Source organism: Streptomyces sp. NBC_01116, from assembly GCF_041435495.1.
Taxonomy (GTDB): Bacteria; Actinomycetota; Actinomycetes; order Streptomycetales; family Streptomycetaceae; genus Streptomyces.
In genome coordinates this window covers 288,358-343,703 of the sequence record NZ_CP108644.1, presented here as the reverse complement: position 1 = coordinate 343,703, position 55,346 = coordinate 288,358, and the positions used below count along the sequence as shown (strand labels likewise).

General features: G+C 72.7%; 55 protein-coding genes and 1 pseudogene (2 of these 56 only partly in view). 21 read left to right on the top strand and 35 right to left on the bottom strand.

Translation table 11 applies throughout. The features are described 5' to 3' along the window. Positions 1-43, top strand: the 3' portion of a protein-coding gene (locus OG245_RS01385) for a lysophospholipid acyltransferase family protein (protein ID WP_371621693.1). Its footprint begins 623 nt before the window's first position; 43 of the gene's 666 nt are visible here — the last part of the coding sequence; its start codon lies beyond the left edge, outside the window; its stop codon occupies positions 41-43. Positions 44-70: 27 nt separating this feature from the next. On the opposite strand, the gene OG245_RS01380 is transcribed toward OG245_RS01385, so the two are convergent. Beyond that, positions 71-655, bottom strand: a complete 585-nt coding sequence (locus tag OG245_RS01380; RefSeq protein WP_371621692.1) for a DinB family protein — start codon at positions 653-655, stop codon at positions 71-73. A gap of 258 nt (positions 656-913) precedes the next feature. Between OG245_RS01380 and OG245_RS01375 the strand changes: the two genes are divergently transcribed. Further along, positions 914-1,711 (top strand): VOC family protein, encoded by a 798-nt coding sequence (locus OG245_RS01375; protein WP_371621691.1) that lies wholly within the window; start codon positions 914-916, stop codon positions 1,709-1,711. Between the two features lie 24 nt (positions 1,712-1,735). On the opposite strand, the gene OG245_RS01370 is transcribed toward OG245_RS01375, so the two are convergent. The 4 genes from OG245_RS01370 to OG245_RS01355 form a co-directional block, all read right to left on the bottom strand. Next, positions 1,736-2,596, bottom strand: coding sequence for an endo alpha-1,4 polygalactosaminidase (locus tag OG245_RS01370; protein WP_371621690.1), 861 nt, complete (start codon positions 2,594-2,596; stop codon positions 1,736-1,738). 54 nt (positions 2,597-2,650) lie between these two features. After that, a complete protein-coding gene (locus tag OG245_RS01365; protein WP_371621689.1) occupies positions 2,651-3,988 on the bottom strand; it encodes a sensor histidine kinase in 1,338 nt (445 codons plus the stop codon). Then, positions 3,988-4,662, bottom strand: a complete 675-nt coding sequence (locus tag OG245_RS01360; RefSeq protein ID WP_371621688.1) for a response regulator transcription factor — start codon at positions 4,660-4,662, stop codon at positions 3,988-3,990. The genes OG245_RS01365 and OG245_RS01360 overlap by 1 nt, the downstream gene beginning before the upstream one ends. Before the next feature lie 100 nt (positions 4,663-4,762). Further along, positions 4,763-5,686 carry a LysR family transcriptional regulator ArgP gene (locus OG245_RS01355; RefSeq protein ID WP_371621687.1) on the bottom strand — a complete coding sequence of 308 codons (924 nt, stop codon included), beginning with the start codon at positions 5,684-5,686 and terminating at the stop codon, positions 4,763-4,765. 67 nt (positions 5,687-5,753) lie between these two features. Here OG245_RS01355 and OG245_RS01350 point away from each other — a divergent pair, with 67 nt between their 5' ends. The 4 genes from OG245_RS01350 to OG245_RS01335 all read left to right on the top strand — a co-directional run bounded on the left by OG245_RS01350 (position 5,754) and on the right by OG245_RS01335 (position 9,646). Further along, the gene (locus tag OG245_RS01350) at positions 5,754-6,365 is read left to right on the top strand and encodes a LysE/ArgO family amino acid transporter (RefSeq protein WP_371621686.1); all 612 of its coding nucleotides are present in this window, start codon (positions 5,754-5,756) and stop codon (positions 6,363-6,365) included. Between the two features lie 486 nt (positions 6,366-6,851). Then, positions 6,852-7,796, top strand: coding sequence for a ScbA/BarX family gamma-butyrolactone biosynthesis protein (locus OG245_RS01345; protein ID WP_371621685.1), 945 nt, complete (start codon positions 6,852-6,854; stop codon positions 7,794-7,796). Between the two features lie 12 nt (positions 7,797-7,808). Continuing rightward, positions 7,809-8,657 carry an NAD(P)H-binding protein gene (locus OG245_RS01340; protein ID WP_371621684.1) on the top strand — a complete coding sequence of 283 codons (849 nt, stop codon included), beginning with the start codon at positions 7,809-7,811 and terminating at the stop codon, positions 8,655-8,657. A 245-nt stretch (positions 8,658-8,902) separates the two neighbouring features. Further along, positions 8,903-9,646 (top strand): class I SAM-dependent methyltransferase, encoded by a 744-nt coding sequence (locus tag OG245_RS01335; protein ID WP_371621683.1) that lies wholly within the window; start codon positions 8,903-8,905, stop codon positions 9,644-9,646. On the opposite strand, the gene OG245_RS01330 is transcribed toward OG245_RS01335, so the two are convergent. Beyond that, the gene (locus OG245_RS01330; RefSeq protein ID WP_371621682.1) at positions 9,609-10,538 is read right to left on the bottom strand and encodes a helix-turn-helix domain-containing protein; all 930 of its coding nucleotides are present in this window, start codon (positions 10,536-10,538) and stop codon (positions 9,609-9,611) included. The genes OG245_RS01335 and OG245_RS01330 overlap by 38 nt on opposite strands. 162 nt (positions 10,539-10,700) lie before the next feature. Here OG245_RS01330 and OG245_RS01325 point away from each other — a divergent pair, with 162 nt between their 5' ends. The 3 genes and pseudogenes from OG245_RS01325 to OG245_RS01315 all read left to right on the top strand — a co-directional run bounded on the left by OG245_RS01325 (position 10,701) and on the right by OG245_RS01315 (position 13,636). Then, positions 10,701-11,741, top strand: a complete 1,041-nt coding sequence (locus tag OG245_RS01325) for an NAD(P)-dependent alcohol dehydrogenase (RefSeq protein WP_371621681.1) — start codon at positions 10,701-10,703, stop codon at positions 11,739-11,741. A 167-nt stretch (positions 11,742-11,908) separates the two neighbouring features. Beyond that, a pseudogene (locus OG245_RS01320) lies at positions 11,909-12,457 on the top strand (NADH:flavin oxidoreductase/NADH oxidase); the annotation flags it as partial. Positions 12,458-12,619: 162 nt separating this feature from the next. Next, the gene (locus tag OG245_RS01315) at positions 12,620-13,636 is read left to right on the top strand and encodes an alpha/beta hydrolase (RefSeq protein WP_371621680.1); all 1,017 of its coding nucleotides are present in this window, start codon (positions 12,620-12,622) and stop codon (positions 13,634-13,636) included. 12 nt (positions 13,637-13,648) lie between these two features. Here OG245_RS01315 and OG245_RS01310 read toward each other — a convergent pair whose 3' ends face one another. From OG245_RS01310 to OG245_RS01255, 12 genes are all read right to left on the bottom strand, one after another. Then, positions 13,649-14,767 carry an AI-2E family transporter gene (locus tag OG245_RS01310; RefSeq protein WP_371621679.1) on the bottom strand — a complete coding sequence of 373 codons (1,119 nt, stop codon included), beginning with the start codon at positions 14,765-14,767 and terminating at the stop codon, positions 13,649-13,651. Between the two features lie 89 nt (positions 14,768-14,856). Beyond that, entirely contained in the window at positions 14,857-17,070 is a 2,214-nt protein-coding gene (locus OG245_RS01305; RefSeq protein WP_371627773.1) for an AAA family ATPase, read from the bottom strand. A 180-nt stretch (positions 17,071-17,250) separates the two neighbouring features. Then, the gene (locus tag OG245_RS01300; RefSeq protein WP_371621678.1) at positions 17,251-18,510 is read right to left on the bottom strand and encodes a phosphopentomutase; all 1,260 of its coding nucleotides are present in this window, start codon (positions 18,508-18,510) and stop codon (positions 17,251-17,253) included. A gap of 11 nt (positions 18,511-18,521) precedes the next feature. Next, positions 18,522-19,685, bottom strand: a complete 1,164-nt coding sequence (locus OG245_RS01295) for a YhfX family PLP-dependent enzyme (protein WP_371621677.1) — start codon at positions 19,683-19,685, stop codon at positions 18,522-18,524. Between the two features lie 2 nt (positions 19,686-19,687). Further along, positions 19,688-20,815: an aminotransferase class V-fold PLP-dependent enzyme gene (locus OG245_RS01290; RefSeq protein ID WP_371621676.1), complete on the bottom strand. Its 1,128-nt coding sequence runs from the start codon at positions 20,813-20,815 to the stop codon at positions 19,688-19,690. 1 nt (position 20,816) lies between these two features. Continuing rightward, on the bottom strand, positions 20,817-21,773 hold the full coding sequence (locus OG245_RS01285) for a phosphotriesterase (RefSeq protein WP_371621675.1): 957 nt from the start codon (positions 21,771-21,773) through the stop codon (positions 20,817-20,819). A 71-nt stretch (positions 21,774-21,844) separates the two neighbouring features. Next, positions 21,845-23,179: a YhfT family protein gene (locus OG245_RS01280; protein WP_371621674.1), complete on the bottom strand. Its 1,335-nt coding sequence runs from the start codon at positions 23,177-23,179 to the stop codon at positions 21,845-21,847. A gap of 43 nt (positions 23,180-23,222) precedes the next feature. Then, entirely contained in the window at positions 23,223-23,579 is a 357-nt protein-coding gene (locus tag OG245_RS01275) for a DUF2620 domain-containing protein (protein ID WP_371621673.1), read from the bottom strand. 94 nt (positions 23,580-23,673) lie between these two features. Next, complete coding sequence (locus OG245_RS01270; RefSeq protein ID WP_371621672.1) at positions 23,674-24,060, bottom strand: PRD domain-containing protein; 387 nt, start codon at positions 24,058-24,060, stop codon at positions 23,674-23,676. A gap of 92 nt (positions 24,061-24,152) precedes the next feature. Next, entirely contained in the window at positions 24,153-25,091 is a 939-nt protein-coding gene (gene yhfZ / locus OG245_RS01265; RefSeq protein WP_361332533.1) for a GntR family transcriptional regulator YhfZ, read from the bottom strand. A 79-nt stretch (positions 25,092-25,170) separates the two neighbouring features. Continuing rightward, positions 25,171-25,368: a hypothetical protein gene (locus OG245_RS01260; RefSeq protein WP_371627772.1), complete on the bottom strand. Its 198-nt coding sequence runs from the start codon at positions 25,366-25,368 to the stop codon at positions 25,171-25,173. Between the two features lie 233 nt (positions 25,369-25,601). Next, positions 25,602-27,497 (bottom strand): RICIN domain-containing protein, encoded by a 1,896-nt coding sequence (locus OG245_RS01255; RefSeq protein WP_371621671.1) that lies wholly within the window; start codon positions 27,495-27,497, stop codon positions 25,602-25,604. A gap of 218 nt (positions 27,498-27,715) precedes the next feature. Between OG245_RS01255 and OG245_RS01250 the strand changes: the two genes are divergently transcribed. Beyond that, complete coding sequence (locus OG245_RS01250; RefSeq protein ID WP_371621670.1) at positions 27,716-28,378, top strand: TetR/AcrR family transcriptional regulator; 663 nt, start codon at positions 27,716-27,718, stop codon at positions 28,376-28,378. A gap of 22 nt (positions 28,379-28,400) precedes the next feature. Here OG245_RS01250 and OG245_RS01245 read toward each other — a convergent pair whose 3' ends face one another. Beyond that, entirely contained in the window at positions 28,401-28,895 is a 495-nt protein-coding gene (locus tag OG245_RS01245) for a hypothetical protein (protein WP_371621669.1), read from the bottom strand. Positions 28,896-29,126: 231 nt separating this feature from the next. Between OG245_RS01245 and OG245_RS01240 the strand changes: the two genes are divergently transcribed. After that, positions 29,127-30,038, top strand: a complete 912-nt coding sequence (locus OG245_RS01240; protein WP_371621668.1) for a LysR family transcriptional regulator — start codon at positions 29,127-29,129, stop codon at positions 30,036-30,038. Here OG245_RS01240 and OG245_RS01235 read toward each other — a convergent pair. Next, entirely contained in the window at positions 30,027-31,079 is a 1,053-nt protein-coding gene (locus OG245_RS01235; RefSeq protein ID WP_371627771.1) for a MerR family transcriptional regulator, read from the bottom strand. The two genes, OG245_RS01240 and OG245_RS01235, sit on opposite strands and share 12 nt — an antisense overlap. Before the next feature lie 94 nt (positions 31,080-31,173). On the opposite strand from OG245_RS01235, the gene OG245_RS01230 reads away from it, so the two are divergent. Continuing rightward, a complete protein-coding gene (locus OG245_RS01230; RefSeq protein ID WP_371621667.1) occupies positions 31,174-32,703 on the top strand; it encodes an alpha/beta fold hydrolase in 1,530 nt (509 codons plus the stop codon). Positions 32,704-32,743: 40 nt separating this feature from the next. Here OG245_RS01230 and OG245_RS01225 read toward each other — a convergent pair whose 3' ends face one another. Continuing rightward, complete coding sequence (locus OG245_RS01225) at positions 32,744-33,154, bottom strand: Ohr family peroxiredoxin (RefSeq protein WP_371621666.1); 411 nt, start codon at positions 33,152-33,154, stop codon at positions 32,744-32,746. Between the two features lie 113 nt (positions 33,155-33,267). On the opposite strand from OG245_RS01225, the gene OG245_RS01220 reads away from it, so the two are divergent. Beyond that, positions 33,268-33,756 carry a MarR family winged helix-turn-helix transcriptional regulator gene (locus OG245_RS01220; RefSeq protein WP_371621665.1) on the top strand — a complete coding sequence of 163 codons (489 nt, stop codon included), beginning with the start codon at positions 33,268-33,270 and terminating at the stop codon, positions 33,754-33,756. 28 nt (positions 33,757-33,784) lie between these two features. Here OG245_RS01220 and OG245_RS01215 read toward each other — a convergent pair whose 3' ends face one another. Both OG245_RS01215 and OG245_RS01210 read right to left on the bottom strand, forming a co-directional pair. Further along, complete coding sequence (locus tag OG245_RS01215; protein WP_371621664.1) at positions 33,785-34,330, bottom strand: TetR/AcrR family transcriptional regulator; 546 nt, start codon at positions 34,328-34,330, stop codon at positions 33,785-33,787. Positions 34,331-34,472: 142 nt separating this feature from the next. Further along, entirely contained in the window at positions 34,473-35,981 is a 1,509-nt protein-coding gene (locus tag OG245_RS01210; RefSeq protein ID WP_371621663.1) for an MFS transporter, read from the bottom strand. Positions 35,982-36,132: 151 nt separating this feature from the next. On the opposite strand from OG245_RS01210, the gene OG245_RS01205 reads away from it, so the two are divergent. Both OG245_RS01205 and OG245_RS01200 read left to right on the top strand, forming a co-directional pair. Continuing rightward, positions 36,133-36,804, top strand: coding sequence for a hypothetical protein (locus OG245_RS01205; RefSeq protein ID WP_371621662.1), 672 nt, complete (start codon positions 36,133-36,135; stop codon positions 36,802-36,804). 59 nt (positions 36,805-36,863) lie between these two features. Next, positions 36,864-37,520: a maleylpyruvate isomerase N-terminal domain-containing protein gene (locus tag OG245_RS01200; protein ID WP_371621661.1), complete on the top strand. Its 657-nt coding sequence runs from the start codon at positions 36,864-36,866 to the stop codon at positions 37,518-37,520. A gap of 48 nt (positions 37,521-37,568) precedes the next feature. Here OG245_RS01200 and thpR read toward each other — a convergent pair whose 3' ends face one another. Then, entirely contained in the window at positions 37,569-38,198 is a 630-nt protein-coding gene (gene thpR, locus OG245_RS01195; RefSeq protein WP_371621660.1) for an RNA 2',3'-cyclic phosphodiesterase, read from the bottom strand. Positions 38,199-38,381: 183 nt separating this feature from the next. On the opposite strand from thpR, the gene OG245_RS01190 reads away from it, so the two are divergent. Further along, positions 38,382-39,410 (top strand): aminoglycoside phosphotransferase family protein, encoded by a 1,029-nt coding sequence (locus tag OG245_RS01190; protein WP_371621659.1) that lies wholly within the window; start codon positions 38,382-38,384, stop codon positions 39,408-39,410. A gap of 77 nt (positions 39,411-39,487) precedes the next feature. Here OG245_RS01190 and OG245_RS01185 read toward each other — a convergent pair whose 3' ends face one another. Then, positions 39,488-40,414, bottom strand: a complete 927-nt coding sequence (locus OG245_RS01185; protein ID WP_371621658.1) for a LysR family transcriptional regulator — start codon at positions 40,412-40,414, stop codon at positions 39,488-39,490. Positions 40,415-40,592: 178 nt separating this feature from the next. Here OG245_RS01185 and OG245_RS01180 point away from each other — a divergent pair, with 178 nt between their 5' ends. Then, positions 40,593-41,204, top strand: coding sequence for a helix-turn-helix domain-containing protein (locus tag OG245_RS01180; protein WP_371621657.1), 612 nt, complete (start codon positions 40,593-40,595; stop codon positions 41,202-41,204). A gap of 162 nt (positions 41,205-41,366) precedes the next feature. Here OG245_RS01180 and OG245_RS01175 read toward each other — a convergent pair whose 3' ends face one another. Further along, the gene (locus OG245_RS01175) at positions 41,367-42,503 is read right to left on the bottom strand and encodes a sorbosone dehydrogenase family protein (RefSeq protein WP_371621656.1); all 1,137 of its coding nucleotides are present in this window, start codon (positions 42,501-42,503) and stop codon (positions 41,367-41,369) included. Positions 42,504-42,982: 479 nt separating this feature from the next. Between OG245_RS01175 and OG245_RS01170 the strand changes: the two genes are divergently transcribed. Beyond that, the gene (locus OG245_RS01170; protein ID WP_371621655.1) at positions 42,983-45,103 is read left to right on the top strand and encodes a glycoside hydrolase family 6 protein; all 2,121 of its coding nucleotides are present in this window, start codon (positions 42,983-42,985) and stop codon (positions 45,101-45,103) included. Positions 45,104-45,221: 118 nt separating this feature from the next. On the opposite strand, the gene OG245_RS01165 is transcribed toward OG245_RS01170, so the two are convergent. The 6 genes from OG245_RS01165 to OG245_RS01140 form a co-directional block, all read right to left on the bottom strand. Further along, complete coding sequence (locus OG245_RS01165; RefSeq protein ID WP_371621654.1) at positions 45,222-47,153, bottom strand: HtaA domain-containing protein; 1,932 nt, start codon at positions 47,151-47,153, stop codon at positions 45,222-45,224. A gap of 147 nt (positions 47,154-47,300) precedes the next feature. Further along, positions 47,301-48,479, bottom strand: a complete 1,179-nt coding sequence (locus tag OG245_RS01160) for an oxygenase MpaB family protein (RefSeq protein WP_371621653.1) — start codon at positions 48,477-48,479, stop codon at positions 47,301-47,303. Between the two features lie 101 nt (positions 48,480-48,580). Beyond that, on the bottom strand, positions 48,581-49,636 hold the full coding sequence (locus OG245_RS01155; RefSeq protein WP_371621652.1) for a polyprenyl synthetase family protein: 1,056 nt from the start codon (positions 49,634-49,636) through the stop codon (positions 48,581-48,583). After that, entirely contained in the window at positions 49,626-49,904 is a 279-nt protein-coding gene (locus OG245_RS01150) for a polyprenyl synthetase (RefSeq protein WP_371621651.1), read from the bottom strand. The genes OG245_RS01155 and OG245_RS01150 overlap by 11 nt, the downstream gene beginning before the upstream one ends. 365 nt (positions 49,905-50,269) lie before the next feature. Next, positions 50,270-51,409 carry an RNA polymerase sigma factor gene (locus OG245_RS01145; protein ID WP_371621650.1) on the bottom strand — a complete coding sequence of 380 codons (1,140 nt, stop codon included), beginning with the start codon at positions 51,407-51,409 and terminating at the stop codon, positions 50,270-50,272. 7 nt (positions 51,410-51,416) lie between these two features. After that, positions 51,417-51,824 carry a YciI family protein gene (locus OG245_RS01140; RefSeq protein ID WP_361332484.1) on the bottom strand — a complete coding sequence of 136 codons (408 nt, stop codon included), beginning with the start codon at positions 51,822-51,824 and terminating at the stop codon, positions 51,417-51,419. Positions 51,825-52,081: 257 nt separating this feature from the next. Between OG245_RS01140 and OG245_RS01135 the strand changes: the two genes are divergently transcribed. Beyond that, complete coding sequence (locus OG245_RS01135) at positions 52,082-52,891, top strand: alpha/beta fold hydrolase (RefSeq protein ID WP_371621649.1); 810 nt, start codon at positions 52,082-52,084, stop codon at positions 52,889-52,891. Between the two features lie 26 nt (positions 52,892-52,917). On the opposite strand, the gene OG245_RS01130 is transcribed toward OG245_RS01135, so the two are convergent. Next, positions 52,918-53,409: a MarR family winged helix-turn-helix transcriptional regulator gene (locus OG245_RS01130; protein ID WP_371621648.1), complete on the bottom strand. Its 492-nt coding sequence runs from the start codon at positions 53,407-53,409 to the stop codon at positions 52,918-52,920. A gap of 26 nt (positions 53,410-53,435) precedes the next feature. Between OG245_RS01130 and OG245_RS01125 the strand changes: the two genes are divergently transcribed. Next, positions 53,436-53,855 carry a DoxX family protein gene (locus tag OG245_RS01125; protein ID WP_371621647.1) on the top strand — a complete coding sequence of 140 codons (420 nt, stop codon included), beginning with the start codon at positions 53,436-53,438 and terminating at the stop codon, positions 53,853-53,855. A 64-nt stretch (positions 53,856-53,919) separates the two neighbouring features. Next, positions 53,920-54,504, top strand: coding sequence for a DUF998 domain-containing protein (locus OG245_RS01120; protein ID WP_371621646.1), 585 nt, complete (start codon positions 53,920-53,922; stop codon positions 54,502-54,504). Between the two features lie 31 nt (positions 54,505-54,535). Here OG245_RS01120 and OG245_RS01115 read toward each other — a convergent pair whose 3' ends face one another. Together OG245_RS01115 and OG245_RS01110 are read right to left on the bottom strand one after the other, a co-directional pair. Further along, on the bottom strand, positions 54,536-55,078 hold the full coding sequence (locus OG245_RS01115; RefSeq protein WP_371621645.1) for an HAD domain-containing protein: 543 nt from the start codon (positions 55,076-55,078) through the stop codon (positions 54,536-54,538). A gap of 159 nt (positions 55,079-55,237) precedes the next feature. Further along, positions 55,238-55,346, bottom strand: partial view of a family 16 glycoside hydrolase gene (locus tag OG245_RS01110; protein ID WP_371621644.1) — the final stretch only. The gene runs 2,888 nt beyond the window's last position; 109 of the gene's 2,997 nt are visible here — the last part of the coding sequence; its start codon lies beyond the right edge, outside the window; its stop codon occupies positions 55,238-55,240.

The window sequence follows — 55,346 nt, the reverse complement described above, 5'->3', positions numbered from 1 at the left end:
CGCGCACCACCTCGGCGAACCGGCGGCACCGGCGCGGCGCTGAACGGCCCGGCGTGATCAGGGGGAGCGGCTACCCGGCCTCCCGCGCCACCCGCTCCAGGCGCTGCCGGTACTCCTCCCACCAGGCGCGGTCGCCCGGCGGCATGTTGTCGGTGCCGGACCGCAGCCCCACCGTCCCGTCGACGAGCTCCCGGACGATGTCGGCGTGGCCGGCATGCCGCTGGAGGTCGGCGATCACATGAACGAGGATCTGGTGCAGCGTCACCCGGTTGCGCCCGTCGGGCCACCACCGGACGTGCCCGACCGCGTCGAGCGGCAGCTCGGCGATCGTGGCGTCCGCGTGCTCCGCGACCCGGCGGTAGAGGGCGAGGACGTCCTCGCGCGACTCGTCGGCGGTCGCCCACATGTCCTGGTTCGCCTCGGCGTCGTCCGCGTAGGCGGGAGGCGCCTCGCCGAACGGCCGCCGGAACGTCTCGCCGAAGTAGCCCAGCTCCACCCCCGCGGCGTGCTTGACGAGCCCGAGGAGATTGGTTCCGGTCGGCGTCAGAGGGCGGCGGACGTCGTACTCGGAGAGCCCTTCGAGCTTCCACAGCAGGGCGTCACGAGCGGACTGCAGATAGCGCTGGAGGTCAGCCTTCGGCTGCGAGGCGGTCATGCGGGCAGTCTGCCACCGGGCACTGACACGGCGGCCCCGTCCGGGGGCGGCCGGGGCGTGCCCTCCGCTCCGTTGCGGGACGCGGCCCGGGTGGCGCGCGCGACCCCGGCGGCGTAGGTATGGAGGCGTGCAGCTCCGGAGGACGTCGGACGCCACGGAGCGCACCGGCCTGCGACGGCCGGTGACCGGCCAGGCCCACCCGCCGGACCGGCGTCCGCGTCCGGCAGCTCACCACCGGGGACGAGGAGACGGATCCCGATGACCGCGGCAGAGCAGAGCACCCCGGTGCACGGCGTTCCGTGCTGGGTCAGTCTCATGACCCGGGACCTGCGGGCGACCCAGGACTTCTACGGGACCGTCCTCGGGTGGACCTTCCGCTCCGGCACCCTGGGCGAGGGTTTCACCGTCGCCCACGTCGACGCCCTGCCCGTCGCCGGGATCGGGCAGATCGCCCCCGGTCTGCCCACGGTCGTCTCCTGGACCCCGTACTTCGCCGTGGACGACGTCGACGCCACGGCGGCCCGGGTCCGCGAACGGGGCGGCACCATCGCCGTCGGCCCGATCCGGCTGGGCCCCGGGCGGGGAGCCGTGGCAGCCGACCGCGAAGGAGCCGCCTTCGGCTTCTGGGAAGGCCGGACCCCTCCCTGGTCGTTCGGCCGCGACAACCCGCCCGCCTCCCTCGAACTGCGGACGGGCCACGCCTTCGACTGCGCGATCTTCTACGCCGAGGTGTTCGGCTGGGCCTCGCAGGAACCCGGCGGCTGCGAGGTCGGCTACGCGTACCAGCAGGACGCGGTCGTCGTACGGCAGGGCGGCCGCACCGTCGCCACCCTTCGCGGGGGCGGCGACGCGTCGTCCCCCGATCCCCTGCTGCGCCCGTGCTGGCACGTCCGTTTCCCGGTCGCGGACCTGGAAGCGGCCACCGGGGCGGCCCGCGCGGCGGGTGGCACGGCCGACCCGCCGGTGGACTCATCGGCCGACGGAACCGAAGCGGTGATCAGGGACCCCGACGGCGGCATCTTCACCGTCTGCGCCCACCCACCGGACACCGCCTGAGCCCCGGCTGCCCCGGGCGGTCCGTCAGCAGGCGCGGAACACGTGCCCCGGCCGTCCGGCCGGCCGGACGTCGAGGTCCCGGCGCACCATCGAGACCTTCGCCCCCATGGACGAACACGCCTTCGCGAAGTCGTCGTCGGTGTACTCGACGACGAACACCCTGTCGCCGTACGCGGAGGCGTAGTCGGCGCACTCGTCGTACCGGCCGCACTCCTCGGCGACGGCGAAGTCGAACCCGATCGCTTCCCGCCGCTCCAGCAGATCGGTGGTGTTCTTCTGGCCGATCGCCAGCCCCGCGGCATGCGCCCGGTCGGCCATGAGCTTCGCGAACGCCGCGTTGTGCGCCCGGGTCAGCAGGCCCTCGGAACGCTCGTAGGAGTCGAGGTTGTCCGGCTCCACCGCCTGGAAACCCGACTCCGCACAGCCGTCGACCCAGGCCCCGACGATGTCCGCCAGCCGGGTGCGCTTGTCCGCCGTCGAGGTGTCGAGCAGCGCCTCGTCCCACTCCTCGTCCTTGACCGGGCCGCCGTCACCGTCGCGGAGCAACAGGTCGGGGTTGTTCTTCTCCCACCAGCCCAGCGCGTCGGGCTGGGCCTGGAAGGCGTTGACGTAACAGACGTTGTACAGGCCCTCGGCCGGCTCGTCGCCACGGTCGCGGGAGACCGCGCCGACCCCGGCGGGCGGGGTGTACGCGCCGCCGATCTGGTAGTCGAAGACCACATCGGCCCTGGGCGGCACGACCTCGGGCGCGGCCTCGTCCGCGGACCCCGAGCCGAAGGCGTGGGACAGGAGCAGTCCCGCTCCCGTCGCGACCGCGACGCCGCCGGCCAGAGCGGCGAGCGTGCTTCGGCGGCGGAGGAACGGACGGACGGCGTGCTGGGACATACGTGACTCCCGTGCGTGGACTTCGGAACCTGCCCCGCCATCATGGACGGCCGATCATGAGCGAATCGTGAGCGTCCGCGCGGTGCCGCGCCCCCGGCCCCGCCGCGACCGGTCGGGCGCGAGCCGCAGGACGAATTCCGCGCCGCCGCCGGGCCGGGCCCGGACGGTGAGCGACCCCCGGTGGGCCTGCGCGATCCGCCGTACCAGCGAGAGGCCGATCCCCGTCCCCCCGCCCGGCGAGCTGAACCGCTCCGTCAGCTCCGGCAGCCGGGCCGGATCCACTCCCGGGCCACGGTCGGCGACCCACACCTCCGGACCGCGTACGGTCACCAGCAGCCCGGCCCGCTCCGGCGCGCCGGGATCCCGACCGTGCCGCACCGCGTTGTCCAGCAGATTGCGCACCGCGACCCGCACCAGCGCGGCGTCCGCGTCGACCACCGACTCCTCCAGCCGCCACTCCACGCCGTTCCCGCCCTCCGCCACCTCCGCGCACACCTCCTCGACCAGCTGGTCCAGACGCAGCGGCTCCGCCCGTACGACGTCCACGGCGGCCTCCAACCGCCCCCGGGCCAGCAGGTTCTCCACGACGTCGGCCATCCGGTCCGCCGCCCTCCGGATCCGGGGCAGATGCGCCTCCAGCCCGCCCGGAGCGGCGGCGGCCACCTCCACCGATCCGCGCATCACCGCGACCGGGGTCCGCAACTCGTGCGCCGCGTCGGCCAGCAGCCGCTCCTGCTGCTCCAGAGCCTCCCAGGCCGGCCGCATGCTCCGCCCGGAGAGCACATGCCCGGTCAGCGCGGCCAGCGCCGTCAGCGCACCGGCCCCGACGACGAGGGAGAGGACCAGGCTGCGGTGCTCGGCCGCCCCGCGCGCGGGGTCGCCGATGGCGACGGCCGCGCCCGCCACCTCGTCGGTGGCGTCGTCGTAGAAGGGCACGGCCAGCAGACGCACGGGCTCTCCCGTGCGGTCGCGCGCCCCGGCCCGCACCGGCCCCTCCTCGTCCATCGCCGTACGGGTCACCGCTCGGATCGCCGTGTCCCGCACGGCGAACTGCGCGGTGCGGCCCCGGAACACGGTGGCCGGATCACCGCCGGGCCGCCCCTCCAGCACCAGGACCTGCGGAGTTCCCGAGGTCGCCTCGTCGTCGTCGAGCCCGTCCAGACGGATCCGGCCGTCCTCGTAGTAGACGAGCGAGGCCGCGACGGACGCCCGGCGGCGCATCTCGTCGTACTCGGCGTCCAGGCGCGCCCGGTCGTCGGTACGGATCACCAGCCAGGACAGGCAGGCCAGCCCGGCGACGGTGATGAGGGTGTACGCGGCGGTCAGCCGCAGCCGCAGCCGGTGCAGCCGTCTCCGGGCCGGGGAGCGACGGGGCCGTACCGGCTCAGCCATCAGGACGGCCCCGGCTCAGCCGACAGCAGGAACCCCTGACCGCGCACGGTGTGCACCAGGCCGGGGGAGCCGAGCTTGCGCCGAAGTCCCGCGACGACGGCGTCCACCACATTGGAGACCGGGTCGGCCATCTCGTCCCAGCAGTGCTCCAGCAGCCCGGTGCGGCTGACGACGGCGTCCCGGTGGACGAGGAGCTGCTGGAGCACGGCGTACTCCTTCGGGCTCAGCGACAGCAGCACACCACCGCGCCGCACCTCGTGCCGCGCCACGTCCATGACCACGTCCGCACAGCCCAGGAACGAGGGGAGCCGGACCGGCGCCCGTCGGCTCAGGCCCCGCACGCGCAGGACGAGCTCGCGCATCGAGAACGGCTTGGCCAGGTAGTCGTCCGCCCCGCTCTCCAGTCCCCGCAGCCGTTCGTGCAGGGAGTCCAGGGCGGTGAGGCACAGCACGGGCACCGACCAGCCGGCCCGGCGCAGGCCCTCCAACGGCGCGAGGGTGTCGCCGGAGGGCACCATCCGGTCCAGCACCACACAGTCGTACGCGGTCACGTGCAGCAGCACGTCCGCCTCCGGCCAGTCCGACGCGCTGTCGACGGCGAAACCGCCGTCCCGCAGCCCGGACGTGATCACGTCCCGCAGGTCGTCGTCGTCCTCCACCAGCAGCACACGCACGGGGAGGATGCCTCCGATCTCATTTCCGGGGGGAGAGACCCGCCATCCTAAGGCGTAGCGCGCGCCCGTACCGAGGCGGCCCGTCGGGCCGACGAGGCGGTCAGTCCGGCCGGTCGCCGTTGTCGAGAGCTTCGGCGGCCTCCGCCGCCACCGCCTCGGCGACGGCCGCCAGGGCGGGCGATTCCAGCTTCCACTGCTGCCAGTACAGCGGGACGTCCACGGTGTGGTCCGGGGTGAGCCGCACCAGCCGGCCGCTGCTCAGCAACGGCTCCGCCTGGACCTCGGGCACCATGCCCCAGCCCATGCCCGACGCCACGGCGTTCGCGAACCCCTCCGACGTGGGCACCAGGTGGCGCCGGTCGCTCGCCCGGGGGGCCCGGCCGAGCCGGCGCACGAAGGCGTCCTGGAGGTCGTCGCGCCGGTCGAAGCCGATCACCGGGGCGTCGCCGATCACCTCACGCAAGGCTGTGCCTTCCCGCCGCCCCAGCCACCGGTCGGCGAAACCGGGGCTGGCCACCGGGAGATACCGCATCCGGCCCAGCCGTCGCACCGAGCAGCCCGTCACCGCCTCCGGCGACGAGGTCACCGCGGCCATCGCCAGCCCCTCCCGCAGCAGGGCGGCCGTATGGTCCTGGTCCTCCCGGCGCAGCTCGTAACAGAGCCCCGACTCCTCCGGCACGCGCCGCAGGGCGGGCAGGAACCAGGTCGCCAGGGAATCGGAGTTCACCGCGATCGGCAGCAGCGTCGGCTCGCCCGGCCCGGACATCCCGAGCGCCGCCTGCGCGTCGTGCTCCAGCCTGGCCAGCTGGCGGGCGAAGCGCACCACCACCTCACCGGACTCGGTGGGCCGCACCGGCTTCGTGCGCATCAGCAGCACGCGGCCCGTGCGCTGCTCCAGCGCCTTCACCCGCTGACTGACGGCCGACGGGGTCAGCCGCAGGACGTGCGCCGCCGAGTCGAAGGTGCCTTCGTCGACCACGGCCAGCAGGGTGCGCACCTGGTCGAGAGGTAGCTCGGACATCATGACTGTTAATGATACGTAAGAATCTTTAGCTGGACACCGGCTTTCCTCGCTCCGTAGCGTCGGCCGCATGACGAACGCCCTGACCACCGCGGCCGCCGGCTTCGGCACCGGCCTCTCGCTCATCGTCGCCATCGGAGCCCAGAACGCCCTGGTGCTGCGCCAGGGCGTCCGCCGCGACGGCGTGCTCGCCGTGGTCGGGATCTGCGCCCTGTCCGACGCGGTGCTCATCGCGCTGGGGGTCGCCGGGGTCGGCGCTCTCGTCGTGGCCTGGCCGTCGGCGCTGACAGTGGTGGGGCTGCTCGGCGGCCTGTTCCTGATCGGCTACGGCCTGCTCGCCGCGCGCCGGGTCCTGCGTCCGTCGGCCCTGCACGCGGGGGACGCCCCGGCCGCCTCGCGCCGGGGCGTGGTGCTGACCTGCCTGGCGATGACCTGGCTCAACCCGCATGTCTACCTCGACACCGTGTTCCTGCTCGGGTCCGTCGCCGCCGACCGGGGGCCGTCGCGCTGGATCTTCGGCCTCGGCGCGATCCTCGCCAGCGTGTGCTGGTTCGCCGCGCTCGGGTACGGCGCCCGGCTGCTGAGCGGGGTGCTCGCGCGGCCCTCCGCGTGGCGGGTGCTGGACGGGCTGGTCGCCGTGATGATGATCGGCCTCGGCACGAAGCTGGCGCTGAACGTCTGAGCGCCTGAACGTCTGAACCTCTGACCGTCTCCAGGGCCCTGGGCCCAGGGCCTCTGGCCTCCCTGGACCCTCCACGCGTCCAGGGGCGAGGGCGCACGCCCGGCGTACGATGCCGTGATCGCCGTCTTTCGACAGGATCGGTGCCATGGGAAGCGCGCAACGGGCCGCCCCTCTCGCCCTGGACGAGGTGTGCCCGATCGCGCTCGGCATCTTGAGCCGGGTTGATAGGCGCGCGGGAAAAGAGAGCGGATACCGCCTTTCGCGCAGTCGGCCCTTTCGGGAATTCCGGCACTCGTCTCGCCCCGCAGATGCATTTCCCGGACACCTCCGCCGCCGCCTCGCGGATTCCCGCGCAGGTCCGGGAAACGGCCGGGTGGGTGTGGGGCCCCGCCCAGGCGTGGAGAAAAAGTGATTATTCTGTATCTTGTCCTACCAGTACGCGCATCGCAGGAACGGCTCGCCACTACATGACCCCTGGGGGGAGTTATGCCCGAAGCAGCAGTCTTGATCGATCCGGTGCCGACTATGGACGCGGAGGCCGAGGTGGTGCATGCCGTGGGTATCGACATGGTGCACCGGACCAGGCCGGAGGACGCCTTTCCGCGGAACTGGGTACGCCTGGGGCACGACCGGTTCTCGGTGGGGGCGGTTCTCCCGCACGACCATCCGTTCTTCGCTCCGGTGGGTGAGGACCGGCACGATCCGCTGCTCGTCGCGGAGGCGATGCGGCAGGCGGCCATGCTCGCCTTCCACGCCGGGTACGGGATCCCGCTCGGCTACCAGTTCCTGATGACGGGACTGGACTACGTCTGCCATCAGGAGCACCTGGCGGTCGGGGGCGTCCCCACCGAGATCGACGTGGAGGTGTACTGCTCCGACCTGAGGTGGCGGGGCGGACTCCCGGCGCAGGGACGTGTCGGCTGGGCGGTGCACCGGGACGGCCGGCTCGCCGCGACGGGGATGGGGATGACCCGGTTCAGCACTCCCAAGGCGTACAGGCGGATACGCGGCGAGGTGCCCGCCGAGGGGATATCCCTACCGGAGACCGTGCCGGTCCCGGCCGCGCGGGCGGGCCGTGCCCGCGTCGAGGACGTGGTGCTCTCGGAGTCCGGGCAGGACGGAGTCTGGGAACTGCGCGTGGACACCCGGCACCCCACCCTGTTCCAGCGGCCCAACGACCATGTCCCGGGCATGCTGCTGCTGGAAGCGGCCCGCCAGGCGGCGTACCTCGCGGCGGGACCCGCCGGAATCGTTCCCGCGGAGGCGCGCACCCGGTTCCACCGGTACGCCGAGTTCGGCAGCCCGTGCTGGATCGGGGCGGTGGTCCTCCCGGAAACGGACGAGGATACGGTGACGGTCCAGGTGACAGGCCATCAGGACGGCGAACCGGTGTTCTCCACGGTTCTGTCCGGTCCCCGGGCCGACGGCTGAGAGGTGTCCCGCATGATTCTCGTGACCGGTGCGACCGGAGTGGTGGGCCGTGAGGTGGCCGGACAACTGGCGGCGGCCGGCCCCGTGCGGATTCTCGCCCGCCGTCCCGAGCGGCTCACGGTACGGGGAGAAGGGGTCGAGGTCGTCGAGGGGGAGTACGCGGACCGCGCCGCTCTCGACCGGGCCCTGCGAGGTGTCTCCTCGGTGTTCCTGGTGACCAACAGCCCCACGGAGCCCGACGACGAGCGGGTCGCCGCGGCGGCGGCCGCGGCGGACGTACGCCACCTGGTCAAGCTGTCCATGATGGCGGTGGAGGAGCCGGGCGCCGACGATTTCATCACCCGGCTCCAGCGCGGGAACGAACAGGCGATCAGGGACTCGGGGGTCCCGTGGACGTTCGTGCGCCCCAGGACGTTCATGTCCAACACGCTGTCCTGGGCCCGCGGCATCAGGTCGGCGGGCGTGGTGCGCGCCCTGTACGGCGACGCTCCGGTCGCGTGCGTCGACCCGCGCGACGTCGCCTCGGTGGCCGTCGCCGTGCTCACCGGTACGGGGCACGAGGGCAAGGCGTACGCGGTGTCGGGCCCGGAAGCGATCACCGCGCGCGAGCAGACGGCTCAGCTCTCCCGGGTGCTGGGGCGGCCGTTGCGCTTCGAGGAACTGGATGTGGCCGCCGCGCGCACGGCCCTGCTGGCGAAGTATCCGCCCCCCGTCGCGGAGGCCTTCCTGGAGAGCGCGGAGCGGCAGCGGGCGGGAGCCAAGGCGGCCGTGCTGCCCACGATCCAGGAACTGACGGGCCGTCCGGCGCGGCCGTACCGCGTCTGGTCGGCCGAGCACGCGGCGGCGTTCGCGCCCGAATAGGGCCGCTGTGCGGGTCAAGGAAACGCCAAGGCGCCTTGCGGGCCGCGGATAAGCGCGACGATGCACATATTTCCTTTTCCGGTCACCCTTTTCGCACGCGAGTGAGCCGTGGTCGGAAAAGGATACGGCGGGCATCTGTCGCATTCTTCCGTTTCTCGATAACGAATACCGGCGGGTAGGTCCGATGCTTACCGATCTCCGCGTACGCGTTTCCGGCTTCCGCCGCATCCCCTACCCTCCGGCGCATGACTGACGAGATTTTCGTGCATCCCCGGCTGGCCGCTCTCTACGACCCGCTCGATCCCGACCGTGGCGACCTGGAACCGTACGTCCGCCTCGCCGAGGAGTTCGGTGCGCGGCGCGTGCTGGACATCGGCTGCGGTACGGGCGTGTTCGTCCTGCTGCTGGCGGGCCGTGGCATCGAGGTCGTCGGGGTCGACCCCGCCCGGGCCTCGCTCGACGTGGCTCGGGCCAAGCCGGGCGGCGACCGGGTCCGCTGGATCCGCGGTGACGCCGCGGCCCTGCCGCCGCTGCGGGTCGACCTGGTCACCATGACGGCCAACGTCGCGCAGGAGATCGTCGACCCGGCCGACTGGGAGGCGACCCTGCGCGGCGCCCACGAGGCGCTGCGGCCCGGCGGGCATCTGGTCTTCGAGACCCGGGATCCGGCCCGGCGCGCCTGGGAGGCGTGGAACCGGGAGAGTTCCCACCGGGTCACCGAGATCCCCGGCGTCGGCCCCGTCGAGAGCTGGGTCGAGGTGACCGAGGTCGTCGGACCGCTCGTGTCGTTCCGCTGGACCTATGTGTTCCGGGGCGACGGGCAGGTCCTCACCTCCGACTCCACCCTGCGCTTCCGAGAACGTCAGGAGGCCGAGGCGGACCTGACGGCGCGGGGGTTCGTCGTACGTGACGTGCGCGGCGCACCCGACCGCCCCGGCCGGGAGTTCGTCCTCATCGCTCGCCGGCCGGACCCCGGCCCGCCTCACTGATCACATCGGCCCGGCCCGCGTCCGCGCCCCAGCTCGCCAGCAGACGCAGGGCCTGGGCCGACTCCGAGCCCGGCTCCGCGTGGTAGGTCACCAGGTGCTGCTCCTCGTCGTCCGGGAGGTTCAGCGTCTCGTACGACAGGGTCAGCTCCCCGACGAGCGGATGCCGCAGCAGCTTGACGCCGTGCCCCTTCTCCTTGACGTTGTGCGTGGCCCACAGTCGCCGGAACTCGTCGCTCTTGACCGAGAGTTCGCCCACCAGCGCCGACAGCTCCGGATCGTCGGGATGGCAGCCCGCGTACAGCCGCAGATAGCTGACCATGTCCGAGGCCTTGGAGTCCCAGTTCACGAACAGGTCCCGGTAGGCGGGGGAGAGGAACACCAGCCGCGCCCAGTTGCGCTCACCCGGCGGCAGCGTGCCCCAGTCGCCGAACACCGCCGCCGCCATCGGATTCCAGGCCAGCACGTCGGAGCGCGCCCCGGTCACGTACGCGGGGATACCGTCCATGCTGTCGAGCAGGTACAGCACGCCCTTCCGCACGCGCTGCACCCGGGCCGGGCGGCGCTTCCGCTTGTGCCGGGCGGGCTTGGCCAGATGGGTCAGATGCGCGCTCTCGGCGTCCGTGAGCCGCAGCGCACGCGCGATCGCGTCGAGCACCTCGGCCGACACGTTGCGCCCGTTGCCCTGCTCCAGACGCGTGTAGTACGCCACGGACACCCCGGCCAGCTGCGCCAGCTCCTCCCGGCGCAGACCGGGCACCCGGCGGTGCCGGCCGAACTCCGGAAGTCCCACGTCACCCGGCTGGAGCTTGGCCCTCCGGGTGCGCAGGAACTCGCTGAGCTCGGCGCGCCCGTCCAGCGGCTCGGGGGCGGCGGCCTCTGGTCGATCGTCCATGGTCTCCATTATTCCTGTGATTCCAGCTCGCAGGGGCCGGAGCCTGTCCCCGTCAGTAGTAGGAACACTGGACGTAGGCAAAGCGGTGACCTGGGTAAACATCCGTCGCGGCGTGATGCTGGGAGACGTTCCTACCGCATCACCCAGAGGAGAACCTCCGGCATGACCACCGTTGCCGCCTACGCCGCTCCCCGTGCCAAGGCCCCGCTGGAGCGCACCACGATCGAACGCCGCCCGGTGGGCGAGTTCGACATCCTCATCGACATCAAGTTCGCCGGGATCTGCCACTCCGACATCCACCAGGCCCGCGACGGCTGGGGCGAGGGCATCTTCCCGATGGTGCCCGGCCACGAGATCGCCGGGATCGTCGCCGAGACCGGCTCCGGGGTCACCCGGTTCAAGGTCGGCGACCGCGTCGGCGTCGGCTGCATGGTCGACTCCTGCGGAAAGTGCGACGCGTGCCTGATGGGCCGCGAACAGCACTGTGCCGAGGGGAACACCCAGACGTACAACGCCCTCGACCGCGGTGGCGAGCCCACCTACGGCGGTTACTCGACGCACATCGTCGTGGCCGAGACGTTCGCGCTCTCCATCCCCGAGGGCATCGCCCTGGACGAGGCCGCGCCGCTCCTGTGCGCCGGCATCACCACCTACTCCCCGCTCAAGCGCTGGGGCGCTGGCCCCGGCAGGAAGGTCGCCGTCGTCGGGCTCGGCGGCCTCGGTCATATGGCCGTCAAGATCGCGCACGCGCTCGGCGCCGAGGTCACCGTCCTCTCCCAGTCGCTGAGGAAGAAGGACGACGGGCTCAAGCTGGGCGCCGACCACTACTACGCGACCAGCGATCCGCGGACCTTCGAGGAGCTGGCCGGCGCCTTCGACGTCATCCTCTCCACGGTCTCCGCCCCGCTGGACTTCGGCGCCTACCTCGGTCTGCTGCGGACCGACGGCACCCTGGTCAACGTGGGCGCCCCCGAAGAGCCGATCTCACTGAACCTCTTCTCCCTGATCCTGGGCAACAAGTCGATCGCGGGTTCGGCGATCGGCGGGATCGCGGAGACCCAGGAGATGCTGGACTTCTGTGCCGTGCACGGGCTCGGCGCCGAGATCGAGGTGATCGGCGCGGACCGGATCAACGAGGCGTACGAGAGGGTGCTCGCCAGCGACGTCCGCTACCGCTTCGTGATCGACACGGCGACGATCTGAGGGTCGGCCGCCAGGCCGCACCTCCACGCGAACGTCCGCCCCGAGCGCCCCAGGTGCTCGGGGCGGACGCGTCCTCATGCCCTGTCCGCCCGGTCCGGTGCGCCCGCCGGCCGGCGCGCCCCTTCCAGGACGGCCGGGAGCAGCCCCGGGAAGATCGCGTCCAGATCGTCTCCCCGGTCGCCAACCACCGCACCGACGCCTACGGCGGCAGCTGGGAGAACCGGCTGCGCTTCCCCCTCCAGGTGGTCGACGCCGTCCGCGCGGTATGGCCGGACGACCTGCCGGTCCTCTTCCGCACCTCGGCCACCGACTGGCCGACCGAGAACCCCGAGGACCCGCGCGAGGGCTGGACCGGCGACGACACCGCCCGCCTCGCCCGGGAACTGGCCGCACACGGCGTCGATCTGCTCGACGTCTCCACCGGCGGCCTCGTCCGCGACGCCGCGATCTCCGCCCACCCCGGCTTCCAGGTCCCCTTCGCCGAACGCGTCCGGCGGACGGCCGGCATCCGCACCTCCGCCGTGGGCCTGATCCGCGACGCGGGCCAGGCCGAGGAGATCGTCGCGGCGGGACGGGCGGACGCGGTCATGATCGGCCGCGAGATGCTGCGCGATCCGCACTGGGCCCACCACGCCGCCGACGCCCTCGCGGCCGCACCCCGCTGGCCCGACCAGTACGGCTACGCCCTGGCGCACCGCGCCACCGCCAAGGCCTGAGCACCCGCCCGAGCGCCGATCCGGTCCGTCCTGAACCACCCGTCGGCCTGCTCCCGTCGGCGTAGGGGCCGACTCTCCGTGGAGGATGCCGGGCGTCCGCCCGCTCCGTACCGTCCGAAGAGTCGGGCGAAGTCCGGCCGACGGTGTCGGAAGGTTGCGGTGATGAGAGTTCGGCGAAAGGCGATCGTCCGGTTCGCGGTCCTGCTGTCGCTCCTCCTCGGTGCTACGGCGCAAGCGGCCCCGCCCGATGGCGACAGCACGGGCATCCGTGTCACGGGGGAACGGTGGATCGGCCACCGACTGCTCGAACTGACCGTGCGGTCAACGGCGTTGGGCGGACCCGCCACGGTCCGGCTGCTCACGCCGGACGGCTGGGAGAAGCGCGGGAGCGGCGAGCGGTGGCCGGTGCTGTACCTGCTGGCGGGCGGCCACGGCGACCCCGAGGCCTGGACCGAGGACTACGCCGTGGAGCGGCTCCCGCACCTGCGCGACGTGCTCGTGGTCATGCCGTCGATGCCGGTCTTCGGGTTCTACAGCGATTGGTGGAACCACGGCGACGGCGGCGCGCCGCGCGTGGAGACCTTCCACCTCGACGAGGTGCGCCCGCTCCTGGAGCGTTCCTACGGCGCGGGGGAGCGGCGGGTCGCGGCGGGGGAGTCGCAGGGCGGCTTCGGCGCACTGGCCTACGCGGCACGCCACCCCGGCCTGTTCCGCGCGGTGGCGGGCTTCAGCGGCTACGTCCATCCGCTCCAGCACCCCCGGGCGGTCCGGGCCGGGCTCGACTACCTGGGGCTGGACCGGTCGGCGCTGTGGGGCGACCCGGTGGCCCAGCGGCGGATCTGGCAGAACCACGACCCGTACTACCGGCCGGAGCGACTGCGCGGCGTCGAGGTCCACCTCTCCAGCGGCGACGGCCGGGCGGGCGCGCTCGACCCGCCCGGCACGGAGCCGGACCCGCACGTCCCCGGCCTGGAGGACCCCGAGCACCCCTTCCCCGAGGACGTCCTGTCCCCGACCGAGGCCATCATGGGGGCGGAGAACCGGGCGATGGCCTCCCGGCTGAGGGCCCACGGGGTGGCGGTCACCACGCACTTCTACCGGGGCACCCACTCCCCGCCCTACTGGGAGCGCGAGTTGCGCGGCGCGCTGCCGGCGCTGCTGCGCACCCTCGGGCGGTGAGGCGGCCGGGCCCTAGGCCGACGGGACCGGTGCGCCGGCTTCGTCGGCCGGGGCCCCTGCCTCCGGGGGCTCCTCCACGAGCTGCTCGCGGAGGTAGTTCCAGACCACCCCGAGCACCGCAGCCACCGGTACGGCGAGGAGGCTCCCCACCACACCGGCCAGGCTGCCGCCCAGCGTGACGGCGAGCAGGACCGTGGCCGCGTGCAGACCCAGCCCACGGCTCTGGATCATGGGCTGGAACACATTGCCCTCCAACTGCTGCACCACGACGATGATCGCCAGCACGAGCAGGGCGTCCATCGGTCCGTTCGAGACCAACGCGATGACCACCGCCACGAATCCGGCGAACAGCGCCCCCACGATCGGCACGAACGCGCAGACGAAGGTCAGCACCGCCAGCGGCAGGACCAGCGGTACCCCCAGGATCCACAGGCCGAGTCCGATGAAGACCGCGTCCAGCAGACCCACGAACGCCTGGGACCGCACGAACGCGCCCAGGGTGTCCCAGCAGCGGGAGGCCACCTCGGGGACGTCGGTGGCGAGCCGGCCGGGAAGCTGACGGGTGAGCCACGGCAGGAAGCGCGGGCCGTCCTTGAGGAAGAAGAACATCAGGAAGATCGCCAGCACCGCGGTGACCAGCCCGTTGACGACGGTGCTCACCCCGGTGACGGCGGTGGTGACCACGCTGCCGACACTGTCCTGGAGCTGAGCGGTCGCCGTGTCCAGGGCACCGGTGATCTGGTCGTCGCCGATGTTCAGGGGCGGACCCGCCGCCCACTCGCGGAGCTTGTCGATCCCCTGGATCACCCCGTCGGCCAGCTCCCCGGACTCACCCGCCACCGGCACCGCGATCAGAGCCACGATGCCCGCCCCCACGAGCAGGGAGAACACCGTCACCACCGACGCGGCGAGCGAGGGCCACCAGCCGAGCCGGCGCAGGAAACGGGCGAGCGGCCAGGTCAGCGTGGTGAGGAACAGACCGACTATCAGCGGCCATACGACCGACCACATCCGGCCCAGCACCCACAGCGCGACCGCCGCCGCCACGAGGACCAGCAGCACCTCTGCGGAGACCCGTGCCGACGTGCGGAGAGCGGCCGCGGTCTTTGTCGAACTCAATGGCGAAGACATGGCGTCACCCTATGGCTTCGCCAACCGTGTTCCGGCCACGCCCGCGGCCCGCCGGCGCCGAGCACCACGGGGGCGGGCCGCCCGGCCCGTCAGCGCAACGCCGGAGGCAGCCCCTCCCGGTGGACGATGCCCAGACGCTGGGTGGCCCGGGTGAGCGCCACGTACAGATCGCTCGTGCCGAACCGGGCGGGCTCCACGACCAGCACATGGTCGAACTCCAGCCCCTTGGCCTGGCGCGGGTCCAGCAGCACCACCGGGTGCGTGAGGTCGGGGGCCTCGCCCGCCGTGACGCCGTCCAGCGGGGCCGCGATCTCCTCGTGCAGCGCACGCGGAGCGATCAACGCGAGGCGCCCCTCCCGGGGCGTCAACTCCACGACCGCCCGGGCCACCTCGCCCGCCAGATCCTCCCCGGCATCCCGTGTCCACGGCTTCTCGCCGGTCGACCGCACCGAGACGGGGGCGGTGAACGCGGGGTCCTTCTCCCGCAGGACCTCGGCCGCCAGCTCCATGATCTCGGCGGGCGTACGGTAGTTGACCTTCAGGCCGACGTGCTCGAAGCGGTCGCCGACGTACGGCCGAAGGATCTTCTCCCACGACCCGACGCCGGCCTCCTCCGAGGTCTGGGCCGGGTCGCCGACCAGCGTCAGCGAGCGGCTCGGCGCCCGGCGCATCAGCAGCCGCCACGCCATCGGCGACAGCTCCTGCGCCTCGTCGACGATGATGTGCCCGAACGCCCAGGTGCGGTCGGCGGCGGCCCGCTCGGCGGCGGTGCGGTGGTCGGCCTCCTCGTGCCGCTCCGCCATCCGCTCGGCGTCGATGATGTCGTGGGCGGCCAGGACCTCGGACTCCTCGTCCTCGAACTCGTAGCTCTCCGAGCCGCGCGACAGCTCCAGCACACCCTGCGCGTAGCCGACCCGCTCCTGACGGGCGGCCTCGGCAGCCGCCCTCTGCGCGCTGTCGTCGACGCCGAGCAGCTCGGCGGCCTCGTCGAGCAGCGGTACGTCGGCGGGCGTCCACGCCCCGGCGGCGGCCGGGCGGCGGATCGCGTCGGCGTCCTCGTCCGGTACGTACACCGGGTCGGCCAGATAGTCGGCGAGGAAGCCCTCGGGGGTGAGCGGCGGCCACAGCTCGTCCACGGCCGCGTGCACCTCCTTGCTCAGCGCCACGCCCCGGCCGAGCTGGGCCACGTCGTCGGGGCCGAGGAAGTTGGGCCCGCCGTAGGGGTCGGCGCCGATGCGTTCGACGAGCTGCGCGGTGAGCGCGTCGATGACGCGGAAGACGAAGTGGGGGCGGGCGAGGTTGTGCGGGAGACGGGTGTCCCTGGCCGCCTGCCGGGCCTCGTACGCGATCTCCCAGTCCAGGACCAGGTCCCCGCCGTCCTCGTGCGGGATGACCACCGCCGCCCCGGGCTCGGGCAGCCGCTGCCGGTCGCGTACGGCCAGGGCGAGCGCTTCGGCCATCGGCTCGCCGCCCTTGACGGTCGCGGCGCGCGCGGAGTCCGTACCGGTGGCGTGCACTCCGGGGAACAGCTCGGCCTGCGTCGCCAGCAGCACACCGGTCTCGCCGAGCGCGGGCAGCACCTCCGCGATGTAGCGCAGGAACGCCGGGTTGGGCCCCACGATGAGCACGGCCCGCTTGGCCAGCAGCTCGCGGTGCTCGTACAGCAGGAAGGCGGCCCGGTGCAGCGCGACGGCCGTCTTGCCGGTGCCGGGCCCGCCCTCGACGACGAGGACGCCCCGGTGCGGGGCCCGGATGATGGCGTCCTGCTCGGCCTGGATGGTCCGCACGATGTCGCCCATGCGTCCCGTCCGCGCGGAGTCGAGCGCCGCGAGCAGCACGGCGTCGCCGTTCGGATCCTCGAAGCCGGTGCGGTCGCGGTCCCCGAGATCGAGGATCTCGTCATGGAGCTCGGTGACGGTGCGGCCCTCGGTCGTGATGTGCCGGCGCCGGCGAAGACCCATCGGCGTGTGCCCCGTGGCGAGATAGAAAGGACGCGCCACCGGCGCACGCCAGTCGATCAGAACAGGGGTGTGCTCGGCGTCGTCCTCACGGATTCCGATACGGCCGATATGGTGCGCGAGCCCGTCGGAGCGGTCGATGCGCCCGAAACACAGCGAACCGTCCACCGCGTTGAGCGCGGCGAGCAGACCCGAGCGCTCCGCGACGAGGATGTCGCGCTCCAGCCGTGCCTGCTGGCCCGTTCCGACCGGCGTCAGCGCGTGTTCGACGCCATCGGCGGCCACCCCGCGCAGGGCGTCGACCCGGGCATGGAGCCGGTCGATGAATTCCTGCTCTTCCCGCAATTCGTCGCTTTCCCGGTTTGACAAAACGGCTCCCCGCCAGATATATTCGTACTCATAAGGCCCCCGAGCGGGGCCTTTCTGCATGAGCACAGAAGAATCCAATATACCCGCGATAATCCCCGGACCGCAATTACGCCCCGGGGATTCTTCGTCCCCGGGGCGACTACGTCCGCGGGGCGACTACGTCCGCGGGGCGGCGGCCCGCGCCTCCCCGTCCGTGCCGATCGGCGATCCCGCCGCCAGGTCCCGCGGGGACAGCGCCAGCGACCGGGCGGCCGTCGCGCCCACGTCGGCGAGGCTCCGCGCGTCCGGCAGCAGCTCCACCCCGGCCCCCTCGGGGCGGTGGATCAGTACCGGCACGTACTCCCGGGTGTGGTGCGCGTGCCCGATCGAGGGGTCGTTGCCGTGGTCGCCGGTGACGATCAGCCGGTCCCCGGTGTCCGTGAGCAGCGCCAGAAGCCCGGCGAGCCCCGAGTCCACCTGCTCCAGCACCTGCCCGTAGCGCCCCGTGTCCTGCTGGTGCCCCGCCAGATCCGTCTCCTGGACGTTCGCGACCACCAGGGCGTCGCCCCCGGCGCGTACCGCTTCCAGGGTGTGCGCCAGGACGTCGGCTGTGGCCACGGCCGGCCGGCGGTCCGCCTGTTCGCACACCAGGATGTCGGCGGCCTTCCCCACCAGGGTGACCGGGATGCCGGCCCGCGCCGCGAGAGAGGGGAGCTGACGGGTGTGGTCGAGCGGGGCGCCGAGGTGCTGGACCTCCAGGCCGCCGTTGCGGTAGAAGCCGGTGGCCGGGGTGTCGAGACCGACGGTGCCCCCGTCCCCGCCCCGTACGTAGGAGCCGAGCGGACCGTCCGCGTGCCCGCCCACCGCGATGACCCGGGCGACCGGGGCGACGGCCCGCACCGTACGGGCGACGGCGAGAATCCCGCCCGGACCGTCGAACGGCAGATCCTCCAGGCGCCCCGACGCGTTCCAGTTGATCCCGGGGTCGGCCTCCAGGTTGTCGTGGACCAGCACCGCCCCGTCGACCAGCAGCAGCGGCTTCCCGTCGAGCCGCTCCGCCCGGTGACCGGCCGCCGTGAGCGCCTCGGTCACCTCGTCGAGGTGGTCGGCGAGCCGGGCCACGGTCACCCGGCTGAAGTCCGCGCCCATCATGGTCTGGTGGCCCGCGAAGGTGTCCGCACCCGGATAGCCCAGGGCGGCCCGGCCCGCCGCGACGGGCAGCCGGGTGCTCCGCGCCAGGTCCCGGTGGGGGTGGACCAGACCGAGGCCCAGCGCCCCGAGCACCGGGAGCCGCAGCGGCCGCCCGAACGCGGCGCGGGTGTGGTCGAGGACGTGCCCGCAGGTGTCGGCGGCGCGGTCGCCGGGGCGCAGGGCGCCCGCGTCGGGCATGGCGCCGACGCCGAATCCGTCGATGACGACGATCACGGTCCTGGCCATGGGATCGCTCCTTACAGGGCTCGGCCGTGGGCGTCGTAGAGCCCGTTCAGCCGGGGCTTTCCGGAGGCGAGTCCGGAGACGACGGCGACGGTCGAGCGGGTGACGAAGATCTGGGTACGGAAGGCGAGCAGCGCGGTGTCGCCCAGCCGGACGTCCGAGCCGGCCGGGGGCGCGTCGAGCAGCCGGTAGTAGTCGATGTTCTCGGCGGGGGCGTCCCGCACGCCCAGCCGCGTGCCGGTGCGTGGCAGGAGGGCGCCGCGGATGTGGGAGCGCGCGTAGAACCCGCCGCCGAACAGGGCCGGGCGGCCGTCGGCGAGGGTGTGCGCGACCTCGCTGACGTACACGTACGCCGGCTTCTCGGGCTGGGCCGGGTCCAGGGCGTGCAGCGGAGTCGTGCCGGTGAGGGCGTGGCCCGGCTCCCCGTGCGTGGCCCCGCGCTCGGCGAGCAGCGGGAGGGACGCCATCGAGGTGGCGCTGGGCGCGCTCAGCCTCAGATCGAGGTGGCCGCGCGCGGCGAGGAGGTCGCGGGCCTTGAGCGCCAGGTCGAAGGTGGCCGTGGCGGCGGGCTGCCCCGACTCCGGGTCGCAGAGCACGCACGGGAAGGCGGTGACGCCCGCGATCCGGATGCCCCCGAGGGCCTCGGCGGCCTCGGCGAAGGCGTCCAGCCGCTCCAGCGGAACACCACCCTCCTGACCGGGGTAGACGGTGCCTTCGGCCCCTTCGAGCCGGATCAGGACGTCCTGGACGAAGCCCAGCTCCCGGGCCGCGTCCGAGACGGCACGGGCGTTGGCCAGGTCGAAGACCGTGACGTTCTCCGGCCGCCACGCCAGCACGCCGGGCAGGGCCCGCCGGGGGATCTGCACGAGGTGGCCGACGTTGCCCGGCCCGGCCCCGGCCGCGTGCAGGGCCCGGGCCTCGGCCGGGTCGATGGCGGCGGAGCGGGGGATGTGCCGGGCGACGGCCCGGATCAGTTCGGGGTTGCGGCCGATCTGCTTGACGACGAACCACAGGCCGATACCGAGGCGTTCGGCCTCGGCCGCCAGCAGGGCCGCGTTGGCCTCGACGGCGTCGAGGTCCATCACATAGGTGTCGGGCGGGATCTCACCCCGCCGGTGCAGAGCGGCCGCGGCGTCGACGAGCTCCGGGTTGCGGGTGAGCACGGTGTCGAGAAACACGGTCAGTGGCCCTTCGGGTCGGCCATCGCGGCGAGCGAGCGGCGCAGGATGTCGATGACGAGGTCCGCACCGGCCCGCATCGGGTTGACGCGCACGGTCCAGTCGGCCAGCTCCGGGGCGTCGTCCAGGGCCGAACTGGACATCCGGTAGAAGAGCGGCGCGATCTCGTAGCGCGAGTTGGAGCCGACGGGGTACGGCGCGGCGCCGAACCGCGCGGCGACGGAAGGCAGTTCGGCGGCGATGGGCCGGTCGAGGCGGATCAGCAGGCAGCGGTCCTGGGCATTGGCGACGCGGACCTCCGCGACCCCGGCCACCTCGCCGGCCGCGAGCCGTTCGGCGACCTCGGTCCCCACCCGTGACTGCACGGCCCACAGGAGGGGTACGTGGGTGAGGGCGCGCAGCGCGTCCAGCGCCTGGTGGCCCTGGACCTGCCCGCCGCCGGAGTAGTTGTCGCGGCGGACGCCCTCGACCAGGTCCCGGGCGCCCACGACCAGGCCCACGCCCTCGGGCCCGTGGAGTTTGAAGAGCGAGAAGCAGGAGGCGTCGGCGCCCAGTTCGACCCCGGCGGCCGGGGTGCGCATGACGGCGTAGTTGTCGTCCACGATCGTGCGGACCCCGGCCGCCCGGCAGGCGGCGATGACCTCGGCCGGATCGTAGGAGTCGGCCAGCCGCTGCCGGGTGTGCTGGACGTACGCCCACCGGAACCGCCCGGACGCCAGGGCGGCGTCGAGCGCCGCCCGGTCGTTGAAGTCCGCCTCCGTGGTGCGTACGCCGATGCCCCGGAAGGTGACCTCGGTCGTGCGGTAGACCGGGGCCCGGTGGATCAGCAGATCGTCGCCCGCCCGGACGACGGCGTTGAGCGCGACCCGGATCGCCCCGGTGCCCGCGCCCTGTACGAGGGCGGCCTCCTCGGCGCCGAAGAAGTCGGCGAGGACCGCCTCGACGCGGGCGGTGGTGCGGGGCCGCCCGAGGCCGGGGACGACGCCCGCGTCGGCGGAGAACAGCTGATCGCCCTCGAAGTGCGCGGCAGTGGCCTCCAGCAGCCGGAACTGCCGGGCCGCGGCGTCCTCCAGGGCCACCGTGGGCAGCGGAGAGGTCGCGGGGAGCGTGGGCGGGGGTGCGGGGCTCATGTCAGTTCTCCTCCACGGTCGCGCCGGTCAGGAAGCGCACCGGATTGCGGCGGGTCAGCAGGTCGATCAGGTCGTCGTCGGCCCCGGCCGCCCGCAGCCGGGGCAGGAAGCTCGCGAAGAGGTGCCCGTACCCCTGGCCGCCCTCGTCGCGCAGATAGCCGTGGCGGGAGATGTCGCAGCTGAGCAGGGCCCGGTCGGCGTGGCCCGCCTCCAGCAGCGCGAGCAGCAGCCGCAGCCGGGCCCCGTCGCTCCGGTACGCGGTCTTGCCCACGGTGTCGAAGGCGACGTACGCCCCGCTCGCCGCCAGCTCCCGGTGGACGCCGGGGTCGTCCAGGAGGTCCTGGTGCCCGATGCTCACGCGGTGGGCGGGCAGGCCCTCACCGGTGAGCAGCTCCAGCTGGGCGAGGCCGCCCCGGCCGAGCTGGGCGTGGGTGGCGACGGAGAGGCCGGTGGCGAGCGCCGCGCGTGCGGCGGCCCGCAGCACCTTGCCCTCGGCGGCGGTGGGTACGTCGCCGTGGCTGCCGATCTCACCGAGGACGCCGGGCCGGACGCCGCTCCCGTCCACGCCGTCCTCGATCTCCCGGACGAGGACGCCGGTGAGCGCCGCCACGTCCAGGGCGTCGATCTCCGGCGTGTGGAACGGCTCGTAGTACCAGCCGGTCGCGGCGACGACGGCGACACCGGTCTCCCGGGCGATGCGGGACAGCGCGCGGATGTCACGTCCCATGCCCCGGCAGGTCAGCTCGACGACCAGGGCGAGGCCGTACTCGGCGCGCAGTGCGGCGAGTTCGGCGGCCACGGCCGCCGCGTGGCGCTCCGGTCCGAGGACGGCCGCGCCGTCGCCCACCCGGTCCAGATCGAGGACGAGGTGCTCGTGGGCGAGGGCGGGGCCGCGTACCGAAGCGGCCCGGAGCTCTCCGGTGACGGTGCGCAGGGTGTGCGGTGCGGGGTGGTTCATCGTGGGGCCTCCTGCTCCATGTACGGCACGGCCTTCTCCGCGTACGGCACGGCCGGATCCGGGGTCGGACCTCAGCCCTTGACCGGGGTGAACAGGTCGAGCCAGTAGAGGACGTTGAGGAGGACACCGCCGACGATCACGGCCGCCGGGGCCGCGGCCATCCTCACGACGGGCCGGCCCATCGACTCGTTCAGCAGGTAGAGCCCGCCGACGACGAGGATGCCGAGCCCGCCGCCCATGGCGTTGGCGGCCATCAGCGAGCCGAACAGGATCGCGAGCTGGAGGGTGTCCCCGATGGCGCTGCGCAGGTGCTCCGAGGAGTCCCGGACGCTCGGCAGCTTGCCGAGCACCTTGCCGATCCAGGAGAGGGCCAGCACCTCGACGGCGAACACGAGCGCACCGACGACGGCGGCCAGGAAGGGGTTCGGCATGAGGTACCCGATGGGGTACACCAGGGTGAAGCCCGCGATGCCGTACGCGCCGGAGGCCAGCGCGGTCGTGGCGATCAGCGGGATGAAGCCGAAGACCCGGTAGAAGTCGACCTGCGCCGCCTCGGCGTACTGCCCCTTCGCGATCAGGAAGCTGGTCGCCTCGCCGCCGCCGAACACGTGCATCTGGGCGAGGACGCACACGCCCGCGCCCAGCAGCATGAACAGCGGCAGGTACTTCCGCAGCCGGGTCGCGCTGGCGCTGAAGAGGGACGCCATCGGGTCGTCCCCGGTCACCTCCTCCACGACGCCCGCCGCCCGGTCGGCCCGGCGCTGCCGCAGGTCCTTGGAGACGGCGAGGCCGATGAGCATCAGCACGCCCACCGCCATGGCCAGCGCCCCGGCGAACATGTCGGGCCACAGCTTCGTCGTCAGGACGACCAGGGCCAGTTCGAGGACGCCCGCGACGCCGCCCCACCTGCGGCCGAACTGCTTGGTGATGGCGAGCACGGGGAAGAGCGTGAACAGGAACAGGATCGGCGTCGACATCTGCTGCATCGCGGTCAGGAAGTCGACCGGCAGGTCATGGGCGACGTTGTTGGCGCCGTTCAGTCCGAAGACGACCACCGCGCCCCACGCGCCGCCGAGGATCGGGGCGAGCCACTTCTTCGGTGACAGCATCCCGAGGATGTCCGTGGGCAGGAAGAGCAGCCACGGGTTCAGCACACCGGTGGACAGGGCCATCGGCGCGCCGAGCCCGAAGATGAACCCGGCGGAGAGCCCGAAGGAGACGGCCGTCGTCGCGCTGCGGGTGGTGCGCCCCTGGATGAAGTCCAGCAGGAAGGGGCGCACGCCGTCGTTGAAGACGGCCAGCGCCATGTGCGCGATGAACGCCGTGAGCGCGCAGAGGGCTATCACGGTCAGTTGCTGGGCCAGCGAGAAGTCGAGTTCCGCGCCGGCGGCGAGAGTGGTGCTCACGAGTCACTCCTTGGTGCCCGGGACGATGAGGAGGAGGCTGCGATCAGCCGCGGGCCGCGATGGCGCGGGCCATCAGCGGGGCGATGACGTCGATCTGGTCCATCGAGAAGCCGAAGGCCTTCTTGCCGTCGGCGAGCAGGGCGGTGATCGTCTCCTCGGTGGGGACGCTCCGGCCGAAGGTGTGGCAGGAGGCGCTGCCCAGGAGCCCCACGAGCACGCCCAGCGACGCGCCGGCGCCGGTGTGGCAGGTGCCCAGGTAGTAGTCGGCCTGGCCGGCCCGCAGCTTCATCGCGGCGTCCATGTCGCTGGAGGGGACGACGTCGAGGGAGTCGATGCCGAGGCTGCCGATGGCCTGGGTGACCTCGACCTTGCCGACTCCACCGGTGAGGATCTTCGTCATGGCTGTTCTGCTTTCTGCGTGTTCCTGCGGGGCGTACGGGGAGATGGGGCGTACGGAGAGAGCGCGTACGAGGAGACGGGGGCGCGGGGAGGGGTCAGGGCGTGGAGGCGGGCGGCGACTGCCGCGCCAGTACGGCCAGGTGCATGCCGAGGAAGTTGATCTCGGATCGCGGGAGAGCGGCCCCCAGCTCCCGCTCGGCCCGTGCGGCGACCTCGCGGGCGCGGGCGACCGCTTCCGGATGGTCCGCCAGTTCGGCGGCGACCTGGTCGTCGGTGAGGAACTGCTCGATCGGCTCACCGTTCAGCAGACGGCCGATGGCCATCATCAGATGGCTGGTCAGCATGCCCGCCGTCGCCTCGGTGACGAGATGCCCCTCGGCTTCCAGGGCGGCGAGTTCCGCGGCGACGAAGTCGGCCACCCCGGGTTTGACCTGACCGCCTTCGCGGAACAGCTGGATCCGCAGTGCGAGCTGGTCGTCCATGACGTTCCTCCTCAATAAACAATAACCAGGATTCTGTATTTTCAGGCTGTGCGACGCTCCGGACCTCCGTGCCGCGGCGGCCGGGCGGCGGGTCAGTACGAGGGGACGCGTTCCCCCCGCAGCACCTCACTCTGCAGCCGCGTCACCGTCGACAGGTCGAGCGACTCGCGGACCGCGGCGAGCGCCTTCGCTCCCTCGGTCCGCCCGATCACGGCGGCGGTGGAGTTGCGCAGCGCCAGCTCCCGGGTGACCTCGTCGCCGAGCGGCACCACGTCGACGCCGAGCCCGAGCCGGTCCTGCGCCTCGTCGAGGTTCCAGACGGTCGCGTCCACCTCGTTCCGTGCGAACAGGTCGTGCAGCTGCATGTAGGAGGCCTCCCGCCACTCGATGTCCTCCCGGCCGGCGAACACCCGCTCCACGAGCATGCGCAGATCCTCCGAGGCGTGGTCGATCGCCACCCGGAGCCCCGGCGCCGCCAGGTCCGCCCCGTGCCGTACGAGCATGCCGTGCGCGCCGACGTAGGTGGCGGGGCCGAGGTCGGCCACCAGCTCCACCGGATGCTCGGCGATCAGCTGGTCGGCGGCGAAGCGCGACAGCACCACCAGGTCGACCTTTCCCTCCAGCAGGGCGGCCGTGCGGGCCCCGGCGCCCCGCATGAAGGTGATCGCGAACGGTGCGCCCGCCTCCTCGAAGGCGCTGCGCAGTCCGGTCGCGAGCCCCTCGTACCTGCGGGAGTAGGGGAGCGGCATGGCCGCGAGCAGGGTGCCGAGGCCGGACAGCCGCCACAGGACGGTGCGGTCGGAGCGGACCAGGAAGGTCCCCAGGTGGCCGCGGGCGGTCGTGGAGATCGCCCCGGCCTCCTCCAGTAGCTGGAGGGCAGCCTGGACGGTTCCGTTCCCGCAGCCCAGCTCCTCGGCGAAGTCCCGCACGCGGGGCAGCCGGGTGTCCGGCTCGTGGTGCAGGAGCAGGACGGCCAGCTGCCGGGCGGCGAGGCCGTTGCGCGTGAGGAGGCGGTCGTCGAGGTCGTTCACGAATCAAACAGTAAACAGGATTCTGGATACTGACAAGGCCCGTGCCGCCGGGCCCGCGTACGGCGGCCCCGAGCCGTTCTCAGTCCGGCAGGGGGACGCGGATCACGGGGTCGAACGGGTGCTTGTTGAAACCGCTGCGGAGATTGCGGCAGCTCGGCGCCTGGCACATGAAGAACTCGTCGACGCTCCGGCGGCCCGTCCGGCCGCGGAGCCAGGTCTTCTCGTCGGCGGTGAGGGAACGGTGCTGCTCATCGGAATCGCACGTGTGGCAGTACATGGCGCGGGCGGCCGGCACGGGACCTCCTGAAGCGGGCGAACTGGCAGAAGGTGAAGCATATGGGGGCGCGTCGGGCGCAAGCGGCGTGCGGCGCGCCCGATCCTGTCGGTGTCGGTGTCGGTGTCGGTGTCGGTGTCGGTGTCGGGAGTGCGCCGCTGTGTGTTCGTCGCCGAGGAACCGCATCGCGGCGGCCCTCCCCGTCCGGAGAGCCGCCGCGGTCCTGGTCGTCCGCGTCAGCGGGTCAGGGTGAACGCCTGGGCCGGGGAGCCGGAGCAGGACTGCTGGGACAGCCTGGCCCCATCGGCCGTCGAGGAGTTGTCGACCCCGAGGCACTTGCCGCTGTGGCGGGCGACGAAGCGGTACTGCCCGCCGCCCAGTGCCTCCGGCCGCCACTGCTGATTGAGGCCGCCCTCGTAGGACCACAGATGGACCCTGGTGCCGTCGGCGGTGGCCCCGGAACCGCCGTCGACGTCCCAGACCTTCGCGTTGTGCCGGTTCACCACCTGGTAGCGGCCGCCGTCGGTCGGCCGGAACTGCCAGCTCTGGTTGGCCCCGGTCCCGCAGGCCCACTGCTGGGGCGCGGTGCCGTTGGCCGTACCCCAGTCGGCCGCGTCGAGGCAGGCCCCGCTGCCGGCGTTCCGCACCTGATACCACGCGGCGGGGTCGATGGAGCCCGCGGGCGGCTCCGTCGTACCGCCGCTCCCGTCCCAGGCGAAGGTGGCGACGGCCCCGGCGGGCAGGGTGTACGCGAGCGACTTGCCGTTGTCGGTCAGCGAGAACCGCTGCGCTCCGGAACCGGTGTTGACGACCACGGCCGCGCGGCTGCCGTCGCTGTTCTGGAAGGCGACGTTCTGTACCCCGCCGGCGCCCTGGCTGGTCGAGCCGATCCGCGTCGCGCCCGCCTCGACGAACTTGGAGACATGGCCGAGGACGTAGAACTCGGCGTTGCGGGTGACCCGGCCTCCGTCGATCTCCACGACGCCGTTGCAGCGGTTGGTGCAGTGACCCTGGTGGGGGCCGCCGTCCCGGTCGAGGGCGAGGTTCCAGTTGATGACCGTCTCTCCGCCGTTGCGCATGTTCCGCACCACGAGGTTCTCGGCGTGCCACGTGAGCGTGTCGCCGAACGTCGTCGCCGGGTTCGCGCTGTCGGTGCCGGAGCACTCCGTGAAGAAGACCCGCTTCCCGGCGTCCGCGATCTGCTTCTGGGCCGCGGGTGCTCCGCCGTAGCAGTGGAACGCGGCGCCGATGATCCGCTGGATGCCGCCCGTCCGTGCGAAGACGTCGAGCGGATAGTTCGGATGGTCCCAGTTGTGGTCGTACGCCAGGATGTTGGTCGGCAGGTTCGCCGCGGTGAGCGCCCCGTCCAGGACCCGCAGGAAGTCGGCCTGTTGGGTCGGGGTCATGCTCATGGACGGGTAACTGGTCGCGAATTCCGGCTCGTTCTGCGCCGTGAGGTCGGTGAGGGCGATGCCCTCCTGGCCGTACGCCCTGATCGCCTTGACCAGGTAGTCGGCGTACGCCAGATAGTGCTCGGGCCGCAGACTTCCGCCGTTGAGCGAGTTGTTGGTCTTCATCCAGGCCGGCGGCGACCAGGGCGAGCCCATGAACCGGATGGCCGGGTTGATGGCGGTGGCCTGCTTCAGGACCGGGACGATCTGGCTCCGGTCCCGGCCGATGGAGAAGGCTCCCCGGGTGTCCTCGTACGTGTACGCGTCGGCGTTCGCGTCGAAATCGGTGCTTCCCAGCGGCTGGCGCAGGTAGTTGAGCCCGATGCCGTCGCCCTCCGTGGAGAAGAGCGACCGCAACACCGTGGTGCGCTGAGCCTGGGGGAGGCTCTGGAGGAGATGGGCGGACGCGCCCGTCACCGAGGCCCCCGCGCCGGTGAACCTCTGGCCCTTGTCCGCGGCGTCGATACGGATGTCGACCGCCTGCGGGGTCCCGGTGAAGGGGACGGTTCCGTCCGGGCTGAGCTTCTTGGAGCCGTCCGGAGTGGTGACCCACACCTGTGCGGCCGGGTCGGCCGCCCGGGCGGTTCCAGCGGCGCCGTGGACGCCGAGTGCGGCCACGGCGAGGGCCAGCGCGGCGACTGCCGCGCGCGCTCCGGAACGCGGGCGAGTGGAGGTTGGCATGGTTGCGGCTCTCCTCGGGTTCGTACCTGCTGACAGGTTGCACCCCGGCCGACGGAGGGCGCGGCGGACGCCTCGCTCCGGGCGTGCCGGTGACAAGAGGGCGGGACAACGGCATGAAAGCACACCCACTAAGTGGTTAGTAAGTGCTCTGCTCCGGTGTTCTCCCCCTCGGGCCCGGAAGATCTTCACCGGGGCTCCGGCAGGCTTAAGGTGAACCGGTGAGCAACCAGTCAGTGAGCAGGCCGGCGCGCGGTCCGGCCAAGCCCCGTACACCGCGCAGCCCGGAAGCCCGGCAGCGGCAGCAGGACATCCTGGCCATCGCCATGGACGCCTTCGCCGCCCGTGGTTACAACAACGCCTCGCTCGCCGAGATCGCGGACCGGGTCGGTCTCACGCAGGCGGGGGTGCTGCACTACTTCCGCTCCAAGGCCCTTCTGCTCACGAGCGTGCTCGAACTGCGGGACCAGCGGGACATCGAGCACCTGGGTCCCGACCGCCCTCAGGGGCTGGACTTCCTGCGCCACCTGGTGGACACCGCACTGCGCAACGCGGAGCGCGAGGGCATCGTCCGGCTGTACGCGGTGCTCTCGGCGGAGTCCGTCACCGACGACCACCCCGCCCAGGACTACTTCCGCGACCGTTACCACGGGCTGCGCGCCTTCGTCGCCGACGCGCTGCGCGAGGCCTGCGCACCGCCCGCCGGCCGGGCGGACCTGACCGACAACGCGGCCAACGCCATCATCGCGGTCATGGACGGTCTGCAGGTCCAGTGGCTCCTGTCGCCGGAATCCGTGGACATGGCGGCGTCGACCGATCTCGTGGTCACCTCACTGCTGGCGACGCTCGACCCCGAGCGCTTCGGGCCGCACGCCGCCGGCTGAGCGCCGCGACCGGGCCGGTCGCCTACTCCAGTCCGTTGCGCGCGGCGAGACTCAACAGGACGCCGATCAGGGCGGGTTCGAGGCCCAGCGCCGTGAAGGTCAGGGGTGGCCCACCGCGCCTCCCGACCTCGACACGGTGGGATGCCATGAGGAGCGAGGCGCTGCTCGTCCGGCGCAGACCGGTCACTTCCCGCCAGGCCACCGCGTCCCGCACTCCGCCGAGCGGGCCGGTGACGGCGATGCCTCCCTGGTGCAGCCGGCACCGGTTGCCGCCGTACCGCGCGGTGACGAGGCGCCACACCAGCCGCAGTCCGAACAGGACGAGCACCACGGTCGCGGCCACGGCTCCCTTGAGCAGCGCGGAGTTCGGCCTGATCCACACCAGCGCGACGATCAGGACGACCACCAGCAGGGTGACGGTCCGCACCGCGAACTGGGCGAGTGCGCCCACGATCCCCACGGCGTGGTACGTGCCGATCCGCTGCCCCAACTCAGGTCCGCTCCGGGTCTGCCGCACGATGAACCGCCTTCTCGGGATCGAAGCCACCGGGCCCGCGCGTTCTCGGCCGAGCGAGCGGCGGGTCCCGGACGGCCGCGCGACCGTCCCTCGGCGCCACCGCGGACCCGACGCTATGGGGGCCCGAGACATGACACCAGCGACCGAATCGCATCGGACCCATGCGCGACCGGAATGCGATCGGGGAGAATGCCGGTGTCCGGGCGACGTGCGCGGCGGCAGGGGGAAGACATGTGGGAGAACGAATCGCTCCGGTTGCTCGTCACCGTGGCCGGGACCGGATCGTTCACGCGGGCGGCGGCCCGGCTCGACTACACGCAGTCCGCGGTGTCCCGTCGGATCGCCGCGCTGGAGAAGCGGGCGGGCGGACCGCTGTTCGTACGCCTCCCGCGAGGTGTACGGCTCACTCCCGCCGGGCGGGTGCTGCACCGGCACGCAGTGGACGTGCTCGACCGCCTGGCCCGGGCCGAGCGGGACCTCGCCGTGCTGCACGCCGGAGACGGCGGCCCGCTGCACACGGGTGCGTTCGCCACCGCGAGCATCGCCCTCCTGCCGACCGCGCTGCGAGCCCTCAAGGACGCCCGACCGGGGATCGAGGTGGTGGCGGCCGAAGGCCCGACCGGCACGCTGATGCGGCAACTCGCCGACGGCACGCTGGACCTTGCCGTCGTGAGCGACTACCCCTACGGCCTGCCCTCCGCCGAGGGGATCACGACCACCGTGCTGTGCGAGGACGAACTGCTCGTCGCCCTCCCGCGCCGCCATCCCCTGGCCGGGGCCGAAGCCGTCGACCTGTACGAACTCCGCGACGAGACCTGGATCCAGAGCGCGTACGGCGACCGCCCCACGATGCTGGCCGACGCCTGCGCCCGAGCGGGCTTCACCCCGCAGAGCGTCATGCGGATCGGCGGATGGGCGGGCAAGTTCGGCTACGCGGTCGCCGGCCTCGGCGTGGCCCTGGTCCCCTCGCTGGCGGCGCCGGCGGTCCCCGGCGGACTCGTGCTGCGCCCCCTCACCGACCCCGCCCTGCGCCGGACCGTGCACGTGGCGCTGCCCGACACGCCGCTCGCGGCGGCTCTGGTCCTGCGGGAGTTCCTGCACACGGCGGTCGCGGAGCGCGAACCGTCCCGCTCACCGGGGTGACACGGCCCGCGCACCGCCCGGCGCCTCCGATCCGGGCGAGGGCGCCTCGGAAGCGGCCCCCTCCCGCACGTCGACGCCGTCCACCGCCTCCAACTGCGCTTGCAGGGAGGCGAGGAGCCAGTCGTGCGCGGAGCCCGGAGTCGGCTCGGGCCGGCCGCCGGGGGCGCTGATCACCTCGGCCGTCAGCTCCCAGTAGCGGTCGATGCGCGGATCGTCCGCGAGCCGTCCGGCCAGCACATGGCGGAAGGCGGCCGTGTCGGAGGTGCCGTACGTGCTCGCGTACGCGTCCACGAACCCGTCCAGCGCCTCCCCGGGGCCCGGTTCCGCATCGCGGCGCAGCTCCCCGCCCGCCAGGTCGTACGCCTCGGCGAGACCCGCGTACAGCACGGCCGACGCGCGGGCTCCCGCGACGCCGTGCGCCCGCGGCTGGTAGCGGCCGCCCCCGCCGTCGCAGGGACGGGTCACGTAGGCGTGCAGCCGTGCGAAGGCGAGGACCTGGGCCGGCCGCGGGTCGTCGGGCAGATCCGGCACCGCCGCCTCCAGGAACGCCGTGACCGACCGGGCGGGCATACGGGCCGGCAGCCACGCGCGCCAGAAGCGGGCCAGCGAGGCGGTGCTCGGCGGGGCGGCGACCGCACCGACCAGCCGCAGCCGGGCGGGCCGTTCGGCCGGCGGGCTCTCCTGCACCAGCCTGAGCGCGGCCTCCCGCCAGCGCAGCGCGGCGAGTTCGGAGCCCAGGGCGCGCAGCCGGCCGGCCACGGCATCCTCCAACGCACCGCCCTCCCCGGCCCCGGCGTCCCGCGCGTCCTGCTCGTCGAGGATGCGCCGCACCTCGGCAACCGGCAGGTCGAGGCCGCGCAGGGCGCGGATCATCCGCAGCCGCTCCACGGCCTCCGGGGCGTATCTGCGGTGTCCGCCGGCACTGCGGGACGCCTCCGGGAGCAGCCCTCGGTCCGAATAGAAGCGGACGGTCCTGACGCTCACACCCGTGTGCCCGGCCAGTTCGCCGATGGTGCACAGACCGTCGTACGACGAGAACACTTGAACCTCCACCAGGGGGAGTTCCTACGGTATCGGCGAGCGCTGCCGGGAGATCGGGCCGGTGCGCGGGAGACAACCGTGACGAGGAGGAGCCATGACCGTATTCATCCTGGTGGCCGGGGCGTTCACCGGACCGCACGTGTGGCGGGAGACCGCCGCCCTGCTGACCGCGGACGGCGCCGAGGTGCGAACCGTGGCGCTCACCGCGCTCGGCGGACGCCCCGGAGGTCCCGGCGAGGCCGTCGACCTGGAGACCCATGTCGCGGACGTGCTCGCGGTGATCGACGCGGTGGTCGCGGAGCCCGGCCGGGAGATCGTGCTCGTCGGCCACGACTACGGCATCCACCCGGTGCTCGGCGCGGCCGACCGGAGGACCGGGGCGATCGCCCGGATCGTCTACCTGGACGCCGGCATGCCGCGTGACGGAGCACCCGCCCTGGCCGCCGTGCCCGACCCAGGGGTGCGCGAGGAGGTGATGGAGCTCGCCGCCGGAAGCGGTGTGAGAGGCGCCGGCGGCGAGCTTCCGCCCCCGGCCCGGGACGCGTGGTCCCGGTGGGGGAGCACCGCGGGGCTCTCCGCGGCGACGCTCGACGGGCTCACCGCTCTCGCGGCGCCGCAGCCGCTGGGCACGCTGCTCCAACCGCTGCGGCTCACCGGAGCCGTGGCCGACGTGCCCGTGACCGGGGTGCTGTGCACCGGCAACGGGCCGGGTGTCGAGATGCTCCAGATCATGGTGGACGTCGGCGATCCGGCCCTCCGGTCCCTGGCCGAGGCCCGGGTGCCCTTCCTCGAACTGCCTACCGGCCACTGGCCGATGCTGTCCTGCCCCGCAGCGCTGGCCGAGACCCTGATCGAGGCTGCGTCCGGCGGAGGGCGCCGACTGGCCCCCGCCGACGACTTCCGTACCCCCGCCCATCTACGGCCGTTCCTCCTCGACGTGCCCGAAAGGCCCCGCGAGCGGACCGGCAACACCGACCTGTACCTGCCGGACGGTCCGGGCCCGCACCCGGCCGTGGTGTTCGTGCACGGCGGACCGGTGCCCGCCGCGGCGCGGCCCACGCCCCGGGACTGGCCGGCCCTGACGGGATACGCGCGCCGTGTCGCGGGGCACGGGGCCGTGGGCGTGGTGCTGGACCACCGCCTGCACGCCGTCACCGACTACGAGGTGGCCGCCGCGGACGTGGCCGACGCGGTGGAGCGGGTGCGCGCCGATCCACGGGTGGACGCGGACCGGATCGCCCTGTGGTTCTTCTCGGGCGGGGGACCGCTCGCGGCGGACTGGCTGACGGACCCGCCGCGGTGGCTGCGCTGCGTGGCAGCGAACTACCCGATCCTGTCGCCGCTGCCGAGTTGGGGGCTGGGCGCCACCCGGTTCCACCCGGTCCGGGCGGTCTCCCGGGCCGGTCGGCTGCCCGTCGTGCTGGTGCGGGCGGAACGCGAGAACGCCGAGATCGCCGCGACCGTCGAGGAGTTCCTCACCGAGGCCGCCCGCTGCGGAGCGAACGTCGAGGTCGTCGACGTACCGGAGGGACGCCACGGCTTCGAGACCCTCGATCCGACCGACGGGGCGCGCGAGGCCGTGCACCGAGCGGTGGCCGCGGTGCTGGCCCGCTTGAAGGGGTGACGACCGGAGCGGAGGAGGGGGTGGCCCGGGGGCGTGTCGACTACTCGACGACCAGCTCGACGTCGATGTTTCCCCGGGTGGCCTTGGAGTACGGGCAGTAGGCGTGGGTGGCCTCGACCAGCGTGCGCCCGGCCTCGCCCGCGAGGGTGTCCGGGAGCTCCACGCGCATGACCACCGAGAGCCCGAAGCCGTCACCGTCCTTGCCGATGGAGACCTCGGCGGTCACGGAGGCGTCCTTGGTGTCGACCTTCATCTCGCGACCGACCGCGGCCATCGCGCTGGCGAAACAGGCGGCGTAGCCGGCGGCGAAGAGCTGCTCGGGGTTGGTGCCCCGGCCGTTGCCGCCGAGAGCCGGGGGCATGGCGAGGGGGAGGTCGATCTGACCGTCCGAACTCACGGCACGGCCCTCGCGGCCGTTGGCGGTGGCGGCGGCGGTGTACAACGCGTCCATGGGTGATCCTCCACTGGGGCCCCGACCCGGATGGTCGCGGCGACAGGAGAAAAGATTGCACACAACTGAGTTGTGCACAACTCAATGGCGTGGTCGGCGGTACGCTGGTTCTCATGACCACTGCCCCGGGCGCCTCGCCCGATCTCTCCGGCGTCCCCGACGCGGAGCTGCTGCGACTGGACCACCAGGTCTGCTTCTCGCTGCATGCCGCGTCGCGCGCGTTCGGCGGCTTCTACCGGCAGGCTCTCAAGGACCTGGGCCTCACCTACTCGCAGTACCTGGTCATGCTGGTCCTGTGGGAGCACGGACCCCAGCCGGTCAAGGACATCGGGGAGCGCCTCCGTCTGGACTCCGGGACCCTCTCGCCGCTGCTGAAGCGGCTGGAGGCGGCCGGACTGGTCCGGCGTGACCGCAGCCGCGAGGACGAGCGCTCCGTCCTGATCGACCTGACCGACGAGGGCGCGCGACTGCGTGAGCTCGCACTGTCCGTTCCCCGTGGCGTGCTGGGCGCCACCGGTCTCTCCCTGGACGAGGTTCTCGGCCTGCAGGAAGTCCTGGGCCGCCTCACCGCCGCGCTGGGCGAGGCTGCCGACGCCTACTGAGCCGGCCGGGGGCCTGCGGGACCGGCGATCAGCTGTCGCGGTGGGTCAGGGCGTCGGCTATGCGGTCGGCGACGGCCCGTCGCATGTCGGGGTCCAGTCGCTCCGTGCTCAGGGATTCGTAGAGCCACAGGCCGTCGGCCGCGAGGCGGACGATGAACCGGTCGAGCGCGGCCGGATCGTCGGCCGCCGAAGCCGGGGACGGCGCCCACCGTTCCGTCACGGCTTCCCATACGGCCGCGTGCGCGGTGTTCGTCGAGCCTTCGAGCATCAGCAGGAGCTCTGCCCGCGTGGCGCTCTGGATGGCGACCCGGGTGTAGGCGGCGAGCCGTTCCCCCCGAGTGGCCTCGGCCGCGGGCTTTCCGGCCGCCGCGACCAGGTCGGCCTCCCACCGGTCGGCCAGATGCTGGTGGATCGCCTGGACGAGGTCGTCGCGCGAGGCGAAGTGGTAGAGGAGGCCGCCCTTCGTCAGTCCCGCCTCCGCGGCGACGGAGTCGAAGGTGACGCTCTTGACGCCTTCGCGCTGCACGACACGGGTGGCCGCTTCGAGGATCTGGGTCCGTTTGCTGGTGCGCATGAGCTGCTCCCGTGCCGTCGGGTCGGTGGTGTGCGGGACTCGGTGGTGTCCGGAGACGGGTGGGTGCCCGGAGACCGATGGTGTACGAAGGCCGCTGGGGTGCGAAGCCCAGTAGCGCACGAAGCTCAGTGGTGCACGAAACTCAGTGGTGCGCGGGGCCGGACAGTGCCGAGCCGGGGCCGCGGCGTCGCAGCAGGGCACCGGTCGCGAGGGCGCCGACGGCGAGCACGGCGGCGACCACGATCATCACGGCGAGGTACGCGCCGTCGAAGGCCTCGGACGCCGCGGTGACCAGCGCGCTGTTGGTCTCCGCCCCTTCCCCGGCCAGGGCGAGCGCGCTGTCGAGGCTGTCGCGCGCCCGCTCGGGCACCCCGGCGGGGAGGTCGATGGTCGCGGAGTACACGGCGGTCAGCAGGCTGCCGAGGAGGGCGACCGCCACCAGGCTGCCGAACTCGTAGGAGACCTCCTCGACGGATGAGGCCATGCCCGCCCTGCGGGCCGGGACGTTGCCCATGATCGCGCTGGACGCGACGGACATGGCCGCGCCGAGTCCGCTGCCGGTGATGATCAGCCCGGTGATGAGGAGACCCATGCTGGTGGCGAAGTTCATGAGCACCAGCACGGTGCCGACGGCCCCCAGGGCCAGGCCCCCGGTGATGAGGGGCAGCAGGCCGACCCGGTGGAGGATCGCGCCTCCGAGCATCGCCGTGGGGAACGCGCCCAGGGCGACGGCCGCGACGAGGAACCCGGCCCGCAGCGGGGTGAAGCCCTCCACGAGCTGGAAGCGCTGGGTGGTGACGAGCTGCACGCCGGCGATGGCGAACAGGGCGAATCCGGCGGCCAGCACCCCTGCGAGGAAGGCGCGGTTGCGGAAGATCGCGAAGTCCAGCAGGGGGTAGGGCAGGCGGCGCTGGCGTCGGGCGAAAGCCCACCCGCCGATCGCGGCGGCGAGGACGGCGGTGGCGATGACGGCCGGAGCGGGGCCGGCCTTCGCCGTCTCCTTGATCGCGATGACGAGGCCGACCAGGGCGACGAGCGCCAGGAGTGAGGAGAGCAGGTCCCAGCGCTTGGACGGGTCCGGGGTGTCTCGCGGGGCGACGAACAGCGTGGCCACGACCGCCACGAGGACGACCGGGATGTTGATGATGAAGACCGATCCCCACCAGAAGTGCTGCAGCAGGATTCCGCTGATGATCGGACCCAGCGCGCTGCCCACGACCGCCATGGTGCCCCAGACCGCGATGGCCATGTTGCGCTCGCGCTCGTCGTCGAAGGTGACGCGGATCAGGGCGAGCGTGGCGGGCATCATCGCGGCCGCACCTACGGCGAGGAAGGCCCGCGCGGCGATCAGTGCCTCCGGGCTGGTGGAGAAGGCGGCGAAGAGCGAGGCGGCTCCGAAGACCACGAGGCCGATCAGGAACATCCGCCGGTGCCCCACCCGGTCGCCGAGCGTGCCGCTGCCCAACAGCAGGCCGGCCATCACGACCGGGTAGGCGTTGATGATCCAGAGCCCCTCGGAGCTGCTCGCGCCGAGATCCTCCACGAGCGTCGGCAGCGCCGCGTACAGGATGGAGTTGTCCAGCGTGATCAACAGGAGTCCCGCGCTCACCACGGCCAGGAGCAGCCACCGCCGCTTCGTGCTGATGATCATTCCTGGTGAGCCTCACTGCGAGAGCCGATCCGACGCCGTAACTGTACCTTATGGAAGGTACAGTTACGGCTCGCTTGACAAGTAATGCTGTCGATTGACCGAAGTGACATATGTTCTTGCCTGTCAATCTCGCGACAGTTAAAGTTGTCGCATGGATGATGTGAAGGCGATCCCGACCCCTGACCGGAGCGATGAGAACTTCTGGGCCACGGTCCTGACCTCGGTGGATCCCGCCTGGAACGAGCCGTGCGACGACGACGCGTTCGCCATGGACGAGCAGGTGCTCGCCGCGGCCCGTTCGCTGGCAGAGCGGATCTCGACGCGTGCGCAGGCCTACCGCGCGGCAGGCAAGCCCTTCGACGCGGCCCTCATGCCCGCGCCCGACGTTCAGCTGGCGATGCTGCGGTCGCTCTACGAAGCCAAGCGGTCCGTCGACCGGCTCGCCGAGAGCGCGGCCACCGTCGCCGGACGCGGAGGGTCCAGCTATGCGCAGCTCGGCGCGGCCTGGGGCGGCATCAAGCGCCAGTCGGCGCGCCTCAAGTGGCCGCACGCGGTGCCCAAGAAGTCCGCCAGCGAGTCCATTCCGCTCCATTACGCGGGCGGCGACGCCGTCATTCACCACGATCCGGGCGCCGACGCCTGGTGGTACACCGCCACGGCCGCGGACCTGAGCGAGGACGAGTCGGAGGCCGTCCACGGCACGCCCGCCGAGGCCATCGCACGGGCGACCGAGTTCCTGCTGTCGCACGACCGGCCCGGGCGACGCGGGAACGGGCGACACGAGAGCGAGGGACACGAGGACGGGCGACACGGAAGCGCCTGACGGCGGTCAGCGGACACCGTCCAACTCGCTCGCGCCCGGACCGCACTACCGTTATCGGCGTGGATCTCTTCTCACGCTCGTGGACAGCGCTGCGCACGACGGTCGCCGGACTTCCCGCGGAGGACTTCGAACGGCCATCCGGCTGCGCGGGCTGGCTCGTTCGGGATCTGGTGTGCCACCTGATCATCGACGCACAGGACGTCCTGATCACCCTGGTGACGCCCGCGGAGACGGAGCCGACCCGTGACGCGCTGACCTACTGGACCGTGTCCGGCACACCGCCCCCGGGTGACGACCGGCTCGACGCCCTGACCGTGCGGCTGGCCGCCGCCTACGAGGACCCGGGCCTGCTCACGTTCCACCTCGACGACGTGGGCTCCGCCGCGGGCCGCGCCGCCCGGCTCGCCGATCCCGGCCTCCGGGTCGGCACCTGCGGCGAGGTCCTCACCGCGGGCGACTTCCTCTCCGTGTACGTACTGGAGTGGACGCTGCACCACCTCGACCTGGTCAGCCACCTCCCGGACGCGGCAGGACCGCCCCCGGAGGGGCTCGCCCGGTCGAGGGAGATGGTCGAGGGGATCTGCGGGACCGCGTTCCCCGCGTCGTTCTCCGACGAGGACGTACTGCTGGTCGCCACCGGGCGCCGGGCCCCGACCGAGGCCGAGACGCGCGAACTGGGCGACCTGGCAGCCGCTCTCCCGTTCGTCCTCGGTTAGCGCCGCGACCGCCGTGAAACGCTGCGAACGCGGTTGAGGGGCGTTCGTTCAGGTCCCGTCCGCTCCGTGGCGGAAGTCCCACGCCTCGATGTCGCGGTAGTGGATCGGTCCCGGTCCCCGGCCGATGTTGCTGCCGACCAGGTGGAGGCGCCCGGCCTCCCAGCTCCGGCCGGCGAACGCGGCGAGCCCCGTCGCGGCCTCCACCGTGGCCGCGTGGTCGCCCCGGCGGGACCGGGCCAGCGTCAGATGGGGCCGGAGCGGTCGCTCGGGGAAGGAGACGCCGCGCTCCCGGACGAGGACGCGTACGTCGGTGGCGAGGTGATGCAGCCCTTCGAGGTCGCCCGTGACGCCGGTCCACAGCACCCGCTCGTCGAAGTGCCCGCCGCCGCGCAGCGCCAGCCGCAGGGGCCGTCGCCGCGCCGCGAGCCCGGCGAGCGGAGGTATCAGGGGCGGGACGGCGGTGACCGGCAGCTCCCCGAGGAACGCCAGGGTGATGTGCCAGTCCTCGATACGGTTCCACCGCATGCGGGGATAGGCGTCGTAGGCCGGGCGCAGCGCCCGGGAAAGCTCGTCCTTCGCGTCGTCGGGCGGCGCGAGCGCAAGGAACACGCGGGTCGTCGTGGCCCGGACGCGTTCCTCCGCAGGGGATCCGGTCACGGCTTCGAGCGGTTCGTTCACCTGCCCAACCGTACGTGTCGGCCGTGCCCCCGCCGTAACGCGGGGCCCGACGACGGACGCGGGCACGGGCCGGCCGACGCCGTACCGTACGGCGCCGGCAGCGGCTCCCGGGACGCGTCGGGCCATGTCTCGGAGGTCGGGCGTTCCACGGATCGGGACACGGCTCCGTGCGAGGATGGCCGCATGAGAGCGCGACTGCCGTGGGGGGACGCGTTACGGGCCGCACTGGGCGCTCCGGGGCGCTCCCGACGACTGAGCAGCAGCCCCCGCTCACGTGTGTGGCGGGTGGAGACGGCCGGGGCGCCCGTGGTGGTGAAGCAGATGGTCGACGGCCCCGACGCCGACGAGCGGTACGACCGTGAACTGGCCGCTCTGCGGCTCGCCGCCGGAGCAGAACCGGCTGTGGTGCCCGCGCTGCTGGGTACCGCCCCCGACGACCGGGTGCTGGTCCTGGAGCATCTGGACCACCGACACCCCTCCGGCGACTGGATCGTGGACTACGCGGCGGCACTGGCCAGGCTGCACGCCGTCGCCCGCCCCGAGCACACCGGACTGCTGCCCCGCTGGCAGGGCCCGGACGCTGCCGACGCCGCCTCCTTCCTCCGGCTGGCCACGGCCCTCGACGCCCCCGTCCCTCCCGGAGTGCCCGGCCGGCTCGACGACCTCGTGCACCGGCTCGCCCGCACGCCCGGGCACGCGCTGCTCCACGGCGACCCGTGCCCCGGCAACGACCTGCACACCACCGGCGGGACCCGGTTCATCGACTTCGAACAGGCCTCACTGGGCAGCGGGCTGGTGGAACTCGCCTACCTGCGTATCGGCTTCCCGACCTGCTGGTGTGTCACCGCGGCGCCGGTCCCGCTGCTGGAACGGGCGGAGGCCGCCTACCGCACGGCATGGCGCGCCGAGACCGGCGACGAACTCCACGACGACCTCACCGACTCCTGCGCGGGCTGGCTGATCCGGGGTGACGCCCTGGTCCCGAGAGCCGACCGCCAAGGCGCCGATCACCTGGCCCGGATCCCGGTCCGCGACTGGAAGTGGGGCACCGTGACCGCCCGGCAACGTCTTGTCCACCGGCTGGGTGTCGTCGGCTGCATGACCGCCGGCCACGATGGCCTGAGCGGGCTGAGCACGCTCTGCGCGGACATGCGCCGGCAGATGCTGGCCCGTTGGCCCGGGCTCCGGCCCGTCCCCACCCGACGCCCCTGAGCCGGGGCCGCTCGCCGCGCGGAACGGCGACCGCCGGCCCGGAGGACCAGCGGGCGGGTCACGTTCGCCGACCGGCGTCAGCGGGCCCGGCCCGGAGTCCACGTGTCGGCCGGCGGCTCCGGCCGTACCCGCACGAGGTGCCTGCGCAGCGCCGCCAGCACCGGGTGAGGGTTACCCGTCCGGTACAGGAACGCGTGCGGATAGACCGGAGTCGGGCCCACGACCGGAATCCGCCGCAGATCGTGGGCGGCCGGCCACACGTACCGGTCCCGGGAGCCGATGAGCGTGGCCAGCGCCGCGGATTCGGCGATCGAGTCCATCAGCGCCTCGGTCCCGAAGTCGGGCCCGACCGCGTCGATGCGCAGACCGAAGTCCTCCGCGAGCCGGTCGTAGTAGGCGGCCCACTCGGTTCCCTGCTTGATGCCCGGGATCCAGATCCGGTGCCCGGCGAGGTCCGCCGGGGCCGACGACCGGGCGGAGGCCAGCGGGTGGCGCGGTCCGACGAGGAGCTGCAACGGATCGTCCAGGACGCGTTCGGCGCTGATCCCTTCGGGCAGGGCGCCCGCGGGCACGGCGCGGAAGGTCGCGTCGATCTCGCCGGCCAGCAGCGCCTCGGCCGCCCCGGTCACGTTCGTGTCCGCGAGCGTCACCACGTCCAGGTCCGTGCCGGGGTGGGCCTGGTAGAAGCCGCGAACCGCCAGCGCCGGGGCGATACGCCGGTGGAGCACGTCCACGCGCAGCGCCCGGTCACCGGGGCGTACCGATGCGGCGGCCCGCTCCACGGCCCGCAGGACCTCGCGGGCGTGGGGCAGGAAGGCCTGCCCGTCCGGCGTGGGGTGCGCTCCGCGGGCGGTGCGCACGAACAACGCCACCCCGAGCACGCGTTCCAGGGCCGCCACGCGCTTGGAGACGGCCTGCTGGCTGACGCGCAGGTCCACGGCGGCCTCCTGGAACTGCCCGGTGTCCGCGACGGTGACGAACGTGCGCACGGCTTCGATGTCCACGACCTGAACCCTATGCGCCCACAACCATGGGTTGTGGCCCACCGATGACTCGGTTGTGCGATCGCGATCCTGTCGGGCCGTGCGCACGCTCGGGGTCAACGATCGGTTGTGGCGCACGGTTCACTCATGGCGCGACAGGGCCGGGTGCTCACTGCCTCCATGGCATAGGCTCATGCTCATGACGCAAGACGACGGTGAGCTGGACGGTCTGGTACGCAAACGCATCCGCGCCCTCCGTCTGGCCCAGGGCTGGTCCCTGGAGGAGCTGGCCGCCCGGGCGAAGGTCAGTCAGTCCACGCTCAGCCGCATCGAGAACGGCCGGCGCCGGCTGGCGCTGGACCAACTGGTCACCCTCGCCCGCGCCCTGGACACCTCACTCGACCAACTGGTCGAGACCGCCACCGACGACGTCGTCTCCAACCCGATGATCGACGGAGCCCACGGTCAGCTGCGGTGGCCCATCAAGGCGGAGCCCGGCATGACCGTCATCCGTCAGCGTCTGACCGAGCCGCCGCCCGACAACCCCTCCCGGCTGCGCGCGCATCCGGGAAGGGAGTGGCTCGTCGTCCTCTCCGGCACCGCGATCCTGCTCCTGGGCAACCGACGCCTGCGGATCGAGACGAACCAGGCGGCGGAGTTCCCCACGATGCTCCCGCACGCGATCGGCGCCGAGGGCGGGCCGTGCGAGCTGCTGGGCGTCTTCGACCGGGACGCCCGCCGCGGGCATCAGCGCGGCGAAGGCGCGGAGAAGGCGAACCGCCCGCCTCCGCCCGGACGGAGCCTCCCGTGACGAGCGCGCGGTGGCGCGTCGGGGGCGCCGGGGAGCCTGCCGCGAGATCGTGGCCCGGGCTCTCCCGCGTACGGCCGGACCACGGGGCAGGGGCCCGCCGGTCATCATGATCGGCGGGTCCCTGCCCGGGCGCGCGGCCGGCCTCCCGGGTGCTTCAGCGGCTCACGCGGGATCGACGCGGGAGACGACGCCGTTGCTGCTGAGGACGTACAGCTCGCCGTCACCGGCCTCGACGAACGAGATCACCTCGCCGCCGCTGACACCGAGGTCGCCGACGCCGGTCACCTCACCGTTCTCCAACTGGAGCGTACGCAGGGTGCCGTCGCAGTAGTCGCTGAACACATAGCTCCCCCGAAGGCCGGGGAGCGCGTCGCCGCGGTAGACGAATCCGCCGGTCACCGAGCAGCCGAGGCCCGTCCGGTCGTACTCGTGGACCGGCGGGACGTGGTTCGCGGGCTCCGTGCCGCCGCGGAAGGGGTGGGTTCCTTCCATGGAGGCCCAGCCGTAGTTCTCACCGCCCTTGCTGTCCGCCGGGGCCCAGTCGACCTCCTCCCAGTCGCTCTGACCGACATCGCCGATCAGCAGGTCGCCCGTGCCGGCGTCGAAGGAGAACCGCCACGGATTGCGCAGCCCGTACGCCCAGATCTCGTCCTTCGCGTTCGCGTCGTCCACGAAGGGGTTGTCCGCCGGGATCGCGTACGGCTCGCCTCCGCTCGGGTCGATCCGCAGCAGCTTGCCGAGCAGGGTGTCGAGCTTCTGCCCGTTGCCGTGCGGGTCGCCGCCGGAGCCGCCGTCACCGAAGGCGATGTACAGATAGCCGTCGGGACCGAACTTGATGTCCCCGCCGTTGTGGTTCGCGTACGGCTGCGTCTGGGTGAGGACGGTCCGCCGGGTGTCCGGCTGGAGCCGGCCGTCCTCCACGGCGAACTCGTCGACCGTGCTGGTGCCTTCGAGGCCCGTGAACGAGATGTAGAAGTGCTCGAAGGCCTTGTCGAACGCGATGCCCAGCAGGCCGCGTTCGCCGTCCGTGGTGGTCTCGTCGGAGATGTCGAGCACGGGTGCGCCGAGGCCCTGATCGTCCAGGACCCTTACGGTTCCAGCGCGTTCGGCGATCCACAGGGTGTCACCGGGTCCGGCCGCTCCGGCGGACGGCCCCTGGGCCCTGGCCACTTCGGTCAGGGACGCGGTCACCGGCTGGACCGGTTCGGCGGGCTCGTCGGCCGACGCCGTGGCCAGCGCCAGTGACGTGACGAGGCAGAGCGTGCCGATGATCGCCGAGCTTCTGGTGCGAAATTTCACCGTGGCCTCCTGGAGGCGGCGAAGGGGGGAGGTCACCCGGCTGCTTCGAGCGGAGTTGCGTGGGGGGCACGAGCCGGCAGGCAACCTGGGTGGGGGAGTTGGTGTGTCACCGGCTACAGGTGAGGATAGGGGGACGGACGTGGCCTGGCCTAGACCAGCGTTACGGCGTCTTCTTCCGCGGCGGCCCCTGGCGCACCCCGCAAGTCGGTAGTCGGCCAATCGTCGACGCGAACCCGACCGGTGATGCACGCACGCCGCCTCCCCGGTCGTTGATGGGAGCGCTCCAACTCCCGTCAACTGCCGTTCCATGCAACGTTATTGCGCTGCAACGCTTGACAGCCATCGAATGCCACGCCAGTTTGGGAGCGCTCCCACACGCACGCTTCCCCAGCTGGATCCCTTACCTCCCGAGCGTCACGGACCCCTGAACCCGTCCGTCGATACCCCCGACGGACGTACGAGAGGAGCACGGAGCCGCAATGAGAATCAGAGGCACCACCCCGCACGCACTCCGCAGAAGAGCGGCCGCCGCACTGTCCGCCCTGGTCATGGGCGCCGCACTCGCCGTGGCCGTACCCGGACAGGCGTCGGCCGCCGCCGCCCGCGTCGACAACCCCTACGCCGGCGCCACCGCCTACGTGAACCCCGACTGGTCCGCCAGGGCCGCCGCCGAGCCCGGCGGCGACGTCATCGCGGACGAGCCGTCGTTCGTCTGGATGGACCGCATCGCCGCGATCGGCGGCACGCCCGGCGCGCGGGGCCTGCGCGCGCACCTCGACACGGCCGTGAGCCAGGGAGCCGACCTCTTCCAGGTCGTCATCTACAACCTGCCCGGCCGGGACTGCGCCGCCCTCGCGTCCAACGGCGAACTCGGCCCCACCGAGCTGAGCCGCTACAAGGACGACTACATCGACCCCATCGCCGGCATCCTCGGCGACCCCGCCTACGCGAGCCTGCGCATCGTCACGCTCATCGAACCGGACTCGCTGCCCAACCTCGTCACCAACGCCGGAGGGACCGCCGGCTCCACCCCCGAGTGCGCCACGATGAAGGCCAACGGCAACTACGAGAAGGGCATCGGATACGCCCTGCACACCCTGGGCGCCCTGCCCAACGTCTACAACTACGTCGACGCCGCCCACCACGGCTGGCTCGGCTGGGACTCCAACTTCGTCCCCGCCGCCCAGCAGTTCAAGAAGGCCGCGACGACGGAGGGCGCCACCGTCTCCGACGTCCACGGCTTCATCGTGAACACGGCCAACTACTCGGCGCTCAAGGAGCCGCACTTCGCGGTGACCGACTCCGTGAACGGGACCACGGTGCGCCAGTCGCGCTGGGTCGACTGGAACTACTACGTGGACGAACTCTCGTTCGCGAAGGCCCTGCGAACGGAACTGGTCCGCCAGGGCTTCTCCTCCGACATCGGCATGCTCATCGACACCGCCCGCAACGGCTGGGGCGGCTCCGCCCGGCCCGCCGGCCCCGGCCCTCTGACCAGCGCCGACGCCTATGTCGACGGTGGCCGGACCGACCGCCGCATCCACGCCGGCAACTGGTGCAACCAGAGCGGCGCGGGCATCGGCGAGCGTCCCACGGCCGCACCCGAGCCGGGGATCGACGCCTACGTCTGGGCCAAGCCCCCGGGTGAGTCCGACGGCAGCAGCAAGCCCGTCGACAACGACGAGGGCAAGGGCTTCGACCGGATGTGCGATCCGACGTACACCGGCAACGGCCGCAACGGCTTCAACCTCACGGGTGCGCTGCCCGACTCCCCGGTGGCCGGGCACTGGTTCTCCGGACAGTTCCAGGAGCTGCTCCGCAACGCCCACCCGCCGCTGGACGGCGGCGGAGGCGAGGACGACACCCAGGCGCCGACCGTGCCCGCCAACCTGCGCGTGACGGCCAAGTCCAGCAGCAGCGTCACGCTCGCCTGGACGGCGTCCACGGACGACACCGGCGTCACGGGGTACGACCTCCTCCGTGACGGCACCCGAGTGGGCACGACGGCCGCGACGACCTACACCGACAACGGCGTGAGGGCCTCGACCGCCTACAGCTACTCGGTCAGGGCCAAGGACGCGGCGGGCAACGTCTCGGCAGGGGCCCCGGCCGCGCAGGTCACCACCGAGGCGGGCGGCGGCACCGGAACGGGAGCGCTCAAGGCCGAGTACCGCAACACCGACGGCTCTCCGACCGACAACCAGATCCGGATGTCCCTCCGCCTGGTCAACACCGGTTCGGCCGCGATCGACCTGTCCACGGTCACGGCACGCTACTGGTTCACCTCCGACGGCGGCGCGAGCACCTTCGGCACCGCCTGCGACTACGCGGTGCTGGGCTGCGGCAACGTGACGCACCGTGTCCGGCCGGTGAGCACGCCGGTCACCGGCGCCGGCCACTACCTGGAGGTCGGCTTCGGCGGCGGCAGCCTCGCGGCGGGCGCCACGACCGGCGAGATCCAGCTGCGGCTCAACAAGAGCGACTGGTCGGCGTTCCAGGAGAGCGACGACTACAGCCGCTCCGCCAACACCGCCTTCGCCGACGCCCCGAGGATCGGCGTCTTCACCGGCTCCACCCTCGCCTGGGGCACCGCCCCCTGACCTGACCTGCCCCGACCTGCCCCGCCTCCGCAACGGCCTCCGCCACTGCCGCTGCCCCTCTCCCCGGACGACGGGAGAGGGGCAGCGGCGCGGAAGCCGGGGACGGACGGGACCCGGGTCAGCGCACGTCGACCCGGTCGCCGGCGCCGGTCGTGCCCAGACGGGACGACGTGGCCTTGAACTGGGCCTTGAAGGTGCCGTCCTTCTTGGCGGTGAAGCCCTTCGAGAACACCCCCTTGCTGTTCGTGCGCACGGTCGCCAGCTTGCTCCACTTGCTGGAGCCGTCGGCCTTGAACAGGATGATCACGGACTGGCCGGAGGCGTTCTTCCAGGTGCCGTCCAGGCTGCGCAGGGTGCCCTTGACCGTGATGGTGCGCCCCTTGCGGACCGGCTCGGGGGACGCGTTGAACTTGGAGACGGCGGTCCGCAGCTTGACGTCCACGTTGTCGGAGGTGCTGACGGCCGCGGCGCGGTCGGCGGTCCCCGCGTAACGGGCGCGCCAGGTGCCGTCCTTGAGGGCGGTCACCGAGGTCGAGACGACGCCCTTGCTGCTGGTGTCGACCGTGGTGGCCCGGCTCCAGGTCTTGCCGCCCTTCGTGCGGAACTCGATCACGACGGGCGCCTTGGCCAGCGGCCGCCAGACGTCGTCCGTGGCGCCGGCGGTCTGGAGCGTGGCGACCACCTTCAGCTTGCCGCCCTTGGCGACCGGCTCGGGAGAGGCGTTGAAGGAGACGATCCGGGCGGGCACGGCGGACACCGTGAGCGCGGCGGCCGAAGTGGCGCTCTCACCGGACGCGTTGACGAAGACGGCGCGGTAGCGGTGGCCGTTGAGCGCGGCCGAGGCCTTGACCGACAGGGTGGTGGCGGTGGCTCCGGGGACGGTGCTCCAGGTCGTGCCGCGGTCGGCGCTGCGCTCCCAGCGGACCGAGTCCGCGCCGGTCGCGGCGGCGGTGAACGTGGCGGTGGCGCCCGAGCGGGCGGTACGCGGCGCGGGGTGCTGGGTGACCGTGGCGGCGGGGACCTCGGCGCCGAACCTGAGCGGCTGGGCGACGTCCTGGGCCCGGGAGGGCATCCAGCTGGAGTCGCCGCCGTCGTGCGAGTTGAAGCTCGTGACGAAGCAGGCGGTGGTCCGGCAGTCGACGGCGGGGGCCCCGGAGGGGGTGAAGGTCTCGGTGAGCTTCAGCGTGACGGTGAAGGTGCCGTCCGCGCCGACCTGACGGATGTACGCCGCGTTGCCGAAGACGCTGGGGTAGGTGGTGCCGGGCAGGGCGATGGACTGGGCCAGGTACACGCCGCGCCCGGGCTGGTAGCCCTTGCCGCTGACGGTGACCTCGTTCTCCGCGTCCAGGCCGGTGACCTGGCTGACCGTCAGGGTGGGGACGCTGACGCCGCCGCTGATGGCGACGGGGTCCAGCGCCGTGCCGACCGCGTACATGGGCCGGCCCTGGTAGGCGAAGATGGCCGCGCCCTCGCCGGTGAGCGTGGCCGTGATGCCCGTCCAGTCGAGGGCGGCTCCGTCGAGCGCGTCGGCGGACGCGGTGAGCGCGGCGAGCGGTACGCCGGGGGTGGTCACCGGGGTCTTGCCGACGGCGATGTCGGTCGTCACGTCCATGTGGAGCGTGCCCTTGCCGTCCTTGAGCACGACACGCGGGTTGGCGAGCGTGATGGCGGTTATCCCGTGGCTCGGGACCGCGTAGGTGACCGAGCCGCCGAAGCGCACGTCCGCGGAGCGCTTGGCGGGGTTCACCGAGCCGTGCTTGACGGGATAGCCGACCCGTCCGGCCGCGTCGGCGGTCGCGCCGCCGGCCACGTTCACCGAGCCGCCCGAGCCGGTGACGTAGCGGACCCAGGAGTCCTTGAAGCCCCAGGAGGTCCGGCCGGACACCAGGATCGGGGAGGCCGCGGAGGTGGTACCGCCGGCCTCGGCCCGCTCGGCCGCGTGGATGCCCGGGGAGGCGGCGGAGGCGGGAACGGCGAGGACGCCGGCGCCCACGGATACGACGGTCAGGGCGGCGAGAGCGGCCAGGCGGCCGCGGCGGGGCATGGACATGCGCTGCATGTCTCCTTCGGGGGAGGGGTACGGCGCCAGGACGGAGCCGTTCCCGGGAGGCGAACGAAAGAAGGGGGGATACCGGCTTCTCGGCGTGTGGGGACCCGAAGACGACACATCGCATATTAGGTGAGGCTTACCTAATTGTCACGATGGGGGTGTGAGACCGGGAACGCTGACGGCGGGCGGACTCCAGCGGCGGGCACGGGACGCCCCGGGGGAGACGCCGTACTCCTCCTTGAGCTGCTCGGGGATGGCGTAGTGCATCACACGGCCGCGGGTGAGGGAGGACAGTTCGAGGACGGTGGTGAGGTGACCGAGGCGGTCCAGGGCCCAGGCGCCCAGAGGGGACCGGTCCTCGACGGTCTCCAGGACGCCGAGGAGGTGGGGCACTGCCTTGACGACCGTGTCCCACGAGGTGCGGGGCACCTGGAGCCAGTCGGCGCAGGTGCCGCCGACCAGGTGCCGGATGAGCGCGGAGACGATCGGGTCGAAGAGGGTCCCGGGCACGACCTCCTCGTAGAGGTCGATGAGCTGCCGGGTCAGCAGCGCGCCCTCTTCGGAGGGCCCCATGTGCCGGATCATGTACAGGTCGAGGAACGGGCGCGCCTCGTCCAGGGACCGGGGGACGGCCTCCTGGTCGACGCCCAGCATCGCGCCGACCACACGCCAGGCGTAGTAGTAGGCCGCCGCGCCTTCCTCCGACATGTGGATGCCGAGCCGGTGCAGGCTGTCGAGCACGAGCAGCGAGAAGAACATCTGCCCGCCGATCATGTCCTCCTGGCAGATCGGCGTCCCGAGCGCGTCGGCGTCCCACCGCTCCTCGCGCAGGAGGTGATGGCGGATCGACGCGTGCAGAAGGCGGACCTTCTGGGCGGCGGGGATGAAGCGGCCGCCTGCCTCGAAGGCGTCGGGCCGCATCAGGTGGACGGTGAACTGGCCGGTCTCCGCCATCCGTTTGGAGGGGTACTTCAGTCCGTGGGTGGCGGAGAGGAGCTTCGCCACGTGCGGGACCACGTAACAGGCCGGCATGGAGGCGAACGACAGCGCGGTGGAGATGTGCACGTTGTTGTCGATGAAGAACAGCCGGGCCTTCTCCATCTCCTCCCAGTCCACCCAGGCCGGCGGGGCACTCGTGGCCCGGAGGTAGTCCCGGGCGACATCCGGCAGCCCGTCCGGCAGGGGAGCGCCGGCCGTGGAGACGTAGCGCATCAGCGTGTTGAATCTGCCCACCTCCCCGCGCTCGAAGAGCGCGGCGACGGTGGCGTCGGCCAGTTCGTCGCCGCCCTGCCGCAGGGCGTTCATCGAAGCCTCGGTGTAGGTCAAGACGGACTTCCTTGCTCTCGGTGCGGGGCGGTGCGGGGCGGTGCGGGGCGGTGCGGGGCGGTGTGGGACAGGAGGTGGCGGTCGGGTGGGCGAACGAGAGGTCAGGACAGCCGCACGGTCGCCGAGTTCGCCAGTGCGGTCAGGGCGTCGGCCGCGCCCGGCGGCACGTCCAGCTCATGGAGGGCGTCGAGGGCTGCCGAGACGCGCGCCGCGATCATGCCTTCGACGAGATCGGGGGCCTTCAGTCCGCGCATGACTTCGCGCACCGTGTGCAGCCCGTCCTCGCTCAGGTCGCGCTGGCCCAGGAGAGCCCGGAGCCGGTCGCGGTCGTCGTCACCGGCGACACGCCAGGCCTCCGCCAGCAGGGCCGTGGGCCGGTGACCGCGCACGTCGTCGGCATTGGCCTTGCCGGTGCGCCCCGGGTCCCCGAACAGCCCGAGCAGATCGTCCCTCAGCTGGAAGGCCTCGCCCAGCGGCAGCCCGAAGGCGGAGTAGCCCTCGCGCAGCCGCCCACCGGCCCCGGCCAGGGCGCCGCCGATCAACAGGGGCTGCTCGACGGTGTACTTGGCGGTCTTGTACCGGATCACCTTCAGCGACGCCGCGGTGTCCGGCTCCGCTCCGGTGCGCAGGATCTCCAGGCACTCGCCCGCGATCAGCTCCCGGCCCAGAACCGTCCACAACGGGCGGGCCCGGCCCAGATAGGCGGCGGGCAGACCGCTGGCAGCGAACAACTGCCCGGCCATGCCCATCAGCAGATCGCCCACCAGCATCGCCAGCGACCTGGCGGCGGCGACGGAACGCGGGCGACGGCGCACGGCACCGCGCAGCGCGATGTGCGCGGTGGGGCGGCCGTGCCGCAGAGCGCTGTCGTCGATGAGATCGTCGTGTACGACAGCGGCGGCGTGGATCAGCTCCAGGGAGGCCGCGGCCCGCACCAGCGCGGTGCTGTCCGGCTGCCCGGCCGCCCGCCAGCCCCAGTAGCAGAACGCCGCCCGCAGCCGTTTGCCGTCGGCGACGACCGCCTCCACCTGCGCGGCCACCGGGGCCAGGTCCGGGTCGATGGCCGCGAACAGATCGGCCTCCCGGGCGACGAACGGGTGCAGCACCTCGTCGACCCGTGCCTTGAAGGCGGCCGCGTCCCACCGGTCAGGCGTCATCGGCGGCCCGCCGGGCGACAGCGAGCCGGGCGAGCAGCTCCAGATGGGCCGGCGGCGGACCGGCGTACCGGTCCAGCACCAGGCGCCCGCGCGCCGTCAGCTCGTTCTCGGCCTGCGCCGCCAGCTCCGCGGCGTCCGAGCGGCGCAGCAGCCCGCGTACCGCTCCCAGGGCCGAACCCACGGCGCTCACCGCCAGATCGGCGGCCCCCGCCACGAGCAGGACCACCCGCTCGTCCGGGCCCCCGTCATGCCCCGCTTCTCGCGTCATGCCACTCCCCACCCCACAACCGCCGATGGCGCGGGTCGCGCGCCCGTTACCCAGCATCGCGACACACCGGGCCCCGAAGGGGGCGGAAGTCACGATCGAGTGATCGACTCGCTCGACCGTACGGTTCGTCGGCGCAGGGACCCGGCCGACCCGTACGTGACACCGGGAGGAGGGACCGGCGTTGGGCTGCCGGGCCGAGGGCGCGACGAAGCATCGGGACGGGGAAACGGTGAGCGCACCGGAGCCCGGTGTCCGGCGGCGAGTTCTTCGTACGCGCCCAGAATCGCCGCGCCCGAGGCGTACGCCGGACCGGTCGCGCACCTCCGCACGCGGTGGGTGCGGAGGGCGCGGTCGATCCGTCAGCGTCACAGACCGGCGTTCAGCCGGGCGGCCTGGCGCGTGAGGTGGTCGCGCTCGGCGAGCGTGGGGGCCTTGTGGGCGGCCTCCGCGTACAGCCGGGCCGCCTTCGGCAGGTCGCCGTCGCGCTCGTGGAGATACGCCGCCACCGCCGTGTGGCGGGGCAACGTGTCGCTCAGCGAAGCGAGTTCGCTCAGTCCGGCGCGCGGTCCGTCGGCCTCGCCCACGGCGACCGCACGGTTGAGCCGGACGACCGGGCTGTCGGTCAGGCCCGTCAGCTCGTCGTACCACTCGACGATCTGCACCCAGTCGGTCTCCCCGGCGGTCGGCGCGTCGGCGTGGAGCGCCGCGATCGCGGCCTGGGCCTGGAACTCGCCCAGCCGGTCGCGGGCGAGGGCCGCCTGGAGGATCCCGACGCCCTCGGTGATCGCCCCGGTGTCCCAGCGGCCCCGGTCCTGCTCGGCGAGCGGCACCAGACTTCCGTCGGGCGCGGTCCGGGTGGCGCGGCGGGCGTGGTGGAGCAGCATGAGGGCGAGCAGCCCCGCCACCTCCGGGTGGTCGATCGCCGCCGCGAGCTGCCGGGTGATCCGGATGGCCTCGGCGGCGAGGTCGACGTCGCCGGAATAGCCCTCGTTGAAGACCAGATACAGGACGCGCAGCACGGTCGCGACGTCGCCGGGCTGATCGAACGCCACGCCGGAGACGGTGCGCTTCGCCCGGCTGATCCGCTGCGCCATGGTCGCCTCGGGCACCAGGTAGGCCCGGGCGATCTGGCGCGTCGTGAGCCCGCCGACGGCCCGCAGGGTGAGCGCGACGGCGGACGACGGGGTCAGCGAGGGGTGGGCGCACAGGAAATAGAGCTGGAGCGTGTCGTCCACCGCCGGCACGGGGCCGGGTGCGGGCTCCTCGTCGGCGAGGTCCTCCCGCCGCCGCCGGGCGGTCTCCGCCCGGGTCGCGTCGAGGAACCGCCGCCAGGCCACGGTGACCAGCCAGCCCTTCGGGTCGCGCGGTCGCTCGTCCGGCCATACCCGGACCGCCTCGATCAGGGCTTCCTGCACGGCGTCCTCGGCCGCCGCGAAGTCTGCTCCGCGGCGGACGAGGATTCCGAGGACGCTCGGTGTGAGGCTCCGCAGGAGCGCCTCGTTCATCGTGGCGTCACTCCGTGACGGTGGGCGGCGCGGACAGGAACGGGCGGACCTCCAGCCACTCGTGGATCGGCTTTCCGCCCGCCCCCGGGGCGGCCGACAGCTCCCCGGCCAGTTCGACGGCGCGGTCGTAGCCGTCGACGTCGATGATCATCCAGCCGGCGATGAGGTCCTTGGTCTCGGCGAACGGTCCGTCGGTGACCGGCGGGCGGCCCTCGCCGTCGTACCGGACCCACGCGCCCTCGGGGGCGAGCGCCTGACCGACGACGAACTCACCGGTCTTCTCCAACCGGTCCGCGAAGTCCTGCATGTACTGCATGTGCGCCGAGATCTCCTCGGGCGTCCACCGGTCCATCGGTACGTCGTTGACCGAGGCCGGGGCTCCGCGGTAGTGCTTGAGCAGAAGGTACTTGGCCATGGTGGTACTCCTCGGTGCTGTGCGGCCCATCGCGGCCGCTCTCACTCCAGGGACGGAGCCGGATTCGGGTTCTCGACATCGTCGCCCGAAAACCTCTCGAAATCTTTTCGGCGGGCCGGGGACGAGCCCGCGGTCTGCTCGCGAGGGTCCCACGGACGTCACCGCGCGGGCTCCGCATGGCGGCCCGCGGGACCGCGGCGCAGACTGGACGGAGAACGGGGACCACGAGGACGACTGCCCCGGGGAGGCCCGGAACGATGGGTGAGTACGCGGATCTGCCCGGCGTCAGGACCTGGTACGAGACCGAGGGGGCCGGCGACCCGCTGGTGCTGCTGCACGGCGGCTTCTGCACCAACGACACGTGGGGAGCACAGCGCGCCGACCTCGCCGCCGCCCATCGCGTGTATCTGCCGGAACGCCGCGCCCACGGGCACACGGCCGACGTCGCGGGACCGCTGACGTACCAGGACATGGCCGACGACACCGTGGCCTTCCTGGAGCGGGTCGTCGGGGGACCGGCACATCTGGTGGGCTGGAGCGACGGGGGAGTCGTCGCGCTGCTCGTCGCGATGGACCGTCCCGACCTCGTCCGCAGGGCCGTGGCGATGGGGGCCAATTTCCGGCCGGGGACCGAGTGCTTCGTCGAGCCGTCGATGCTCGACGCGATGACCCCCGCCGCGCCGGATCTCGCCTTCTTCCGGGAGATGTACGAACCCGTCTCACCGGACGGCGCGGACCACTGGCCGGTGGTCGCCGCGAAGGTGGTCGACATGTGGCGCACGCAGCCGGCGCTGACGGCGGAGGACCTGGCCCGCGTCGAGGCGCCCACCCTCGTCATGGTCGGCGATGACGACCTGATGACGCTGGAGCACACGACGGCCCTGTACCGCGCGATCCCGGACGCCGGGCTGGCCGTCGTTCCCGGGGCGTCCCACCTGGCCCCGCTGGAGAAGCCGGCGCTGGTCAACCGGCTGATCCTCGACCACCTCGCGCAGGAGGCGGTGGAGACGATGATGCCCATCCGGCGGGCGGAGACCGGGGCGGCCCCGGAGGGCACCGTGATCTGAGCCGACGGCGTCGGTCAGCGCGGGGCTCATTCCTCCGTGCAGCTGAAGTCCTGCGGAGAGGTCCGCAGCTTGCCCAGCAGCCGGCGCAGCGTGGCCCGGTCGCGCTCGGACAGGTCCGCGAAGAGTTCGTGCTCCACGGTGTCGAGTGCCGTGTCGGAGGTCCGCAGCTGTGCGGCGCCCCGCGGCGTGATCTCGACGATGTGGCGGCGCCGGTCGGCGGGGTCGCGACGGCGGCGTAGGAGGTCGTCGCCCTCCAGATCATTGAGGAGGGCCACGAGGACGCTGGGGTCGACGTCGAGCCTCTCGATCAGCGCCTTCTGCGTGACCGGCCCGTCGGCGAGCTGCAGGAGCGTCATCATGTGCCGCGGGGTGAGCCCGGTGGCCGCGAGCGCCTTGTGGATGAGGGTCTGCGTCGCGTTGCCGTGGTAGGCGAGCAGGAATTCGAGGCGGTAGCCCGGATCGCCGGGAGACGTCGAAGACCCCGCCGATGGCTGGGCGGCCCTGTCCTGAGCTGGCATTCCACCACGGTATCAGGGCGCACATTGTGGAAGCTCGGAAATCGTTTATAGTCATCAACGATCTAGCCATTCACATCATTGATGATTCCGAGGTAACCATGTTCATCGCCTACGCCGTGGTCGGCGTCCTTCTCGCCTTCGCGCTCGGCGCTTCCTCCGTGCTGACGTTCACGCGCAACGAGGCCATCACGGCCTCGATGGGCAAGGTGGGCGTCCCCGGCACCTGGTTCCCGTGGCTGGCCTCGCTCAAGGCGGCCGGCGCCCTCGGTCTTCTGATCGGCCTCGGTGTGCCGCTGATCGGAGCCGCCGCTGCCGTCGGCGTCGTCCTCTACTTCATCGGAGCCGTCGTCACCCACCTGCGCGTCAAGGACTACGAGATCGCGCCGCCCGTGGTGCTCGCCCTGCTGGCCGTCGCCGCGCTGGCCCTGCGCGTGCTGTCGGCCTGAACGCCCCGACCGCCGCCGGGCGGATGTCAGCAGGGGGCGAGGTGCCCACATTTATGATGGTTCGATGCGATCTGCTCCCTGGTGGGCCTTGGTCTCCTCCGGATGCGCCCCCGTCCTTCTGGTCGGCTCCTGGACGATTGCGCAACTGCGCCAGGGGCCGGAGTACGACCCCGCAGGGCAGACCCTGAGCGTGCTGGCCTCCTACGGCGCCGCCAGCTACTGGCTGATGACGGGGATGCTGCTGGTGCTGGGGACGTGCTACGTGGTGACGGCGCACGCGCTCCGTCCGGCGGCGCCCGCCGGGCGGGTGGCGCTGGCCGGGGGCGGACTGTGCGCACTGGCCCTGACCCTGGTGCCCGCACCGAGCAGCGGCGGGGCGTTGGAGCACGGGGCCGTGTCCACCATCGGCCTCGTGCTGCTGGCGGTGTGGCCACCGCTGGCCGCCGTCCGGGACCGGAGGCCGGTGCCGTGGGGGCTGAGGCTCGATGTGTCGCTCGTCGCGAGCGCGTTGATGGGCGCGAGCGCTCTGTGGTTCCTGGCGGAGCTCCAGAGCGCGGGTGCGCCGGGCGTCGCCGAGCGCGTGGTGACGTCCCTCCAGGCCCTGTGGCCGTTCCTGGTGGTCGTCTCCTGCCGGAGAACCGCGGCCTGACGGAGCGAAGCCGCCGCCGCGGCGGCGGGGCCTACGCGCCGTCCGCCACGCGCCGCAGCCAGGCGTCGAGAGCCGTGTAGTCGCTGTCCGCCAGGCCTCGCCCGGGATCCACCCGGTGGAGCAGGGCCGGGCCGGGGTGGTGCGCGGCGAACCAGGATCGATCGGTGTCCGTGATCTCGTCGTCGACCCAGACGAAAGGACGGCCGGCGGCCCGTGCGACGAGGGCGCGGGTCTTCCCGTGGAGCCCGTCCCGCACGTCCCGGTCCTCCCGTCCGGCCGCGCCCTCGGCGGGTTCCGGCCAGTGGACGACGGGCAGCGGCGGCAGTCCTATGCGAGGAGCGATCCACGCGTTCGCGTCCTCCCTCCACGTGGTCGCCCACACCAGCTCGCACGGCAGCGCCGCGAGCCGCGGCCCGTGCCGGGGATCGATCCTGTTCAGCAGCGGATTCGCGCCGGTACCCGGAGTCCCGGGGGCCGTCCCGTAGGTCGGGTGGGGGCGGGACGTGGCACCGAAGGGGATGAGGGGACCGTCGACATCGAGGAACAGCGGCGGACGCGGCGCGGTGGGAGTCACGGGAGCACGATAGCGGCGGCCCCACCGGGAGGGGCCCGGCGCCGGGGCCACCGCCGATGCGGCGTGCGGCCGGGCGCCGGTGCGTACGGCTCCCGGGAGACAGCCTGCCGCCGCCACCCCGGAACCGTACGTCCCGTCCAACCCTGCGGGTCAGTACACCTAAGTGAGCGGTTCCACCCACACATTGCGGTAGCGAACCTTGCTTCCGTGGTCCTGGAGCCTGATCGCCCCGGCCGTCGGACCCTCGGCCGCTCCGCCGCCGGTCGTG

Excerpts from the sequence above, each read along its gene's own strand:
- OG245_RS01275 (WP_371621673.1), bottom strand. The coding sequence starts at position 23,579 with ATGACGAAGATCCTCACCGGTGGAGTCGGCAAGGTCGAGGTCACCCAG.
- OG245_RS01255 (WP_371621671.1), bottom strand. The coding sequence starts at position 27,497 with ATGCCAACCTCCACTCGCCCGCGTTCCGGAGCGCGCGCGGCAGTCGCC.
- OG245_RS01260 (WP_371627772.1), bottom strand. The coding sequence starts at position 25,368 with ATGTACTGCCACACGTGCGATTCCGATGAGCAGCACCGTTCCCTCACC.
- OG245_RS01190 (WP_371621659.1), top strand. The coding sequence starts at position 38,382 with ATGAGAGCGCGACTGCCGTGGGGGGACGCGTTACGGGCCGCACTGGGC.
- OG245_RS01205 (WP_371621662.1), top strand. The coding sequence starts at position 36,133 with ATGGATGATGTGAAGGCGATCCCGACCCCTGACCGGAGCGATGAGAAC.
- OG245_RS01375 (WP_371621691.1), top strand. The coding sequence starts at position 914 with ATGACCGCGGCAGAGCAGAGCACCCCGGTGCACGGCGTTCCGTGCTGG.
- OG245_RS01290 (WP_371621676.1), bottom strand. The coding sequence starts at position 20,815 with ATGAGCCCCGCACCCCCGCCCACGCTCCCCGCGACCTCTCCGCTGCCC.
- OG245_RS01335 (WP_371621683.1), top strand. The coding sequence starts at position 8,903 with ATGACTGACGAGATTTTCGTGCATCCCCGGCTGGCCGCTCTCTACGAC.
- OG245_RS01215 (WP_371621664.1), bottom strand. The coding sequence starts at position 34,330 with ATGCGCACCAGCAAACGGACCCAGATCCTCGAAGCGGCCACCCGTGTC.
- OG245_RS01150 (WP_371621651.1), bottom strand. The coding sequence starts at position 49,904 with ATGACGCGAGAAGCGGGGCATGACGGGGGCCCGGACGAGCGGGTGGTC.
- OG245_RS01285 (WP_371621675.1), bottom strand. The coding sequence starts at position 21,773 with ATGAACCACCCCGCACCGCACACCCTGCGCACCGTCACCGGAGAGCTC.
- OG245_RS01135 (WP_371621649.1), top strand. The coding sequence starts at position 52,082 with ATGGGTGAGTACGCGGATCTGCCCGGCGTCAGGACCTGGTACGAGACC.
- OG245_RS01370 (WP_371621690.1), bottom strand. The coding sequence starts at position 2,596 with ATGTCCCAGCACGCCGTCCGTCCGTTCCTCCGCCGCCGAAGCACGCTC.
- OG245_RS01130 (WP_371621648.1), bottom strand. The coding sequence starts at position 53,409 with ATGCCAGCTCAGGACAGGGCCGCCCAGCCATCGGCGGGGTCTTCGACG.
- OG245_RS01330 (WP_371621682.1), bottom strand. The coding sequence starts at position 10,538 with ATGGACGATCGACCAGAGGCCGCCGCCCCCGAGCCGCTGGACGGGCGC.
- OG245_RS01165 (WP_371621654.1), bottom strand. The coding sequence starts at position 47,153 with ATGTCCATGCCCCGCCGCGGCCGCCTGGCCGCTCTCGCCGCCCTGACC.
- OG245_RS01355 (WP_371621687.1), bottom strand. The coding sequence starts at position 5,686 with ATGATGTCCGAGCTACCTCTCGACCAGGTGCGCACCCTGCTGGCCGTG.
- OG245_RS01145 (WP_371621650.1), bottom strand. The coding sequence starts at position 51,409 with ATGAACGAGGCGCTCCTGCGGAGCCTCACACCGAGCGTCCTCGGAATC.
- OG245_RS01220 (WP_371621665.1), top strand. The coding sequence starts at position 33,268 with ATGACCACTGCCCCGGGCGCCTCGCCCGATCTCTCCGGCGTCCCCGAC.
- OG245_RS01230 (WP_371621667.1), top strand. The coding sequence starts at position 31,174 with ATGACCGTATTCATCCTGGTGGCCGGGGCGTTCACCGGACCGCACGTG.
- OG245_RS01380 (WP_371621692.1), bottom strand. The coding sequence starts at position 655 with ATGACCGCCTCGCAGCCGAAGGCTGACCTCCAGCGCTATCTGCAGTCC.
- OG245_RS01225 (WP_371621666.1), bottom strand. The coding sequence starts at position 33,154 with ATGGACGCGTTGTACACCGCCGCCGCCACCGCCAACGGCCGCGAGGGC.
- OG245_RS01270 (WP_371621672.1), bottom strand. The coding sequence starts at position 24,060 with ATGGACGACCAGCTCGCACTGCGGATCCAGCTGTTCCGCGAAGGCGGT.
- OG245_RS01340 (WP_371621684.1), top strand. The coding sequence starts at position 7,809 with ATGATTCTCGTGACCGGTGCGACCGGAGTGGTGGGCCGTGAGGTGGCC.
- OG245_RS01310 (WP_371621679.1), bottom strand. The coding sequence starts at position 14,767 with ATGTCTTCGCCATTGAGTTCGACAAAGACCGCGGCCGCTCTCCGCACG.
- OG245_RS01345 (WP_371621685.1), top strand. The coding sequence starts at position 6,852 with ATGCCCGAAGCAGCAGTCTTGATCGATCCGGTGCCGACTATGGACGCG.
- OG245_RS01300 (WP_371621678.1), bottom strand. The coding sequence starts at position 18,510 with ATGGCCAGGACCGTGATCGTCGTCATCGACGGATTCGGCGTCGGCGCC.
- OG245_RS01170 (WP_371621655.1), top strand. The coding sequence starts at position 42,983 with ATGAGAATCAGAGGCACCACCCCGCACGCACTCCGCAGAAGAGCGGCC.
- OG245_RS01210 (WP_371621663.1), bottom strand. The coding sequence starts at position 35,981 with ATGATCATCAGCACGAAGCGGCGGTGGCTGCTCCTGGCCGTGGTGAGC.
- OG245_RS01240 (WP_371621668.1), top strand. The coding sequence starts at position 29,127 with ATGTGGGAGAACGAATCGCTCCGGTTGCTCGTCACCGTGGCCGGGACC.
- OG245_RS01120 (WP_371621646.1), top strand. The coding sequence starts at position 53,920 with ATGCGATCTGCTCCCTGGTGGGCCTTGGTCTCCTCCGGATGCGCCCCC.
- OG245_RS01180 (WP_371621657.1), top strand. The coding sequence starts at position 40,593 with ATGACGCAAGACGACGGTGAGCTGGACGGTCTGGTACGCAAACGCATC.
- OG245_RS01365 (WP_371621689.1), bottom strand. The coding sequence starts at position 3,988 with ATGGCTGAGCCGGTACGGCCCCGTCGCTCCCCGGCCCGGAGACGGCTG.
- OG245_RS01325 (WP_371621681.1), top strand. The coding sequence starts at position 10,701 with ATGACCACCGTTGCCGCCTACGCCGCTCCCCGTGCCAAGGCCCCGCTG.
- OG245_RS01315 (WP_371621680.1), top strand. The coding sequence starts at position 12,620 with ATGAGAGTTCGGCGAAAGGCGATCGTCCGGTTCGCGGTCCTGCTGTCG.
- OG245_RS01155 (WP_371621652.1), bottom strand. The coding sequence starts at position 49,636 with ATGACGCCTGACCGGTGGGACGCGGCCGCCTTCAAGGCACGGGTCGAC.
- OG245_RS01140 (WP_361332484.1), bottom strand. The coding sequence starts at position 51,824 with ATGGCCAAGTACCTTCTGCTCAAGCACTACCGCGGAGCCCCGGCCTCG.
- OG245_RS01350 (WP_371621686.1), top strand. The coding sequence starts at position 5,754 with ATGACGAACGCCCTGACCACCGCGGCCGCCGGCTTCGGCACCGGCCTC.